This is a genomic window from Gelidibacter sediminis (assembly GCF_004364975.1).
Taxonomy (GTDB): Bacteria; Bacteroidota; Bacteroidia; order Flavobacteriales; family Flavobacteriaceae; genus Gelidibacter; species Gelidibacter sediminis.
In genome coordinates, this window is record NZ_SOBW01000008.1 from 1,252,997 (window position 1) to 1,310,667 (window position 57,671).

General features: G+C 36.7%; 60 protein-coding genes and 1 tRNA gene (2 of these 61 running past the window's edge). 25 read left to right on the plus strand and 36 right to left on the minus strand.

Features of this window, described 5'->3' with window-relative positions; translation table 11 throughout:
• From BXY82_RS12040 to BXY82_RS12050, 3 genes are all read right to left on the minus strand, one after another.
• Positions 1-182 carry the 5' end (the start) of a two-component regulator propeller domain-containing protein gene (locus BXY82_RS12040; RefSeq protein WP_133758429.1) on the minus strand. It extends 3,685 nt beyond the left edge of the window, so the window shows 182 of its 3,867 coding nt (coding positions 1-182); the start codon lies at positions 180-182; its stop codon lies beyond the left edge, outside the window.
• Between the two features lie 611 nt (positions 183-793).
• A complete protein-coding gene (locus BXY82_RS12045) occupies positions 794-1,987 on the minus strand; it encodes a DegT/DnrJ/EryC1/StrS family aminotransferase (RefSeq protein ID WP_133758430.1) in 1,194 nt (397 codons plus the stop codon).
• Positions 1,988-2,054: 67 nt separating this feature from the next.
• A complete protein-coding gene (locus tag BXY82_RS12050) occupies positions 2,055-2,684 on the minus strand; it encodes an NAD(P)H-dependent oxidoreductase (RefSeq protein ID WP_133758431.1) in 630 nt (209 codons plus the stop codon).
• A 247-nt stretch (positions 2,685-2,931) separates the two neighbouring features.
• Between BXY82_RS12050 and BXY82_RS12055 the strand changes: the two genes are divergently transcribed.
• Both BXY82_RS12055 and BXY82_RS12060 read left to right on the plus strand, forming a co-directional pair.
• Positions 2,932-3,016, plus strand: a tRNA-Ser gene (locus BXY82_RS12055).
• Positions 3,017-3,191: 175 nt separating this feature from the next.
• Positions 3,192-3,395 (plus strand): hypothetical protein, encoded by a 204-nt coding sequence (locus BXY82_RS12060; protein WP_133758432.1) that lies wholly within the window; start codon positions 3,192-3,194, stop codon positions 3,393-3,395.
• A 107-nt stretch (positions 3,396-3,502) separates the two neighbouring features.
• On the opposite strand, the gene BXY82_RS12065 is transcribed toward BXY82_RS12060, so the two are convergent.
• Genes BXY82_RS12065 through BXY82_RS12080 form a run of 4 tightly spaced genes read right to left on the minus strand, consistent with a single transcriptional unit; the run spans position 3,503 to position 9,355 of the window.
• On the minus strand, positions 3,503-4,516 hold the full coding sequence (locus tag BXY82_RS12065) for a virulence RhuM family protein (protein WP_133758664.1): 1,014 nt from the start codon (positions 4,514-4,516) through the stop codon (positions 3,503-3,505).
• Positions 4,517-4,524: 8 nt separating this feature from the next.
• Positions 4,525-7,191, minus strand: a complete 2,667-nt coding sequence (locus tag BXY82_RS12070; protein WP_133758433.1) for a restriction endonuclease — start codon at positions 7,189-7,191, stop codon at positions 4,525-4,527.
• A 2-nt stretch (positions 7,192-7,193) separates the two neighbouring features.
• Complete coding sequence (locus tag BXY82_RS12075; RefSeq protein ID WP_133758434.1) at positions 7,194-9,152, minus strand: site-specific DNA-methyltransferase; 1,959 nt, start codon at positions 9,150-9,152, stop codon at positions 7,194-7,196.
• A 5-nt stretch (positions 9,153-9,157) separates the two neighbouring features.
• The gene (locus tag BXY82_RS12080) at positions 9,158-9,355 is read right to left on the minus strand and encodes a helix-turn-helix domain-containing protein (RefSeq protein ID WP_133758435.1); all 198 of its coding nucleotides are present in this window, start codon (positions 9,353-9,355) and stop codon (positions 9,158-9,160) included.
• Positions 9,356-10,372: 1,017 nt separating this feature from the next.
• Here BXY82_RS12080 and BXY82_RS12085 point away from each other — a divergent pair.
• On the plus strand, positions 10,373-10,975 hold the full coding sequence (locus tag BXY82_RS12085; RefSeq protein ID WP_133758436.1) for a DUF2179 domain-containing protein: 603 nt from the start codon (positions 10,373-10,375) through the stop codon (positions 10,973-10,975).
• Between the two features lie 30 nt (positions 10,976-11,005).
• Entirely contained in the window at positions 11,006-11,701 is a 696-nt protein-coding gene (locus BXY82_RS12090; RefSeq protein ID WP_133758437.1) for a class I SAM-dependent methyltransferase, read from the plus strand.
• Positions 11,702-11,852: 151 nt separating this feature from the next.
• Here the strand turns inward: BXY82_RS12090 and BXY82_RS12095 are convergent, their stop codons facing one another.
• Entirely contained in the window at positions 11,853-13,700 is a 1,848-nt protein-coding gene (locus BXY82_RS12095; RefSeq protein ID WP_133758438.1) for a PLP-dependent aminotransferase family protein, read from the minus strand.
• 97 nt (positions 13,701-13,797) lie between these two features.
• Positions 13,798-14,418, minus strand: coding sequence for a MarC family protein (locus BXY82_RS12100; protein ID WP_133758439.1), 621 nt, complete (start codon positions 14,416-14,418; stop codon positions 13,798-13,800).
• A 410-nt stretch (positions 14,419-14,828) separates the two neighbouring features.
• On the opposite strand from BXY82_RS12100, the gene BXY82_RS12105 reads away from it, so the two are divergent.
• On the plus strand, positions 14,829-16,055 hold the full coding sequence (locus BXY82_RS12105; protein ID WP_133758440.1) for a hypothetical protein: 1,227 nt from the start codon (positions 14,829-14,831) through the stop codon (positions 16,053-16,055).
• 122 nt (positions 16,056-16,177) lie between these two features.
• On the opposite strand, the gene BXY82_RS12110 is transcribed toward BXY82_RS12105, so the two are convergent.
• The 3 genes from BXY82_RS12110 to BXY82_RS12120 form a co-directional block, all read right to left on the minus strand.
• Positions 16,178-16,438 (minus strand): hypothetical protein, encoded by a 261-nt coding sequence (locus tag BXY82_RS12110; RefSeq protein ID WP_133758441.1) that lies wholly within the window; start codon positions 16,436-16,438, stop codon positions 16,178-16,180.
• 214 nt (positions 16,439-16,652) lie between these two features.
• Entirely contained in the window at positions 16,653-17,015 is a 363-nt protein-coding gene (locus BXY82_RS12115; RefSeq protein WP_133758442.1) for a hypothetical protein, read from the minus strand.
• Between the two features lie 187 nt (positions 17,016-17,202).
• Positions 17,203-17,766 carry a DUF6642 family protein gene (locus BXY82_RS12120; protein WP_133758665.1) on the minus strand — a complete coding sequence of 188 codons (564 nt, stop codon included), beginning with the start codon at positions 17,764-17,766 and terminating at the stop codon, positions 17,203-17,205.
• Positions 17,767-18,158: 392 nt separating this feature from the next.
• Between BXY82_RS12120 and BXY82_RS12125 the strand changes: the two genes are divergently transcribed.
• Positions 18,159-19,199 carry a zinc-dependent alcohol dehydrogenase family protein gene (locus tag BXY82_RS12125; protein WP_133758443.1) on the plus strand — a complete coding sequence of 347 codons (1,041 nt, stop codon included), beginning with the start codon at positions 18,159-18,161 and terminating at the stop codon, positions 19,197-19,199.
• 430 nt (positions 19,200-19,629) lie between these two features.
• The gene (locus tag BXY82_RS12130) at positions 19,630-20,547 is read left to right on the plus strand and encodes a ClpXP adapter SpxH family protein (RefSeq protein WP_133758444.1); all 918 of its coding nucleotides are present in this window, start codon (positions 19,630-19,632) and stop codon (positions 20,545-20,547) included.
• Between the two features lie 184 nt (positions 20,548-20,731).
• On the opposite strand, the gene BXY82_RS12135 is transcribed toward BXY82_RS12130, so the two are convergent.
• Entirely contained in the window at positions 20,732-21,181 is a 450-nt protein-coding gene (locus tag BXY82_RS12135; protein ID WP_133758445.1) for a universal stress protein, read from the minus strand.
• A gap of 277 nt (positions 21,182-21,458) precedes the next feature.
• Between BXY82_RS12135 and BXY82_RS12140 the strand changes: the two genes are divergently transcribed.
• From BXY82_RS12140 to BXY82_RS12185, 10 genes are all read left to right on the plus strand, one after another.
• Complete coding sequence (locus tag BXY82_RS12140; RefSeq protein ID WP_133758446.1) at positions 21,459-22,529, plus strand: endonuclease/exonuclease/phosphatase family protein; 1,071 nt, start codon at positions 21,459-21,461, stop codon at positions 22,527-22,529.
• 176 nt (positions 22,530-22,705) lie between these two features.
• Positions 22,706-23,695 (plus strand): DNA topoisomerase IB, encoded by a 990-nt coding sequence (locus BXY82_RS12145; RefSeq protein WP_133758447.1) that lies wholly within the window; start codon positions 22,706-22,708, stop codon positions 23,693-23,695.
• 516 nt (positions 23,696-24,211) lie between these two features.
• Positions 24,212-24,514, plus strand: coding sequence for an urease subunit gamma (gene ureA / locus BXY82_RS12150; RefSeq protein ID WP_133758448.1), 303 nt, complete (start codon positions 24,212-24,214; stop codon positions 24,512-24,514).
• Positions 24,515-24,530: 16 nt separating this feature from the next.
• Complete coding sequence (locus BXY82_RS12155) at positions 24,531-24,905, plus strand: urease subunit beta (RefSeq protein ID WP_133758449.1); 375 nt, start codon at positions 24,531-24,533, stop codon at positions 24,903-24,905.
• On the plus strand, positions 24,902-26,623 hold the full coding sequence (gene ureC / locus BXY82_RS12160; RefSeq protein WP_133758450.1) for an urease subunit alpha: 1,722 nt from the start codon (positions 24,902-24,904) through the stop codon (positions 26,621-26,623). The genes BXY82_RS12155 and ureC overlap by 4 nt, the downstream gene beginning before the upstream one ends.
• A gap of 67 nt (positions 26,624-26,690) precedes the next feature.
• On the plus strand, positions 26,691-27,194 hold the full coding sequence (gene ureE, locus BXY82_RS12165; RefSeq protein ID WP_133758451.1) for an urease accessory protein UreE: 504 nt from the start codon (positions 26,691-26,693) through the stop codon (positions 27,192-27,194).
• 5 nt (positions 27,195-27,199) lie between these two features.
• A complete protein-coding gene (locus BXY82_RS12170) occupies positions 27,200-27,898 on the plus strand; it encodes an urease accessory protein UreF (protein WP_133758452.1) in 699 nt (232 codons plus the stop codon).
• Positions 27,899-28,011: 113 nt separating this feature from the next.
• Positions 28,012-28,653 carry an urease accessory protein UreG gene (gene ureG / locus BXY82_RS12175; RefSeq protein WP_133758453.1) on the plus strand — a complete coding sequence of 214 codons (642 nt, stop codon included), beginning with the start codon at positions 28,012-28,014 and terminating at the stop codon, positions 28,651-28,653.
• 3 nt (positions 28,654-28,656) lie between these two features.
• Positions 28,657-29,472: an urease accessory protein UreD gene (locus BXY82_RS12180; RefSeq protein WP_072352742.1), complete on the plus strand. Its 816-nt coding sequence runs from the start codon at positions 28,657-28,659 to the stop codon at positions 29,470-29,472.
• A 2-nt stretch (positions 29,473-29,474) separates the two neighbouring features.
• Positions 29,475-30,179, plus strand: a complete 705-nt coding sequence (locus tag BXY82_RS12185; protein ID WP_133758454.1) for a hypothetical protein — start codon at positions 29,475-29,477, stop codon at positions 30,177-30,179.
• Between the two features lie 226 nt (positions 30,180-30,405).
• On the opposite strand, the gene BXY82_RS12190 is transcribed toward BXY82_RS12185, so the two are convergent.
• From BXY82_RS12190 to BXY82_RS12200, 3 genes are all read right to left on the minus strand, one after another.
• Entirely contained in the window at positions 30,406-32,004 is a 1,599-nt protein-coding gene (locus BXY82_RS12190) for a sensor histidine kinase (RefSeq protein WP_133758455.1), read from the minus strand.
• A gap of 371 nt (positions 32,005-32,375) precedes the next feature.
• Complete coding sequence (locus BXY82_RS12195) at positions 32,376-33,878, minus strand: aldehyde dehydrogenase family protein (RefSeq protein WP_133758456.1); 1,503 nt, start codon at positions 33,876-33,878, stop codon at positions 32,376-32,378.
• 210 nt (positions 33,879-34,088) lie between these two features.
• Positions 34,089-34,928, minus strand: coding sequence for a helix-turn-helix domain-containing protein (locus tag BXY82_RS12200; RefSeq protein ID WP_133758666.1), 840 nt, complete (start codon positions 34,926-34,928; stop codon positions 34,089-34,091).
• Positions 34,929-35,189: 261 nt separating this feature from the next.
• Between BXY82_RS12200 and BXY82_RS12205 the strand changes: the two genes are divergently transcribed.
• Both BXY82_RS12205 and BXY82_RS12210 read left to right on the plus strand, forming a co-directional pair.
• Positions 35,190-36,365, plus strand: coding sequence for a dicarboxylate/amino acid:cation symporter (locus BXY82_RS12205; protein WP_133758457.1), 1,176 nt, complete (start codon positions 35,190-35,192; stop codon positions 36,363-36,365).
• Between the two features lie 78 nt (positions 36,366-36,443).
• Positions 36,444-37,094 carry a thiamine phosphate synthase gene (locus tag BXY82_RS12210; protein WP_133758458.1) on the plus strand — a complete coding sequence of 217 codons (651 nt, stop codon included), beginning with the start codon at positions 36,444-36,446 and terminating at the stop codon, positions 37,092-37,094.
• Positions 37,095-37,175: 81 nt separating this feature from the next.
• Here the strand turns inward: BXY82_RS12210 and BXY82_RS12215 are convergent, their stop codons facing one another.
• From BXY82_RS12215 to BXY82_RS15475, 3 genes are all read right to left on the minus strand, one after another.
• A complete protein-coding gene (locus tag BXY82_RS12215) occupies positions 37,176-38,024 on the minus strand; it encodes an SDR family oxidoreductase (RefSeq protein ID WP_133758459.1) in 849 nt (282 codons plus the stop codon).
• Between the two features lie 194 nt (positions 38,025-38,218).
• Positions 38,219-38,470, minus strand: coding sequence for a hypothetical protein (locus BXY82_RS12220; RefSeq protein ID WP_133758460.1), 252 nt, complete (start codon positions 38,468-38,470; stop codon positions 38,219-38,221).
• Positions 38,471-38,476: 6 nt separating this feature from the next.
• Positions 38,477-38,614: a hypothetical protein gene (locus BXY82_RS15475; RefSeq protein ID WP_166643296.1), complete on the minus strand. Its 138-nt coding sequence runs from the start codon at positions 38,612-38,614 to the stop codon at positions 38,477-38,479.
• Positions 38,615-38,879: 265 nt separating this feature from the next.
• On the opposite strand from BXY82_RS15475, the gene BXY82_RS12225 reads away from it, so the two are divergent.
• Complete coding sequence (locus tag BXY82_RS12225) at positions 38,880-39,371, plus strand: YciE/YciF ferroxidase family protein (RefSeq protein WP_133758461.1); 492 nt, start codon at positions 38,880-38,882, stop codon at positions 39,369-39,371.
• A 103-nt stretch (positions 39,372-39,474) separates the two neighbouring features.
• Here the strand turns inward: BXY82_RS12225 and BXY82_RS12230 are convergent, their stop codons facing one another.
• The 10 genes from BXY82_RS12230 to BXY82_RS12275 form a co-directional block, all read right to left on the minus strand.
• Positions 39,475-39,912, minus strand: a complete 438-nt coding sequence (locus tag BXY82_RS12230) for a hypothetical protein (protein WP_133758462.1) — start codon at positions 39,910-39,912, stop codon at positions 39,475-39,477.
• 68 nt (positions 39,913-39,980) lie between these two features.
• A complete protein-coding gene (locus tag BXY82_RS12235) occupies positions 39,981-40,580 on the minus strand; it encodes a DUF1989 domain-containing protein (protein ID WP_133758463.1) in 600 nt (199 codons plus the stop codon).
• Positions 40,577-41,245 carry a guanitoxin biosynthesis heme-dependent pre-guanitoxin N-hydroxylase GntA gene (gene gntA / locus BXY82_RS12240; RefSeq protein ID WP_243835806.1) on the minus strand — a complete coding sequence of 223 codons (669 nt, stop codon included), beginning with the start codon at positions 41,243-41,245 and terminating at the stop codon, positions 40,577-40,579. The genes BXY82_RS12235 and gntA overlap by 4 nt, the downstream gene beginning before the upstream one ends.
• A gap of 19 nt (positions 41,246-41,264) precedes the next feature.
• A complete protein-coding gene (locus BXY82_RS12245; RefSeq protein WP_317128585.1) occupies positions 41,265-41,840 on the minus strand; it encodes a DUF421 domain-containing protein in 576 nt (191 codons plus the stop codon).
• A 12-nt stretch (positions 41,841-41,852) separates the two neighbouring features.
• The gene (locus tag BXY82_RS12250; RefSeq protein ID WP_133758465.1) at positions 41,853-42,005 is read right to left on the minus strand and encodes a YqaE/Pmp3 family membrane protein; all 153 of its coding nucleotides are present in this window, start codon (positions 42,003-42,005) and stop codon (positions 41,853-41,855) included.
• A gap of 256 nt (positions 42,006-42,261) precedes the next feature.
• Positions 42,262-42,519 carry a SemiSWEET family sugar transporter gene (locus BXY82_RS12255; protein ID WP_133758466.1) on the minus strand — a complete coding sequence of 86 codons (258 nt, stop codon included), beginning with the start codon at positions 42,517-42,519 and terminating at the stop codon, positions 42,262-42,264.
• Between the two features lie 182 nt (positions 42,520-42,701).
• Positions 42,702-44,840 (minus strand): catalase, encoded by a 2,139-nt coding sequence (locus BXY82_RS12260; RefSeq protein ID WP_133758467.1) that lies wholly within the window; start codon positions 44,838-44,840, stop codon positions 42,702-42,704.
• 208 nt (positions 44,841-45,048) lie between these two features.
• On the minus strand, positions 45,049-45,813 hold the full coding sequence (locus tag BXY82_RS12265; RefSeq protein WP_133758468.1) for an exodeoxyribonuclease III: 765 nt from the start codon (positions 45,811-45,813) through the stop codon (positions 45,049-45,051).
• 125 nt (positions 45,814-45,938) lie between these two features.
• Positions 45,939-46,817: a universal stress protein gene (locus tag BXY82_RS12270; RefSeq protein ID WP_133758469.1), complete on the minus strand. Its 879-nt coding sequence runs from the start codon at positions 46,815-46,817 to the stop codon at positions 45,939-45,941.
• 31 nt (positions 46,818-46,848) lie between these two features.
• Positions 46,849-48,522, minus strand: a complete 1,674-nt coding sequence (locus tag BXY82_RS12275) for a BCCT family transporter (RefSeq protein ID WP_133758470.1) — start codon at positions 48,520-48,522, stop codon at positions 46,849-46,851.
• A 526-nt stretch (positions 48,523-49,048) separates the two neighbouring features.
• Here BXY82_RS12275 and BXY82_RS12280 point away from each other — a divergent pair.
• The 5 genes from BXY82_RS12280 to BXY82_RS12300 all read left to right on the plus strand — a co-directional run bounded on the left by BXY82_RS12280 (position 49,049) and on the right by BXY82_RS12300 (position 52,868).
• On the plus strand, positions 49,049-49,684 hold the full coding sequence (locus tag BXY82_RS12280; RefSeq protein ID WP_133758471.1) for a Tll0287-like domain-containing protein: 636 nt from the start codon (positions 49,049-49,051) through the stop codon (positions 49,682-49,684).
• A gap of 36 nt (positions 49,685-49,720) precedes the next feature.
• Entirely contained in the window at positions 49,721-50,305 is a 585-nt protein-coding gene (locus BXY82_RS12285) for a methyltransferase domain-containing protein (protein WP_133758472.1), read from the plus strand.
• A 118-nt stretch (positions 50,306-50,423) separates the two neighbouring features.
• The gene (locus BXY82_RS12290) at positions 50,424-51,032 is read left to right on the plus strand and encodes a class I SAM-dependent methyltransferase (RefSeq protein ID WP_133758473.1); all 609 of its coding nucleotides are present in this window, start codon (positions 50,424-50,426) and stop codon (positions 51,030-51,032) included.
• Between the two features lie 58 nt (positions 51,033-51,090).
• Positions 51,091-52,422, plus strand: a complete 1,332-nt coding sequence (locus BXY82_RS12295; RefSeq protein ID WP_133758474.1) for an MBL fold metallo-hydrolase — start codon at positions 51,091-51,093, stop codon at positions 52,420-52,422.
• A complete protein-coding gene (locus BXY82_RS12300; protein WP_243835808.1) occupies positions 52,419-52,868 on the plus strand; it encodes a methyltransferase family protein in 450 nt (149 codons plus the stop codon). The genes BXY82_RS12295 and BXY82_RS12300 overlap by 4 nt, the downstream gene beginning before the upstream one ends.
• 34 nt (positions 52,869-52,902) lie before the next feature.
• On the opposite strand, the gene BXY82_RS12305 is transcribed toward BXY82_RS12300, so the two are convergent.
• The 7 genes from BXY82_RS12305 to BXY82_RS12335 all read right to left on the minus strand — a co-directional run.
• Positions 52,903-53,604, minus strand: a complete 702-nt coding sequence (locus tag BXY82_RS12305) for an ankyrin repeat domain-containing protein (RefSeq protein ID WP_133758475.1) — start codon at positions 53,602-53,604, stop codon at positions 52,903-52,905.
• Positions 53,605-53,750: 146 nt separating this feature from the next.
• Positions 53,751-54,383, minus strand: a complete 633-nt coding sequence (locus BXY82_RS12310; RefSeq protein WP_133758476.1) for a TlpA family protein disulfide reductase — start codon at positions 54,381-54,383, stop codon at positions 53,751-53,753.
• 12 nt (positions 54,384-54,395) lie between these two features.
• On the minus strand, positions 54,396-56,054 hold the full coding sequence (locus BXY82_RS12315) for a bifunctional metallophosphatase/5'-nucleotidase (protein WP_133758477.1): 1,659 nt from the start codon (positions 56,052-56,054) through the stop codon (positions 54,396-54,398).
• 2 nt (positions 56,055-56,056) lie between these two features.
• Complete coding sequence (locus tag BXY82_RS12320) at positions 56,057-56,479, minus strand: sulfur reduction protein DsrE (RefSeq protein WP_133758478.1); 423 nt, start codon at positions 56,477-56,479, stop codon at positions 56,057-56,059.
• Between the two features lie 6 nt (positions 56,480-56,485).
• On the minus strand, positions 56,486-56,884 hold the full coding sequence (locus BXY82_RS12325; RefSeq protein WP_133758479.1) for a DoxX family protein: 399 nt from the start codon (positions 56,882-56,884) through the stop codon (positions 56,486-56,488).
• 123 nt (positions 56,885-57,007) lie between these two features.
• Complete coding sequence (locus BXY82_RS12330) at positions 57,008-57,328, minus strand: hypothetical protein (RefSeq protein ID WP_243835810.1); 321 nt, start codon at positions 57,326-57,328, stop codon at positions 57,008-57,010.
• Positions 57,329-57,509: 181 nt separating this feature from the next.
• Positions 57,510-57,671: the 3' end of a cation:proton antiporter gene (locus BXY82_RS12335; protein ID WP_133758481.1), read on the minus strand. It continues 1,863 nt past the right edge of the window; the window shows 162 of its 2,025 coding nt (coding positions 1,864-2,025); its start codon lies beyond the right edge, outside the window; the stop codon is at positions 57,510-57,512.

Here is a 57,671-nt window from a genome sequence, read left to right on the forward strand (position 1 = left end):
CTGCCGTTATATTTGTTCAAGCCATCTTGGGTAGCAAACCACATATACCCTAAAGAATCTTGAACGATACTCACCACGCTGTTTTGCGAAAGTCCTTGTGCTACGGTTAATTCCCTGAATGAAATTTGCTTGGAAACCGAGGTGTTTTCGTAGCCTACATCTACATGTTGTTGTGCGAACATCACGAAGGGTATGAAAAACAGGAAGCCCGATTTAATAAAGTAACGCATAGATATTCAGGTTGTTACCTAAATATACTAAAGATTTTGAAATGACACGAGTTATGATTTAATTAATGCCCCTATGCAATTACAAGAACTCGGCGCACTTGTACCCCATATTATGCAACCCAACTTAGCATCAATTAGAACTATGACATTAAAACGCTAGAGGAACTTTTAGACCAAATAACAGCGTTAAATACAGAAAAAATTGCACTCTTGAGACTGTGCATATGGACATGTATTTGCATTTACATGAATTACCTCTATGTTTAAAATCACCTTTAAAATTTAACACTACATTACGAGGCATAAAGTCAGTACATCGTAGGAAGCTTTTGTAGAAATAGTAGTTATGAAGACCTCTTTACGATGATAATTTAGAAACTAAATTGAAGTTAGTCTTATCAATTTTCATTGGATTCTACTAACTGATACTTGTGGTATCTAATGGCTGTGTTATAATTTTAACTTATGAATAAAGGTCAAAATTTTAGCGGCAAATCTACACTAAATTTATATAATTTTTAATTACACAATAAATTTACCATCAATACATTACATAACATTACTTAAATTGAAGATTTAATTATGGTTGCCATTTTATGAGCCCGTGCTTGCACCTCCGCTTCAGTCCAAGACAGTTTAATGAGGCACGAAATGTTTCGACCAATATAATGATCAGACTGATCAAAAGTTTTGGTTTCAAGATACGCTAAACCCTCCTTTATTTCTTTCGAAACTGGGTACAAACTTTTGACATTTTTTAGGTGATCCCACTTGCGAACGTAATGCCAATTATTATCAAAATAATGAAAACAACCATCAATACCACCTTCTTTTAAATTCTTAGAAACGCTACGTGAAGTTTCCAAATCAGGAAGGAAGAAATTCAAAATTGCATAACTTTCCTCACCGCCATTTGGAACGGTTCTAAAAGTAACTTCAGGAATTTTAGAAAGGGCATCCCTAAGCATTGTATAATTTTTCTTTTGAATGGCCAAAAAGTCGGGTAAGCGTCTTATTTGTGCCAAACCTATCGCAGCATGCAGCTCTGAAATCCTGAAGTTATAACCCAAGATCGGATGGCTCTCGGCTCCCCTGTCATTTCCTACATGATCATGCCCATGGTCAGAATATTGATCGGCATTCACATAAAACTCTTTATTATTTGTAACCACCGCCCCGCCTTCACCACTGGTAATGGTTTTTACAAAATCAAATGAAAAACAACCTAAATGACCAATCGTACCTAGTGCTTTTTCCTTATAAGTCCCGCCAATGGCTTGACACGCATCTTCAATAAGCACTAAATCATATGCCGAACAAATTTCCTGCAAAGCGTCCATATGGCCCATGCTACCGCACATCTGAACCACCATAATAGCCTTGGTCTTTGATGAAATGGCCTTTTTAACCGCCGATGGGTCAAGAGCCAAGGTATCATCAATATCAACCAACACCGGTATGGCTCCCACCATTATAATAGCCTCAAAACTCGCCACGAACGTGAAAGTGGGCATAATTACCTCGTCTCCTGCCCCTATTCCTGCGGCTGCAAGCGCCACAGAAACTGCTGCCGTACCACTAGACACCAATTGCACATATTGAGTGTTTAGCGCGGACTGGAGTTCAGCTTCCAGTGCTTTGGCCTTCCAATGTCCATTACGCATGCCGTCAAATCCGTAACGCATTAACACACCACTCTCTAGAACATCTTCTACCTCTTTACGTTCGGCACTTCCAAATAATTCAAATCCTGGCATAGCAATTAAAAATTAAAATTCGTATAAATATAACATAGTTAAGCAATGGCTACAATCACATCGCCGCCTATATAACCAATACGGCATCATTAAGGTTTTTGCGTACTTTTTTAAAGCTTGAAAACATGTCATCCTCTGCTCTATAGCCTACCGGTAGTAATAGCACAGATTTTAATTCTTTCTGTTTCAACTTTAAGACAGCATCAAATTGCGCCCGATCAAACCCTTCCATAGGACAGGAATCTATACGCTCTACAGCACACACAGTCATCAAATTACCTAAGGCAATATAGGCCTGTTTTATAGACCATTGTTGTTGCTCCTCCTGGGTCATACTCTTCATCATCACTTTAAGATCATTTCTATAGGGCTCTAAGATGGTTTCAGGCGTATTCCTTAACTCACTCACATTGTCAAACAATTCATCCACATCTGTGGGGTTGATATGATCTTTTATACATAGCACTAATAAGTGGGAAGCCTCTATAATCTGTCCCTGATTATAGGCCGCTGGCAATAATTGATCCCGTAAGGATGTATCTTCAACAATAAGCATTGAGATGGTTTGCAAACCAAAAGACGTAGCAGTTAAATTAAACGCCTGTTTAAGTGTGTGCAACTTCTCACTAGAGAGATGTTGTGTAGGGTCAAACTTTTTAGTCGCATAACGCCACTGTAAACTTTCTATAATATCCATGGGCATTCATTTCTATAGTTTGGCAAAAATAAGGGATGTACTTTACAATTATAAAGCATTTCGATCATTAAATTCTATTGCCAAATTTAATTGATTAAAAAATTGTGATTTTATTTGAAAGAATTAAAAAAGGGTTCTATATTTGCACCCGCCTAAGCAAACAGAATATGTTTAATCGGGCAAGCCACTGAGATATTAATGTGTACATCGCATTAAGAAACTCTGAAAGGCAAACGCAAGAGACACTGGAGAAATGGCAGAGCGGTCGAATGCGGCAGTCTTGAAAACTGTTGAGGGTCACACCTCCGGGGGTTCGAATCCCTCTTTCTCCGCGAAAAGCCCCGTAAACTCAATGTTTACGGGGCTTTGTTTTTTTAGGTGTTGAATTGGGTGTTGTTTGTGTGGTTTTTAATTTTCTAAGTTTTAGTTTTTCTCTCTTATAAAACTTAACTTGATACCAATAAATATGGGTATTAGGAATTAACCTCTCCATTAATCTTAGCGCAAATGATAACCGAAGAGCAATATTTAGAAGCAAAAAGAATAATTGATGAATATCATCAGCAATTAGAACTTCAATATACCAATAGTCGAGTTGAACTTTTAAAGGCTAAAAAAGGTGATTTTATAACCTACATTGGTGGTAGTAAAAGCAAATATCTTATAAAAGGAAAAAAGTACAGTTTAACTTGTGGTCCTTGGAATATATGAGTAGCTATAATAAACGAATCTGGCAAAAGGCAAGTTTATAAAAATCGGTTATTGAGTATTTGAAATTGCGTGATTAATTATTGAGATTGATAATCCACGATTAAATTTCATTTTTTAGGCTTCTTAAACCTTTTAATGTCTTCCTCCAATTCTTTTAAACTGGCTTCCTTCTCAATGGTCTTTTGCTGTTGCTTAAATTTCTCATATTCCACACCCGATTTTTCCAGAGCTTTCTTATGACTTATTTTTCCTGCGTGGGTTAAAAGCTCTCTACCGTTAAGTTGTAAAATACTATCCAATCTATTCGCCCAATCTTTCATATACATTGGGGTCTGCTGTTGTGCCATAGTTTCGGCAAATGCTAAATATTGTTCAACCAAAAGTCCCAAAAGTTTTATCTCGTCCTCGTCCAAATAGTTCTTCGCAATACTTACTTCTGATTTTTTTATAGTTGCCTTTTCCTTTTTATCATAAGACAGCATTCCCATCAATGGCAATGAGGCATCTACTCGTCTAAAAACCAATTCAGCAGCAGTCTGCTGACTAATTGCCCAAAGGAGTTTGTTTTGAACGACTTTGAAAAAATTAATGGTTCTTTCGTCTTTAGGATCATAATCAATGCTTGTGGTGTAGATGTCTTTTATTTTTTGATAAAAGAATTTATCCGATAAGCGTATCTCACGAATGCGGTCTTGCAGTTCATTAAAATAGTTCATTGAAGTGCCAGACTTAAAGCGGTCATCATTAAGCGCAAAGCCTTTGATAATGTACTCTTTTAAGCGTTGGGTAGCCCATATACGGAATTGTGTGCCTTGCACCGATTTTACACGATAACCCACGGAAATAACGACATCCAAATTGTATAGATTAACCTTGGATTCCTGGGTTTTTCCAGCTATAGCACCGTGCGAAGTGGTTGTTCGGAATTCCCGAACAGCCACTTCCTTATTTAATTCCCCTTCTTCAAAAACATTTTTTATATGCTCGCTTATCGTAGCTTTTGATTTTTGAAAAAGCTCCTGCATTTGAGCTTGAGTAAGCCAAACAGTTTCTTCGTCCAAACGAACATCTATTTTGATGTTACCGTCTTGATTTTGATATAAAAGAATGTTACTGTTCATCATAATTTCTAATTTATCAATTGCCCTACCTTATTAACCACCTTATACTCCAAAGCATCAAACTCATTAAAATGTGCTATCCCACATTTAATTTTCAGTTGCTCGTCGGAACTTAATTTATGCAAATCGACTTCGGGTGTTCCTGTGTCTTTTGTTTCCGCTACGAAATAGATTTTTTTATCATCTTTAAATACTACCGCCCAATCAGGATTATAGGTTCCGATGGGTGTTGGAATTTTAAACCAGGTCGGCAGTTTAAAATAGAATTGAATCTGGTCGCTCGTTTCGCAATCTTCGGCAAATTTGCTCTCTACACCTGAATCTAAAGGAATAAATTCTTCATATATAGTTTTTGATGAATCGCTCACGTTGAATGTAAAGTCATTGAGATAGACTTCCAATTCCTGCGCTTCAAACAAAGCCATTTCATATTCTGAACCCCCAATCTTTTCATATTTAATGCCGTCAATCATCAAATCATACAAAGTTCTCTTTATAGCTTGTGAGGCAAGGTCTAAAAACAACTGCGGATTTATGAGAATTTCAGGTATTCTGCCAGATTCACTTAATATCGCTTGCAAGGTGGAACGTGTCAATTCCGTTTTATTTTGGATATAACCCAATACATCAGGTATTGGCCACGTGTAACTGTCATAAGTTTCAACTTTATCTCCTGCATAACTCGTTTCAAGTCCTTCGTCAGTCATATGAATTTTAACTTTTGTAGAACGTACCGAAGGTGCTTTGATTTCAGGTAAATCTTTAATTGATTTTGATGCCAGGGTAATCAAATCAGAAGTTTTGTAATCTACACGATACGTCGTTTTCTTTTTGAGATTCTCCCATATTTCAAGAAATTTAGGGTCAGCATCAAAGCCTTTTCGGTACTTAATGGGCGTTCGTGCTCGTTTGTTTTTTATTCTGTCTTTAAAGGTTACACCACATTCATCTTCAATTTCTTTTTGTAAAGTTTTGGCAAAATCATCATAAGACTCGTTTGCGATTACAGTGAGTCTGTTAATATTTTGATCATATGTTCTAACATATTTGTTGTTGGAATCCTTACGAACAGCCAAACGTAAGCCTCTACCAATCTCTTGACGTTTCTTTATATCGGATTTGGTTTCGTTCAATGTACAGATTTGAAACACATTCGGGTTATCCCAACCTTCACGCAGGGCGGAATGTGAAAATATAAATTGCAAAGGATTTTCGAGGTTAAGCAATTTCTCTTTATCCTTCATAATTAAACTATACGTGTCATCATCTGCTTTGGTCTCTCCTGAAGTATCCTTCACCTTTCCTTTTTTATCCTGTGAGAAATATCCGTTGTGTACATCACCCACTGGAAATGGATTTAAGCCTTGAAAGATAGATTTTGCAATATACTCATCATAGATTTCTTCAAACCATCTGGCATATTTTCCTTTTACCGGATTACCATCAGCATCATAACTTCGATAATTGGCTACTTTATCAATAAAAAACAAAGACAAAACCTTAATCCCTAATTTATTAAGTCGCATTTGTTTTTTTAAATGTTCTTCAATGGTTTTACGAATTTGGAATTTCATCACTTCATCGGTTAATCCGCCTTGGCTATCGCCTTTATATAAAATACTACGGTTGGATAAGGATATACAGCCATTGGCAGCATCAATTTCTTCCACTAAATAACCATCAGCATAAATTTCACGTTCATTGGAAAGGTCATACAAATCCTTCCCAACTGAAACCGTAACTTTCTTCTTTTTCACTCCGCCCTTGTCATTTACGTTAATAAAAACTTTAGCTGTGACTTTGGTTTTAGTGGCAGTAATTGAATCAACCGATACAAAGGCGTCATTAAACGCATTTTCTTCAATGATACTATCTACTTCAATTTGCTTAACCAAGCCTAAATCATAAGCTTTAACAGGATTTAGACTATAAGTAAGATTGTATTGGTTTCGATGGGTTGCAGAATAACGAAGCGTACATATAGCATTCAAATTTTTAATGGCAGATGTACGTTTATCAGTTTCCATATTTTGTGGTTCGTCAATAATCACAAATGGGTTTGTGGATTGAATAAATTCAATGGGTTTTCGACCATTCGCCTTGTAATGGGGTTGGTTGATAATATTTTGATCCTTGGCAAACGAATCTATATTTATAACCAGGATTTCAATAGTATTATTGGAGGCAAAACTGCGCAATGCCGAAACTTTAGAACTATCATAGACTTGAAAATTAACAGGCACATTATCATAAAGATTTTGAAAATGCTCGGTCGTGATTTCAAGATTTTTTAAAACACCTTCCCGAATGGCTACGGATGGTACTACAATTACAAATTTTTTGAAATTATAAAGTGTGTTCAGCTCGTAAATGGTTCTTAAATAAACATACGTTTTTCCTGTTCCTGTTTCCATTTCTACAGAAAAATTCATCCCATCCAATTCCGTTGATTTTTTAATATCGTTGGTTTCCTGAATGCTTTGTAAGTTAGACAGAATTTGCTCTTGGGAAATAACGAGGTTATTCCCTACGCCATTGATAAGGCTTAAAGCGCCACTTTCCGTTAGGTCAAATTCCTGTACCGCATCTTCCAACGGTTGTCCTTCAAAGAGGTCTGTAATGGATTTAATGGCATCTTGCTGAAATTGTAAATCAGATTCAAAAGTCAACTTCATAATTAAATTGTTTTAAATTCGATTCCTGCATCTTTCATCTGCAAAACGGTATTGGTTTTTAATTGATCGTTGTCTTTGAACAATTTATCAAGTGCCACCACTTTATTAGGTTTGCACACAATAATATTATCTATAATTTTCTGATCGACTTTTTCTAAAAGTAAGATAAGCTCATTTTCATTTATGATATAAAATCCGTTCTTGTGAACGATTTTACTGTTTAAGTCTTTACCACTTTTAAGCATCAGCTCATACACCATGTTTTCTATGGTGGCATTTTCTGCAACTGGATCAACGAATAGTTTCATTTGATCCTCCAAAGCTTGGACATCTTTGTTTTGAATTTGTTGCCATTGTTTAAAGTTGCTGTCTGAAAGTTTTAATATTTTGAACCCTAAGTCAGGTTTAGATTTTAGAGATATATCTTCAAAAGGTATTTCGGATTTCAATTTATCTTTTTCTCGATCTAATGCTTCACTAATTTTTTCCCCTACTTTTCGAATACGACTTTTGGCGACGTCCGCAATAGTCTTGAATCCAGATTCAAAGGCTTTAGATCCTTCCTCCAATTTCTCAGGTAATTGAACACAAATGTATTTTCTCTTACCTCCATCCTCATTATTTAATTCGTAAACAGATTCTGCAAGTGTACCTGAGCCAGAAAAGAAATCCATTATAATTGAATTATCATCTGTACTAAACTGCATACACTTTTTGATCAAATGAGGTGATTTTGGGAAGCTCATAACATTCGCACCAAAAAGCTCTTTTATGCTTTTTTTTCCATAATCATTATTAATATTTTTATCAACCCATATAGATTTTGGGAGTGTTCTGGCTTTCTCTCCATTTTCGTCTAATAAATAATCTTTTCTGAATATTCTCCACCCATCTCCCATAGGTTCTGCCAGTAATAAATCATTTTCTGCATTTACTTTTATTTTGCCCCATGTCCAACAAGTTTTTGTACCTTCAGCAGTATCTGGCCAAAGCTCAATAGAATAATCCTCATCTCTTTCTAATGAAACTTTATTAGTTTTTGGATTTGCATATAATGGATAATAAAGCTTAGGTCTGGTAACAGGATTAAATGCTTGATTTCTGTTTCTTAATCCTATAAGACGATATGCTCCTTTACCGTCGTTATCATCCCTATTGTAATCTGAAATCATCTTCCCCTCTTTTTCTAAACCAATCATCGTGCTCTCTTCATCTGCATTTTTTGCATAAACGACAATATACTCATGAGTCTTCGCAATGAATTTATCTAAGTTTCTACCTCTGGGATTTAATTGAACCGCAATTGAAGCTATAAAATTTTCTTCTCCAAAAACTTCATTCATCATCATTATTAGATTGTGCACTTCATTATCATCAATAGATATAAAAATCACACCATCCTGTTTTAAAAGATTTTTTGCTAAAAACAAGCGTGGGTACATCATATTCATCCAATTACTATGATATTGACCATTTTCCTTGCTGTTCTTTTTGAACATTCCATCTTTGGTCATATAGCCTTCTTCGTCTTTATCACCGACACGCTTTTCGTAATCTTTTTTAGTTTCAGAAAATTTATCGGGATAAATAAAATGATCGTTACCGGTGTTGTATGGCGGGTCTATGTAAATCATTTTCACCTTCCCAAAATAGCTTTTCTGTAATACTTTAAGCACTTCGAGATTTTCGCCTTCAATGAAAATGTTTTCGGTCTCATCAAAGTTTTCAGATTCATCCTTGACAGGAATTAAGGTTTTGGTCGTTGGGGATTGTAACACTTTAAAAGCATCACTTTTTCCCGCCCAATTCAAAACGTAGCGTTCATTGCTGAAATTGATATCTTCCCCTAAAGTGGCTTTGAGTTTTTCCCAATCAACTTTGTCTTCGGCAAACACTTCAGGGAAAATATTTTTTAATTCTTGTAATTTTATTTCTTGTGGAGTTAGGCTTTTACCGTCCATATATTTTAATTTTCTTTAATCTTAATTAATAAATCCTTTGGCTCAACATTTAAAATTATTGCAATTTTAAATAAGACCTCCAAGCTCGGTTGTGCTCTATTTTGAACATAACCATTTACAGTATTGAAGCTTTTACCCAACTGTTCTGCAAGCCAAACTTGTTTTATACCTCTTTCTTCAAGTACTACTTTAATCCGGTTCATCGTGTAATTAAATCAGGTTATAAATATATACTATTATGTATAAAATTATAATGTTTTACGTTATGTTTTTAATTTAGGATATTTCGTTATATGGTATAAAAAAAGCCGCAAGTAGCAGTTTCTCAATTTCTATTTTTTATTTGGTTTATCACACTCAAATATCTTCGTTACTTCTTTAAATCTACAGTCTATTTTCTATGTTAGGGTGGTAATGCGTGCTAGCTTATTTAAATAGGTATTTCTTTTTTATTCTCGGTAAAATTAATTTGAGTAATTCTCCATTAGATTGATTGTATAAATTCCATACGTATTCTTTACCAGATTAAAAATTTACATCTTCTTTATGGTAAAAATTGTTCCAATTGGCAGTCAAGATGATACTAATTTATCGCAGCAGAAAGGGTTAATTCAATTTTATTGGTGTAGTTACAGTTTTTAGGAGCGAAATTATCGACTTCTAAATTCTTTAGTCTAGTTTGGTAAATACACTCATAACTCTGACGCCCATAAATAACTAATTTTTATGATTTTTGCTTATCCCAAACATCAAATTCCAACACAATAAAGTTATTACCCTCCAAAATGCCTAATGCCGAGAATAACGTTTATAAGATTGAATACTTTGATTAAAATAGTACATTTTTAGTTCAGCTAAATTATCTAATATTATTTCATTTTTTAGAACTAAGTTCTCAAACTCTCTAAGTTATCCCCTATTTTTTTATCCACTGCTTGATTAAGAAGTTTCACTCTTTTAAACATCACTTTTTGTCTTTTTTCTTTTGTTACATAGCACCTGACACGCTTTGATTCTCGTTTTGCTCCTCTTTGAATGTTGGGCAATTTTCACAATTTCAATATTTTATATTCGTGAACAGTTATGAATTCTATATGGTATATCTACAAAAAATTGATCAACTACTAATTATTTGCACCAAAGTTCTAATTACCTTTGTAGCCAGATAAAAATTCAACTTTCAAAAAATTGGAGTTACAATTAATTATCGTACGGATACTATGGAACAGTTTTTTTATGAGAATTTCGGTGTCAGTGGGCAAATTTTAAACTACGTTATCATACCGCTATTAATATTTTTAGCGAGAATTTGCGATGTCTCAATCTCTACCATCAGAATCTTGTTTGTGATGAGTGGGAAAAGAAATTTAGCACCTATTTTAGGCTTTTTTGAAGCACTAATATGGCTTTTGGCCATTGGTCAGATTATTAGCAATATAGACAATGTGTTCTCCTACATTGCTTATGCAAGTGGTTTTGCTGTAGGAACATTTGTAGGGATGTACATAGAAGAAAAATTAGCCATTGGCCGTGTGGTTTTAAGATTAATCACCAAGGAGCCAGTGCACGAATTTACCACCTTTCTAAACTATAACAATTATCGTTATTCCATTTTGGATGCTGAGGGCAGAAACGGAAAAGTTAATGTGGTGTTTCTGGTTCTAAAAAGAGAAAATTTAAAACATTTAACGGACGCTATTAACACTTACCATCCAAGTGCATTTTACACTATTGAAGGTGTAAAAATGGTAAATGAAGTCAACCTTATTGATGATAGTCCAAGGCAAATTGGCTTATGGGGGTTACAATTAAAACGAAAATAGCATTTAAGCTACTTAATAGGCTTTAAAATAATGACACGCTACTCGGACAAAAAAATTATTGACTCTTGGTTACAGAATGCAGAACCATGGATTTCTGCTGTACAAAACGATGAAATTGAAAGCAGGTTGTTAATCACAAATAAGGCCATACTAAATACCATCTTAAAAAGGAATCCTGCCAATGTGTTGGATATTGGATGCGGAGAAGGATGGTTAGCGAGAGCGCTTACAAATGAAAATATTGAGGTTTATGGAATTGACATTGTACCTGAATTAATAGCAGCAGCTAAGAAGGATGGTCACGGAAAATTCGTTGTGCTGCCGTACGAAGATGTATCACCAAGCACCATTACAGAAAAGTTTGATGTTGCTGTTTGTAATTTTTCTTTATTGGGCAAAGACTCTGTTGCCAACATATTTAAAAATATTCCAGATTTACTGCATGAACATGGCGCTTTCATAGTTCAGACGCTGCATCCAATTTCAGGTTGTGGCAACGCACCTTATACAGATGGGTGGCGAGAAGGAAGCTGGAAAGGGTTTAATAATCGCTTTAGCAATCCGCCACCATGGTATTTCAGAACCCTGGAAACATGGAAAGATTTATTTCTCTCAAATGGATTTGCTATAGATGACATTATAGAACCATTACACCCAAAAACTAAGACCGTGGCGTCGGTTATTTTTGTCGGAACTATAAACCCTTTAACAACCGGTCGCAACTAGACATCATTTATTTACTATATCTATTATACAAGATATGCCTGGCATTATCATGCAACGCCAAGATTAATGATTGGCAAACCCAAACCATGTCATGGATTCAAATCGCAACGCGATATATTATTGATAGTGTGATACACTTTAAACAAATTTGTTAAATGTCTTTTGCAAACTCCAAGAACACCTGCTTATGACGTTCTAAATCCAAATTTGGCGACAAGGACACCCTAACTATATAGTCTTTGTCACCCTCTTTTGTGGTGCCTTGGGTAGAAGTGGCTGGTATAGTCCAATAACTGCCATGTAATTGTCCATAGCTAACGCAAAATTTACTTTCATCAGGAATTTCAGTTATCATCAAATTTATTAACCTCAAATTCAATGCACGTTTGTAAGCTTCGCGCTCTGCATCTGTAGCCCCTTTAGTTGGAAGCCCCAATGAAAATACAGATGGCGTAAACCCTTGAGAGGCTAAGTCGTCTGAAACAAAATTAATTTTCGCTTCTGGCAACACTTCCTTAATAAAGTGCACAAATTCTCGCGTATATTTATAAGCCTCTTCAATACGTTTATTCATGGATGGCAATTGCGCCGCCAAAATTTTATATTGCATTGATGACGCTTCATTATCACAAAGCGTCAAATGGATGGCTATTTTATCCATCAATCCTTGAGTCTTTTGATTTCCTACACAATAGCCAGCAGTACATTTTCCACCACTCGGAAATTTAGAGCCACTCGCATAAGAAAGCGCTCTTACTTCAGAAAGGATATCCCCTTCGCCTAAAAAATGAACATTTGGACAGAATGTTTGATCCAAGATAAAAACTGGATCTATGGCTTTAGCTCCGGAAGCCGTAGACCTAATTTTTCCTAAAACAGCCTTCAACGCCTCAAGATCTGGCACCTCAACCCTAGGATTGGTTGGAATCTCAGCAATAATGTAAGGAATTGCGTCTTGGTGAGCAACCTGAGTCAGTATGGCTTCAATACTGCTTACCATATTATTATCGCCATCCACAGGCAGATCTAGCACCTCAACATTTGCAACAGCAGCTGCTACCCGTCTTGCTTGATCATTGGTACCGCCATAGCAGTTGGGCGGCACAATAAACTTAATGGCTTTATTTTTATAACGCGCCTTTGCATCGTGAACTAGCCCCATCATGATTGCATATTGCATTGACAATCCGCTGGAGGCAACTAAGGCTGTGGTTGGTGAATTAGTGATTTCCTTTATTGTTTTTAAGACTGAGGCCTTATCTGAATGTGAATCAAGATTGGGCACGTCCTTTTTTTCTACATTACACACCAATAACTTCAAAGCTGTCAGACAGTTACTTGGCGTCATTGCAACAGTCTCTCGCCTTCTGACATGTTGAATAGCCGAAATATAACCGTCATTCTGACTAGAATTAACCAATAGGATACTCCCCAAATGTCCATTAAGGCTGATATAAAAATCAATGTCTTCTGTAAGCGCAAATACACTAGGTTTATCGTCTTCAGAAATAAAAATTGTGCTACCATCAAAGTGGTCTGTTGTTGCAACATCAGCAACTTTTTCAACATGAAAATTATAACCATACACAGATTTCAAAAGCTCAAGGTCTAGCATCTCTGGTAAAGTGTCCGAATATAAAATTCTGGTATTTACACTATTTAATGCATTGGTTCTTAAAATTGCTAGAACAGGCATGGTTTGGGAATCAAATGTAATCACATTTTTTGCATCCAAACTATTTAAGTTTGCAATACCCCATTCCAAAATACAAGATAAGGGGTGTCCTAACCGAATATAATCATAAGCTGTTGGGAGTTGACTTAAGGCTAAGGTTTCTGAATTGTTGTGGTTAAACAAGTTTTCTAACCCTTGTAAAAATTCCGTTTTGGCTAGATCTTCATTATAAATATCCAACCGGTGTGTTGTTAGTTTCAACCAATCAGTAGGCATATGATCAATAACCTCTTTTATATATTGTAGCATTTGAGTCGTTTTCATAAATATCAGCTTGTAATAAGTTGGCAAGATACGTAATTCGTAATTTTTGAAAACAATTACAAGAGGGCTTAAGCTTTAATTTTAGAATTTGTAATTTTTAGGCCATAAGATTAAATGAAATTTTAATGCCTTCAATTATCATCCCGGTTCCGATGATGGCAATAATTAACCCCATAATTTTACCTATTACTGAAATTACATTGTACCCCACAATCTTCACAATATATTTGCTCATTCTAAAAGTAATGTAGGTTAACAAGCTCATAGACCCGAAGATGGCTATCACTAATATGATTTGGATAGTGGAAACGTCTGACACAAAGTTCATTGCGGTAACAATTGTGCCAGGACCTGCCAATATAGGAATTGCCAAAGGAGACACTGCAATATTTTCGTCAATGTGAATATGTTTGATATTCTTTACATTAGATTGTTTGGATTGAAGCATTTCAAAGCCAATATAAAAAATAAGAATGCCTCCGGTAATTTTAAATGCAGGAATGCTGATATTGAAGAGCTCAAAAATAAATTTACCTAAAAGAATAAAAACCGTTACAATAATAAAGGCGATAATATTAGCCCTTTTATTAATGTCTCGTTTTGTCATCTCGTCTGCACCTTGGGTTAAAGACAAGAAAACCGTCATATTGGAGATGGGGTTAGTAATTGCAAAAAACCCTGTAAACACTGTTATTGAAAAGGTTAATAAATTCTCCATTCGTTGTTTCGTTTTGACAGTGTAAGAAATTGAATTCCTACTATACTACCAAAGTTATTATCGTATATTTTAAACGTTATTGCAAATAAATTTAAACCATTTGGTTGGTATTTCTGGTAGATTTATAAGGACAGGATACCTTTATAACCGGCAACTGTCAATTATAAATATATAGTTAAAGTCTATTTTATTTTTATACCCAATTATTATTTTTATCACTTAATTTGACACTCAAAATAAACCTATATGTTATGGTGGTGCACAGACATATACTTTAATGCCATTTATCGCAGACCATTTTAAAACTTGAAGTTACTTTCTTTATTTATTATTTAAATGCAGACATATAAACCATAAGCACACAACAATTTATACACAAACACGTTAGCATCAATCAAATACCAACAACTATGAGAATTACATTTTATTTCACAATGTTTTTAATGTGTCCCCTCCTATCTTTCGGACAGGTTGACTCCACTAAACTGGCAAACCTCAGCAAAGAGATTGAAACTTTAAAAATGACTAACGAGACGCTTTTAAATAGTCTGGAAATTACTGGGAAAACGTTAAATGATCTAGTGCGAGACAAGAAAGTGTCTGATGAAACCAAATGGAATACCATTAAAAGAAATATCAATGGTTCTGCACAATTATACAAAGTGCTTAGTGATGATATCATCAATTTAAAATCACGATTGGCAGATGAAGAATACCAAGGCTACATCAAATCGTTAAGTAGCATACAAGAGGGGCCGTTGGGATTCTCCTTTCAAGAGGTGATAATTGAATCTGCAACTAAAATTGGCATCTTCGATAAACAATCTAAACTTGACCGTTTTATAGATATTGCCAAAAATGTGATGAATAGCCCATTAATTGCAAGCATTCCATTTGTCTCTAACGCTGTGACCGCCTCCAATTCTATACTTGATATTGCGTATGGGTCTTCTATGAACGATAGAAAAGCCGATTTAGAAAAATTGAAAAAATTTGAAAGTCAGCTCAACAAATACTTAGCCTATTATACGACCTTAGACAAGGCCAACATCCTTAACCAATCGTCCAACGGCGATCGAAGAGTGTTGCTTGAAAATCTTCAAATAGATTTACTGAATAAATTAAAAAAGGATGCACCGCGACTCAACTTGACTGTTCCTAATAGAAAAGAAAATGAAACTATGGATGCTTACTTCAACAGAATCCTGACTTCATTTAACCATGAATTTAGCAGTAAACATCTGGTAGAATTGGAGCAAAAATATAAAAATGACAGAGGGGAAATCAACTATTCTGAACTTCTTCAAAAAGAGATTGGCGCAAAATACTATAACAATAATATTGACCAACTGGTAGAACTTTCAAAAAAATACACTCTGTATTACGAAAACTTTTTTGAGGTCGCTGATAATTATCAATTCCGAATTATTGAAGCTGTAAATGTGGCAAGAAGTAATGGCATTATTGAGGGCAAAAAGGAAAAAGGCAAAGAATTGAACCCTGCGCAGGTGTACGATGAAATTATCAAAAATTTAAATAATAAGAAAACCGAGAGGGATAACGGTATCAGAAATAGCATTAACATTCCGGAATTGAAACAAAAAATGGAATTATTGGAAGAGTTTAAACTTATTTAAAGATAGACAGCTCCAATTTACTGTTTCTGATTCTTACATCTTAGAAAGTAGATACAATTATTATTTACATAAGTGTCAGTTTTGGGCGCGACACCCAAACTGACACTTTTTGTTTCGGTTTACTAAGTAGTTGGCCAATTCATGATTTCATTTCTCACCTCAGCAATACTGCGTTTAGTGCGCGTAGCTATACTAGAAAGCATTTTTTCAAACTCACCTAAGAGGTAAGTGGTGTCTCTTTCAGTAATGCTTGGATATTTTCGTAAATAATCATCCTTAATTGCCGCCCATTTAATTTGCAAATCGCCATGAGGTTCTTTATTAGAGCTCACAATGTTTTGATAATCATCAGTTCTATCTGGATCTTCGTGTTCTGAGGTCATAACAACGTATTTTTAATTATTTACCAAGATACGCTAGTCAACCTCAAGGCATGAGCTCAAAAGGTAAATTTTTAAACGGATTCACAATAGAACAAATACAGCTATTAAAGCTATTAATTAAGATTCGCTACTACCCATTAAAAAACCCATCTTTAGGATGGGTTTATCAAAATTAATCATTTTCATTATTGCAAAAAATTCGGATGTACGCCCCTTAAGAACTAGGCCAATTTTTTATCTCGTCATTAACTTCACGCTGGTTCCTGTTAGTACGCTTTGCAATACGCTCCGTCATAGACTCAAAACCACCGTCGCGATGGTTAACGTCTTCATCGGTCAGATTAGTGTAACGTTTTCTATAGTCACTTTCTATATCCTGCCAACGACTTTCAATATCTCGGGATGAAGGATTTTGGGAATCACCACGTCGTTCATCTGCGTTTCTCCCGTCACGCTGTTGTCCACGAGATCTATCCTCTTGATTTCGATTTTGATCGGTGTCATTTCTGTGCTGATTTTGGTCACGACCTTGATCTTGGTCACGATCATAATTACGGTTGTCATTGTTTGTGTTCATATCCTCAAGTTTTAAAAATTAATAAATTCTGTATTCGAAATTATAATTTCTATAATAAGAGTGTTGGCCCTAAATGGACGAAAAATTGCCTAAAAAGATATGAACTTCAACTAAAGCTATAAATTATGATAAGGAACTTGATTTTAGCGACAATAGTTGGGTATAGCGAATTTATTTTTCCATAACATTAATAATACAATCTAAAATCTAATAATTGGCAGAGACTATAATGTTTTTGAAACAACTCTTCAACCACCTCCTTTAAATTGTCATTGTCTTGATACAGATTGAAAAACACTCTATCTAGTGTGCTCGTACTAGAAATCTCACTGAGATCTGAACCGTAACCTGAAATTGCACGCGCACCGGTAACATCTAAAAAGTACTGCGACTCTTCATCCGTAAGATCCACTATTTTTCTATTGGCGAAATGAATCACTTTGCCTTTCATTTTACCTTCAAAAAGCTCAGCAATTTCTTCCATACTGTAATAATAATCATTCAAACAAATATTATTTGGCTCACCAGGCATCACAAGGTAAATAATTTCATAATCCTTAAAGTTATGATCATTGTAAAGCAAAGCACTTAAGCTCTCCTCTAGCCCTTCTATGGTATCGCAAGTTTTATAGATACTCGCAATGCCTTGTTTTATGGCAATATCTTCCAAAATTTTAACCACCTCAGTGGTACCCGTATTTTCAATATCCATAACTCCTTCAAGACAGAAAATGAATTTCTCATTCTCCATGTATAGTGCTGCTTTCATTAAGCAAAATTCTAACTTTTGATTGTGTTTCGCAAATGACAAGGCTATAGAAATGTTCATAATTATCGCAGATGCTGTTTTTAAAATAATCCGTACCTATATCAACTTAAATTCTCTCACCCTAGCACCTTACTTTCTATAAGATGAAACCTCAATATTAATATCTGAAAATGAGTTAATTGTGCGTCCATTCATGACAAATATCAGTGCATATGAATACCAAAACCAATACCTTGTAATTGCCCCTTTCAAGCTGAGGAAAAAGGATTTCCCATTCAAACCAAGATCAACCTCGTGAATACAGCATAAACTCTGAGCCACATGTATTTGCTTAAAAATTTAGAATTAAATATGAACCTAATAAATAAAAGATTATGAAAGCATTAGTGTATTATGGCGATCATCATATCGCATTGGAAGACAGAGCAAAACCAACAATTCTTAAACCCACAGATGCCCTTGTAAAAATTATTAAAACAACTATTTGCGGAACAGATTTAGGCATCTATAAAGGAAAAAATCCTGAAATTGAAAGTGGACGTATCTTAGGGCATGAAGGTGTGGGGATTATAGAAGAAGTTGGAGATAGTGTATCTCAATTTAAAAAAGGAGACAAAGTCATAATTTCATGTATTACTTCCTGTGGTTCTTGTGAATATTGCAAAAAACAAATGTATTCCCATTGTAAAGATGGAGGCTGGATCTTAGGTTACATGATTGACGGTGTCCAAGCGGAATACGCAAGAATTCCGCATGCCGACAATAGTCTGCATAAAATACCGGCAACCATTGATGATGATATAGCTGTCTTGTTAAGTGACATCTTACCTACAGGTCATGAAATTGGAGTACAATATGGTAAAGTTAAACCTGGTGATGAAATTGCCATTATTGGCGCGGGGCCCATTGGAATGTCTGCGCTTTTGACCGCACAGTTTTACACACCCTCTAAAATTATCATGGTCGATTTAGATGATAATAGACTTCAACTCGCAAAAGAATTAGGTGCTACACATACCATAAATTCTGGAACAACGAATGTTGAAAAAGCGATTAAAGACATTGTTGATGGTGATGGAGTTGATGTGGCCATTGAAGCTGTTGGATTACCCCAAACTTGGGATATTTGTCAGAAAATTGTAAAACCAGGAGCGCATATTGCCAATGTTGGCGTTCATGGGCAAAAAGTCGATTTTGAAATTAACAAACTGTGGATCAAAAATTTGACCATAACTACTGGGCTTGTTAATACAAATACTACCCCTATGCTTTTAAAGGCTGTCTCTACAAATAGTTTAGATTTAAAGAAGATGATTACACATCATTTCCCACTTTCTGAATTAGAGCATGCCTATCAGGTGTTTTTAAATGGTGCCGAAGAAAAAGCACTAAAAATTATTATTAGCAATGCGTAGTTTCGTTTATAGACCACTGATAGATTACCTCTTCTAAAACTTTGCAAGATTTTTTAGAAGAGGTGTATTTATACTTGCCCTTGGATCATTTCCACCAGTTGTTGTCCACCCATTTTAATTGGAGTTGACAAGAACATTAACTTTTCTATAGACCAATGCAATGGTAATTCAAGGTCATAAATAATTCATAAATCCTAGACACCTGAAGAGTTACTTGGTTAAATTTGCTATCTTGAAAAGTTATAAACGAAGTGTAAAAAAATTAAAGAATGGGATCAAAACCATTTTTTTTTAGGGGCGACAGCCAATTTTCTATTAGATATAATTTTTATAGTGAACGGCACCGTCCAACATTTTATATCATTAGCATCAATACACAATAATTATTAACCAATGATGCTTTTTTAGGCATCACATAAAATTTTGATCTATGGAAATCCAAGATAATCCACTATTATGCGACATAGAAACAGGCATGTGCGAAACTACAGAATCCACTCCGGAAACGGCTGAAAAAAGTACCGTAAAACCCTCTAAAAAGTCAGTGAAAGTGATTTACTATACAGATCCTATTTGCTCCTCTTGTTGGGGAATTGAACCACAGTTGCGCAAACTAAAATTAGAATATGGTAATGCTGTTGAAATTGATTACAGAATGGGAGGCTTATTGCCAGATTGGAGCTACAACAGTGGCGGCATAGGAAAACCCTCCGATGTTGCACACCATTGGGATGAAGTTAGTGTGCATTATGACATGCCTATTGATGGCGATGTATGGCTTGAAGACCCTTTAGACTCCTCATATCCGCCATCCATTGCTTTTAAGGCCGCACAAATGCAGGATTATGAGAAATCGATTTTGTTTTTAAGAGAAATTAGGGAATTGGTGTTTTTAGAAAAGAAAAATATTACCAAATGGGAACATATTGAAGATGCTGCTAAAAAGGCAGATCTAAATATAGACCAACTCAAGTCAGACTACGAAGGTCATGCCAACGCATTGTTTCAAGAAGATTTAGCATTGGGGAGAGAATTGGGCGTGAGAGGATTTCCAACAATGTTCTTTTTGGATGAGGCAGGAAATAAAGAATTCGTTTACGGAACAAAACCATATGTGTACTACGAAATGGCCATTTTAAAACTCAATCCAGATGTGAAGAAGAGCGAATACCGTAAAAACTGGGAAGCACTCTTCTCCACCTACCATTCGTTTACAGCCAAAGAGTTTTCAGAACTTTCTGGAACTCCTAGAGCCGAAAGCGAACAACAATTGAATGAACTTTCCAACACAGGAGCATTGGAAAAATTGACTACGAAAAATGGTTCAATTTGGAGAATTGTCAACTAATCAATTCTTTAATTGCAACTAATTTATAATGTCTTTGAGAGCAGTTGAAATTTTTAGGTTATAACGGTTTCAACTGCGCTCAACCTGACATTTGCATTAAGCTGAAAGTGTCGTTAATTTATCACTATTAATCTATTGATACATTACCCGTTATTCGAGTTTATAGCTCGGAATGGCCACCCTTCTATTTAACTTCCACTAAAGGAATTGCTAATAATGGAATTTGAAGTTCATCAATCAAATCTTTTTTCTTGTTTTCAGTGAACAGTTCCAAAATCAAATTTCTCTTTTTATGACCCGCAACAATAAGGTCAATATTCTGCTCCTTAACAATCTTTTTTATAGACTTAACCATTGGCCCTTCAATCAGGATACCTTCTGCCGGTATGTTATATTGAGTTACCACATCTAGTGCCAATTGCTTGATCAATTCGGCCGATTTCTGATTGTCTTCAGTTCGCTTGTCATAAATAAATTGAGGTCCCGCTTCACGACTCAGTAAATCCGTAGGATTGGCCGCTGAAACATGGATGATCCATATCTTGCCATCTGTAAATTTGGCAAGTTGTACCGCATGCGTAATTAGTTGATTGGCATATTTTGGACGGTCTACGGCCACAAGTATATTTTTCATAAAAATCTGGTTTTAGTAAATTTAATCAAAATAAAACACATCCCTTTCAATAGGACTGTGTAATTTAAAGATTATAGCCAGCTTCATTACTAGTTGCAAACACTTCCCTAACTTGCCGTATTTGGTTTTATGGAGTAGTATAATTTTTATTTAAAGCAATTGAGGGTTTAGATTTTTAATATCTTTAAATCTCTGAAAGGCAGAATATCATATAATATACTATAAAACTCAGATATCAACATCTTAACACGACCCTTCTAACCTTTAATTTGTAAAAGTGAATACTTTTGAAGTCATAACACTGGTTCTCAACCTCATCTTCTGCATTCCTAGCCTTGCCTCGCTAACGCGGTTTGACTATTGGTGGATTCGTGGATTTGATTTTCCTAGGGTACAAATTTCAATACTAATTTTTGTAAATATTGTATTGGCGCTCTTTGCCTACTCTTTTGATGAAACCTGGCATTTGATCATGTTGGGCGCACTGATTTTGAGTTTAATTTATCAGCTGCGCCTTATTTTTCCTTATACAATTTTTGCTAAAAAGCAGGTCATACAATATACTGGTAATGCCAAGGGAAATGCTATTAGCATTCTAGTAAGCAACGTCCTGATGACCAATCGTGAGTACCATAAACTAATCGGTTTAATTGAAGAAAAATCGCCAGATTTATTTTTAACCTTAGAGTCTGATAAAGGTTGGGAACGCGCTTTAGAACGATTTGAAAAAGAGTACAAATACACGGTAAAAGTTCCTCTAGATAACTTGTATGGAATGCATTTATACTCAAAATTTCCGTTGGCGGATATGAAAGTGCGCTATCTCATTAAAGACGATATTCCGTCCATTCACGGTTTTGTAAAATTAGAAAATGGGCATCGTGCAAAAATTCATTGCCTCCACCCCAGACCACCGAGCCCAACGGAAAGCAAGACCTCTACAAATAGAGATGCGGAAATTTTATTAGTGGGTCATGAAATGGAGGAGGATCCGAAGTTGACCTTGGTTTTTGGCGACCTAAACGATGTGGCGTGGTCTAGAACCACCAAGATATTTCAAAGAGTGAGCGGATTGATGGACCCGAGACGAGGCCGTGGTTTTTTTAATACTTTTAGTACCGAATATCGATTTTTAAGATGGCCATTGGACCACGTATTTCACTCAGATGATTTCACGCTCATGGAGATTGCACGAGAACGAGATATTGGTTCCGACCATTTCCCCATGTACATAAAACTAAATTATTCTCCAGAAAAGAAAGATAAACAGGAAAAACTCAGTGTTAATGAGGAAGAAAAGAAATGGGCCAAAGAGAAAATAGATCAAGGCAAAAAGCATCCTCAGTAATATGTCATAAGATCACTTCTATTTTAAAGTAAAAAAGTGTGTTTTCCTTTTAAAACCCATCTCAGTATGTCACTTAGAAAGTTATACTCAATATTTAGTATATTGATTAACAAATAGCTGAATAGAGAATCTTCACCATATTTTATTATACTACTTTTAGATCAAAATACGTGGCTATGTACTACAGAAAAAGACATGGAAAAGGGTTTACTTATCAGGACAAAAATGGTAAGACCATTACAGACAAGGAGACCCGCAATTGGATAAAATCCCTTGTAATTCCGCCAGCATGGACCAATGTAGAAATATCAGAAAACAGAAAATCTGATTTATTGGTCACGGGTCGCGATGACAAAGACAGAAAACAATATATCTACCATCCAAAATATAGAGAACGGCAAAATTCCAAAAAGTTTGATCGTATTGTAGCATTTGCTGATCAATTGGAACATATGCGCAGAGTAACAGGCCAACATCTTAGAAAGCGAAAACTGAATAGAGAAAAAGTGATGGCCACAATGCTCAGGTTATTAGAATCGGCGTTTTTTAGACCAGGCTCTGAAACCTATTCCAAAGAAAACGCCACTTATGGGTTAACGACCTTACGGCATAAACACCTCACTATAGATGGGGATGAAATTATATTCAAGTACAAAGGAAAATCTGGCCAAGAACAGGAAAAACACATCATTGATAAAAAGTTAGCTTCCATAGTACAGCAAATTGATGATATGCAGGGCTATGAAGTTTTTAAATACCTTGATGAAGATGACAACATTATAGATGTTAAAAGTGATGACTTAAATGCCTATATACGCGAGGTCATGGGCGACGATTTTTCCGCCAAGGATTTTAGAACATGGGCGGGCACTATGATTGCCGCCATTGCTTTGGACGAGTTGGGGGTCGTGGACAAAAAAGATCAGAAAGCATTAGATAAAAATATAAAAGAGGCCGTGAACCGGGTATCAGAACGCCTTGGCAACACCCCTTCTGTAGCTAGAAGTTCCTACATCGATCCAAGAATAATTGAAGATTATACGCAAGGCCGCACCTTGCAATATTTTGAGACGGAAATCAACCGATTACTTAAGAAAGCCGAAAACCTATCCAAAGAAGAAATTGGCGTGTTATGCATGCTGCGGAATCGTTTAAAACAGAAGTGATTGCTTACTACTCCTCGCTCCTTCTATCATCTCCAGAAAAACAATAGTTACAGACATTTGTACATGAATCTGATTCAATCCTCATTCAATCATCCGAAATAACATTCCCGAACCGCTACACTCTCATCAATACGCCACCATCGCTAGGAGGCCTTTTAATTGTATATGGTATTTAAACCTCTAAAATACGACCTAATCATAATTAAATTCTTTCAACACAACAATCAAAAACATAACATTTTTATTATATTTTAAATAAATTAAAATACATAACACCCATAAATGTGTTAAATTTGTTTCAATACAGTATTTTTAAATAGAATAGTTTTTTGACAGGTTTGTGATTTCATGCCTTCCGTTCATATTATTAGTACTGTTTTTATGGGTTTAATATAACACCCTTACACTTATGTAAATTCCACTAAAAAATGAGCTTTAAGACTGATTCAATTTTTAATACGAATAAAAAAAGTTTCATTTAGCACCACTACACATTAACCCTTAAATATAGCACCTATGCATTTAACAGCTAGAGAAACAGAGAAACTTCTCATCTTCATGGCGGGTGAACTCGCCGAAAAACGCAAAGCTCGAGGCCTGAAATTAAACTACCCAGAGTCCATCGCATTAATCAGCAACAGACTACAGGAAGCTGCACGAGATGGTAAATCCGTCGCCTCTTTAATGCAAGAAGGCGCCACGTATTTAACGCGCGATGATGTTATGGAAGGCGTTCCTGAGATGATTCACGATGTACAAATTGAAGCAACATTCCCCGACGGCACCAAGCTGGTTACCGTCCACAATCCTATTCGTTAACCTTAAATTACAAACTATGATACCAGGTGAATATAAATTGAAGAAAGAAGATATTGTATGCAATCCCTTCCGAAAAGCTATCAAATTAAAGGTTATCAATAAGGGCGATAGACCGATTCAGGTTGGATCCCACTACCACTTTTTTGAAGTGAATAGAGAGATGGAATTCGATCGTGAAAAGACGTTTGGCTACCGTTTGAATATCCCATCAGGAACAGCCGTTCGTTTTGAACCGGGAGAAGCAACCAAAATAGAACTTATCAGTTTAGGCGGAAAACGCAACTCCTTCGGACTGAATAATCTCGCTATTGGGGACACCATGAATCCTCAAAATTTAAAAAGAGCAATGCTAAATGTAGAACGTGAATCCTTCAAAAACAAAAAGTCATGAGTTTTAAAATCGACAGAATTAAGTATGCCAATATGTACGGACCAACCCTTGGCGATAAAATAAGATTGGGAGACACTGAACTTTTTATTGAAATAGAAAAGGACTATACTTTTTACGGTGAGGAAAATAAATTTGGTGGCGGAAAAACGGTTCGTGATGGCATGGCGCAATCTAGTACAGCCACTCGTGATAGTGGTGTTTTGGATTTAGTGATTTTAAATTGCATTGTTTTAGACCACTGGGGAATTGTTAAAGGGGATATTGGTATTAAGGATGGCAAAATAGTGGGTGTTGGAAAGGCTGGAAACCCAGACACCATGGAAAATGTGGATCCAAACATGATTATTGGCGCTTCGACTGAAGTACATGCTGGTGAAAATCTTATCGCGACGCCTGGAGGAATAGATACACACATCCATTTTCTTTCTCCTCAACAAATTGAACACGCGCTTTTTAGCGGAATTACCACAATGATTGGTGGCGGAACAGGGCCTTTTGACGGTACCAACGCGACCACAGTAACCCCTGGCGCTTGGAATATAGAACGTATGCTTCAAGCCACTGATAATTTACCTATGAATTTAGGGTTCTTCGGAAAAGGAAACTGTTCATTTTTAGCACCTTTAAAAGAACAGGTGGAAGCTGGTGTTTTAGGATTGAAAGTGCATGAAGATTGGGGAGCCACACCATCGGTCATTCACGCGTCGTTACAAGTGGCAGATGAATATGATATTCAAATTGCTTTACATTCTGATACTTTAAATGAAGCAGGATTTTTAGAAGATACTATGGATGCCATAAACGGAAGAACCATCCACACCTTCCATACAGAGGGCGCTGGTGGTGGCCACGCTCCAGATATTATTAAAGCAGCGATGTATCCGAATGTGTTGCCAGCCTCTACAAATCCGACACGACCTTTTACCAAAAACACTATTGATGAGCATTTGGATATGCTGATGGTGTGTCATCATTTAAGTAAAAACATTCCTGAGGATGTCGCTTTTGCCGATTCTAGAATTAGACCAGAAACCATTGCTGCTGAAGACCGACTTCATGACATGGGCGTTTTTAGTATTATGAGTTCCGACTCCCAAGCTATGGGACGTGTGGGTGAAACCATTTCAAGAACCTGGCAAACAGCGCATAAAAACAAGATTCAACAAGGATTTTTAGAAGAGGACAAAAAGATGAAGGCGGATAATTTTCGTGCAAAACGTTATGTGGCTAAATACACCATCAATCCAGCAATTGCTCACGGTATTTCGCAACACGTTGGGTCTATTGAACCTGGTAAAATGGCCGATTTTGTATTGTGGAAACCTGCCTTGTTCGGAGCAAAACCAGAAATGATTGTTAAAGGAGGCATGGCAATTGCCAGTAAAATGGGAGATCCAAACGGGTCAATCCCTACGCCGCAACCTATTATGATGCGCCCGATGTTTGGCGCGCTAGGAGCTGCAGTGCATAAAACCTGTGCCACTTTCGTATCTAAAGCCGCAATGAACAATAATATTAAAGAAAAATACGGACTCAAAAAACAACTATTCGCTGTTACCAATTGCAGAAGTATTTCTAAAAAGGATTTAATCCATAACGATAAAACTCCTTTAATAGAAGTCAATCCAGAAACATACGAAGTAAAAGTAGATGGCGTAAAAGTAACCTGCGACCCTATTGATGTGGTGCCTTTAGCACAACGTTATTTTTTATTTTAGTAGGAATTTAAAGCTACGCAACGTCGTATAAACGTTGCGTATTTTTATTTTAAAACGAAATGCTCATATGCTTTGTAAAGAAGTTATTGGAAACATAGAATCTTATCCCATAGGAAACAAAACGGTAGACACACTACATCTGGAATGGTTTGAAATGACCAAACGCATTATGCGAAAAAGAACAGAACATGGTCGTGAGGTGGCGGTGAAATTCCTAAAGGAAGGACAGCGCCTTCACCAAGGAGATATTCTTTTGGAGGATGAGACAAGTGTAGTAGTTGTTGATGTATTGCCTTGTGATAGTATTCAGGTAACACCAAGAAATATTGTGGAAATGGGAACGGTTTGTTACGAAATAGGAAACAAACACTTGCCGATTTTTATTCAAGAGGAGAAAGTTTTGGTGCCTTACGAAAAACCTTTGGAGCGCCTGTTGGAAGCGACAGGTTATATCGTAGAGAAAAGACATTGCAAACTGTTGAACATGTTAAAAGCTAACGTTGGCCATTCGCATGCACGTGATACACCTTCTTTATTCTCAAGAATTTTAGACCTCACCACAAAACAATAATGAATATGACACACAACAAACAAAGGGTTTTATTGGAGTTACTGCATATTTCAGATCCGACGTTGCCAATTGGTGGCTATTCGCATTCCAACGGATTGGAAACTTATATCCAGCAAAAAGTGGTGAAGGATGTGGATACTACGCGCGAATTTGTAGAAAACATGCTCATTTATAATTACAAGTACAATGATGGGCTTTTTGTCCGTGATGCTTTTAAATACGGAACAGAACAAAATCTAGAAGCACTTTTAGAATTGGATAACGAGTCGCACGCCTTAAAAACACCTATGGAAGTCCGTGATGGCAGTTCAAAATTAGGCATGCGATTGCTTAAAATTTACGTGCGTCTACATGATTATGAATTGATGCATTCCTTTTTCGAAAAAGTGAAAAACAAAGAAACCCCTGGGCACTATGCAATAGTTTTCGGAATGATTACCGCCCTTTTAGGTGCTGAAATCAAATCGGTATTGAGTGCATTTTATTACAACGCCGCGGTTAATATGGTGACCAATAGTGTAAAAATGGTCCCCTTGGGGCAAATGGACGGACAGGAAATTTTGTACAACATGCACGATTTAATTGCCACCCTTGTGGACGACACCTTAACCTTAGACGAAGAGATGCGCGGCTTATGCAACCCAGCATTCGACATCAGATGTATGCAACACGAAACCTTGTACTCAAGACTCTATATGTCCTAAAATAGTCGTTAGGTGTTAGGGATTAGGGATTAGGTATGAGGAATGAGGTCAAGATTTAAGAAGTATAACTATTTACAAAATGGATTTTTAAGTAAATAAAAACAAAATATAAAATGTCAGAGAGATCATATATAAAAATAGGCGTTGCCGGACCTGTAGGTTCAGGGAAAACAGCTTTAATTGAAAAATTATCCCATAAAATTGCTAAACACTATAGTATTGGCGTTATCACCAATGATATTTATACCAAGGAAGATGCGGAATACTTAACGAAAAATTCCTTATTACCTGCCGATCGTATTATTGGCGTGGAAACGGGTGGCTGCCCGCATACAGCTATACGGGAAGATGCAAGTATGAATTTAGAGGCTGTAGATGAGATGATCAACCGTCACCCAGAAATTGAAATTGTTTTTATCGAAAGCGGCGGAGATAACCTATCGGCAACCTTTAGTCCAGATTTAGCAGATGTCACCATTTTTGTGATCTCAGTGGCTGAAGGCGAGAAAATTCCACGAAAAGGAGGCCCAGGAATTACACGCTCCGATTTATTGGTCATCAATAAAACGGATTTAGCACCATATGTTAACGCGGATCTCGAAGTAATGCGCGCCGACTCTAGCAGAATGCGTCAAGGGACACCTTTCGTCTTTACCGATTTGATGCGAGGCGACGGATTAGAAGATGTCATCAATTGGATTAAAAAATACGCCTTAATTGAAGAAGAAGCTCCAGAACCAGCATTACAATATTAAGGTATGGGGCAATACAGTATTGAAACCGGCTTGTACCAAGAGCGCACCATTTTAAAGGACACCTATTTTACGCCGCCGTTTAACGTGGTTGAAATACGTGAGGATAAAACCAACCCTTTAATGGAAGTGATGATTATGAGCTCTTCACCAGGCTTTTTTAATCTAGATGATTATAAAATTGAAATAAACGTTAAGACCAATACCTTGCTAAATCTACAAACACAATCCTACCAACGGGTGTATGACACGCCTGATGGCGCGCGGCAGGAAATGAAGGTAATTATTGAAGAAGATGCTTACTTCAGTCATGTGCCACATCCTTCCGTACCGCATAAAGGTGCTATTTTTGAAAGTAAAAACAACATCAATCTCGCTAAAAACAGTGTACTTATTTGGGGGGAAATATTGGCCTGTGGCCGAAAGCTTAATGGCGAATCCTTCGCTTTTACAAAATATAGCAGTCTGACGGAAATTTATCGCGAAGGCAAATTATTTTATAAAGACAACTTATACCTGAAACCATCTGCCGTAGATTTTAAGACCCTTGGACAATATGAAACGTTCACCTACCAAGCCAATTTTGTAAGTATTGATCCCTTTCATTCAGCAAAAGACCGGATGGCCTTTATATCCACAGTGTTGGCCGAGGAAGAAGATATTCTATTTGGAGTCTCACAACTTTCAGAAGATGCTTGTGCTTTAAGAGTTTTGGGCAATTCCGGAGAACAGCTTTTTTCAGCCTTAAAAAAAATTCAAAAACAATTAGATAAACACGCAAACGCTCTACGCAAAAAGGAAATAGAGCTCAAGTTAGTATAAGAATGGAATCAGAATTAAATGTATTATTAATGGCCGCTATATCCATTAGCGTGCTTCACACCTTAACAGGACCAGATCATTACATCCCTTTTATAGCTATAGGAAAAGCGAAGAACTGGAGCCTCAGACGCACTATTTTTTGGACCGTCATTTGTGGTACTGGCCATGTCATGAGTTCCGTTTTCTTGGCTTTGGGAGGTGTGGCACTAGGATTTTCATTAAACAAACTGACCTGGTTTGAAGAAGTAAGAGGCGGTTGGGCTGCCTGGGCATTATTCCTATTTGGGATTGTCTTTCTATTAATTGGATTGTTTCAAGTCTACAGAAACAAAAAACACAAACATTTCGACGTGTATGATAGTGGCGATGTGTATGTATATGAGCACAAACACGGTCAGGGACCTGTAATGCCCACAGAACGACGCAAAGTTACGCCATGGGTCATGTTTATCATATTTTTATTAGGCCCTTGTGAACCTATGATTCCGCTTTTAACCTATCCCGCCATTATGGATTCGACTTATGGGATATATCTCATAACAGGAGTCTTCTTATTTTTTACTTTAGCAATGATGGTACTGATGGTGGTATTGGGACATTATGGATTTAAATTGATAAAAACCGATGCCTTAGAGAAATATATGACCGCTATTGCTGGTGGTACGATTGCCATCTGTGGTGCAGGAATGATTTTCTTGGGCTGGTAGCTTCATTAAAACAATAATACCCCGGTTAGACCGAGGTTTTATTTAAATATTGATTGCTATTAATCAATTAGAAGAATCCCGTAGGTTTCTTATCGTAAGAGATCAACATGTTTTTTACAACACGGCAATGATCTAATGCCATTTTGTGGTTTTTACGACCAACCTAAACTGTAAGGCGTTTTGTTTGAGATGGCAATCGCTTCGTCAGTCCAACTGAATGTTGTAATTATTCTGAAAAACTAATCTCAATGGGCTTAAAGTGTATTTTAAAAGTGCTTTTATCGTCATTTGAATAGTTCATTTCCCCATTAAGCTGATCTGCCAATATTAAAATGAGCTGAATACCCAAAGATTCAGATTCCTTAAAATTATAATTTTCAGGAAGTCCTGAACCATTATCAGAGTAAACCAAAATAAAATGATCTTTGTCCTTAAAAATAGATATTTCCAAAGTATTTACTTTATCCATTTTGAAGGCATGCTTATACGAATTTGCTACTAATTCGTTAAGAATTAGTCCGAGATTGGATGTGGTATCACCATCAAAGATTAAATCATCATCTATTTTAATAGTCTTTTTTAAATTTAAATCCTTAACGCCAATAATTTCTTCAACAAAATCTAATAATTGTTCGGTGTATTCTTTTGTTTTTATGTCCTTAAGTGAAACACTTCCATAAAGCTTTTCATGTACTAAAGCCATAGAGTGTATTCGGGATTTGCTTTGCTCTAAAGCCGATTTAACGGCTTCATCAGTACTTTCATCTTGTTGCAAACTTAATATGCCAGAAATCATTTGCATATTATTTTTAACCCTATGATGTATTTCTTTAATAAGAGTTTGTATTTTAAATAGGCTTTTCTCTAATTCGGCGTTTTTTGAATTAATTTGAGTATTAGCAAGATTTAGATCTCTATTTAACCTTTTGTTTTTTAAGAATAGATAAAAAATAATAATGATTGATAAAGAAATTATAAAATACCATAAATAAGCCAGGTAGGCTATTGTATTTGAAATTTCAGGTTTTTGTTTGTAGGCACTTCCAATTTTTAAGTTCAAACCGAATACATTGATATTGGAATAAATAAAATCAGCCTCAGAAATTTTAAAATTCTTATAATATTCTGGGTCAGTGGTTTTATTATAAATGGTGGTTTTATTGTAAACCACTTCCCGGGTCAAATCAACAGTATCTTTTACTATAAACTTGTGTGCAAACTCCTCATTGTCATCCCCTTCATAAAAATAATCCAATAAATATTTTGCGTTAATTACAGGAGCCATATAGCCCAAGACGTTATTTTGTTTATCGTGAACTGTAAAGTTAAATGGAAATCCAACCCAACCCTCTCTTAGATTAATTGGTGTAAAGATGCGAATATCATCAGTAGTCATTAGCTCATCTAATGCCTCTATTCTTTCTTTGTCTAGAAGCCCTATTAAAGAAACGCCCTTAAGTCCTGGAGCATCAATAGCATTCGGAGCTACAACATATTTAAAAACATGGGTTGGATCTATATAACTTACGACTATAGAATCATTAAATTTTATTTCACCTAGTAAATCATTTAAATAGTTTTGTAATTCAATTTCTGTAGGAAATATAGGTGTGTTTTTGATATGGCTCTTTAAAGAAGATACTAATGTTGCATAGACATCAATTCCTGCTTTCGCTCGAATCATAGCATCTGAATGTGTCTTTTCTAGTTTATTCTGTATTTTTTTTCGCTCTAATTCTTGATATGTTGAAATCAGCTGTTGAAGTAACAATCCACCTAAAATTAGGACGAAAACAATCGTTATCAAGGACTTACTGATTTTCATGGGGTATATAAAAAGAATATTTTAAATTGAAATGGACCTTTATGTAATTCGAAGTTACTTTAAATTTGAGAATCATTATCCATATTATCTGTCAAATATTTTAAACATAAGCTTCATAAAACAATTGAAACACTTAAAATTTAAAAGAGATAAACAATCGTTACGCATCGTTTAGATTCAATTAGCCAATTTGTGGGAAGCGAAAATAAAATGTTCTCGCAACAATTTTTTACAATTGTTAATGAATGCTATAATCACTTCTTTTCTGCGGTAAAAATGGCATAAAGGTTAAAGGTTAGGTTTATTATAAAACAACAAAACCCCAGCATATGCCGGGGTTTTTATTATAAACTTAGTTTATAAAGTTTCAATTAGAAGAATCCCATAGGTTTCTTATCGTAAGAGATCAACATGTTTTTTACAACACGGTAATGATCTAATGCCATTTTATGGTTTTCACGACCAAATCCTGATTCTTTCACACCACCAAAAGGAGCGTGAGCAGGATAGGTATGGTATTGGTTTACCCAAACTCTACCCGCTTGGATAGCACGTGGTACTTGGTATAATTCGTGAGCGTCACGAGACCAAACACCTGCACCTAATCCGTAAGGCGTATCGTTTGCGATGGCAATAGCCTCTTCAGTAGAACTGAATGTTGTTAATGCTACAACTGGGCCAAAAATTTCTTCCTGGAACACACGCATGTTGTTATCACCTTTTAATACGGTAGGTTGGATGTAGTATCCTTCAGAAAGTTCACCTTCGTAGTTTCCAGCTTCTCCACCAGCTACTACTTCAGCACCTTCTTCTTTACCTATGTTGATATAACTAAGGATTTTTTCGTATTGTGCTTTAGATACCTGAGAACCAATCATTGTTTCAGGATCTAATGGATTACCTGTTTTGATTGCTCTTAAACGCACTTTCATTTTTTCGATGAAATCGTCAGCAATATCTTCGTGTACTAAAATACGAGATGGCGCAGTACAGATTTCACCTTGGTTCAGTGCGAACATTAACGCGCCTTCAATAGCTTTGCTATAGAAATCGTCATCATGATCTGCAACCGATGGAAAAAATACGTTTGGAGATTTTCCTCCTAATTCCATGGTTACCGGAATAATGTTTTCTGCTGCGTTATGCAATACTTTACGACCTGTTTCAGTTGAACCAGTGAAAGAAAGTTTAGCAATACGCTTAGATGTAGCTAATGCTGCACCCGCTTCTGCACCAAATCCAGTGACGATGTTCAATACACCTGCTGGTAAAATATCACCAATAAGTTCCATTAATGAAATAACACTAGTAGGTGTTTGTTCTGCTGGCTTAACAACTGCAGTACAACCTGCTGCTAAAGCTGGAGCTATTTTCCAAGCCAACATTAACATTGGGAAGTTCCAAGGAATGATTTCACCAACAACACCAATAGGTTCGTTTAATACGATACTAACAGTGTCCTTATAGTGTTCTGAAATTGATCCTTCGTCTGCACGGATAACACCTGCGAAATAACGGAAGTGATCAATACAGTAAGGGATATCTGCTGCACGGGACTCACGGATTGGTTTCCCATTATCGATAGTCTCTAAAGTTGCAAGGTATTCGAAATTATCTTCCATTACCTGAGCAATTTTTAATAACGCATTACTACGTTCTGTAGCTGAAGACGTACTCCAAGATGGGAACGCTTCGTGGGCTGCGTCAAGTGCAAGATCAATATCTTCTTGTGTTGAACGTGCTGCCTGAGTGAATACTCTACCGTCTACTGGAGATACGTTATCGAAGTACTGACCTTTTACAGGTGCTACGAACTTACCGCCAATAAAGTTCCCGTATCTTTCTTTGAATACAGGTTTTGTTACATTTGCCATAATTATCTATTTTTAATTTTGATTCATAATTGAACTTGCCGAAACAAGTGTTGTTTAATTACACTGCAAATGTACGTGGGCTTCTCGCCTTTCTATTTATTGATACGGTTCAACAACTTATGAAAAAAGTTCAACTTTAAATATTAAGAAATAAAATGCTTAATCAAAAGACTTAACCTATTGATTATCAAACAAATAACAAATTTTAAATTATTTTAAAATATCTGATGGACTGATGCCGAACTTATTTTTAAAGGCTACACTAAAGTTAGACAGGTTGTTATAACCAATATCCAAATAAATATCGGAAGCTTTTAAATTGCCCGTCTGTAACAATTCCTTAGCACGCTGCAGACGTTTATCCTGAATCCATTTCCCCGGCGGCTCGTGATATTCATTGGTAAAATGACGTTTAAAGGTGGACAGACTCATATTGCATAAAAACGCAATCTCTTCCAGTTTTAAATTAGAATGCACATTACTTTCTACAACATTTTTAAAAGGTGATATTTCTTTAGATATTAAACTGTGCAGATAATGTTCAAATTGACTGCCGTACTTATTTAGTAAATACAGCATGATTTCCTCAAATTTCAACAACAATAAGGCATCACTAAAAATAGGATTAGAAAAAGCTTGTGAAGATAAAGTGGATATGAAAGCCGCGAGATAATCATCATTCTCAATTACAAAATACGGTACTTCCTCTTGATATGGTTTTACATTATTAGTGTATTTGCTCAAAAAATCAGTCAATTTTTTCTCAGAAAAAAAGAACAGTTTACAATAATATATGGCGTCTGTATCTAACAGCTCCGTCCATAACCAATTTCCTTTCTTTAGTAATAGCGACTGTTGATTGTTCACTGCAACCGAGGTATTCGCAAAATGCACTTGTTTTTTTCCAACCTGGAGAAAACTAAACATATTCATGCTTAAGTTCACTTTGCTTTTTACCACATCATTTGTCATCTTAAAATCATACACGAATAAATCTTGGGGTGTACTTATACTCTCAAAATAGATTTCGGGTATGTTTTCTATAGGCATGTTGACTCTTTTCTGCATAGATCTCAAATTCATTGTTGCCGCAAAATTACTGAAAAAATAACGGGACTGTTAGCAAACCTGCTTGTTTTAATGCGAATTAGCATTACGAATACAATTGTTCAGAAGACCGATAACCCAATAAGAATTACAAAAAAAAACGAGGTTTATCAAAGTGTCATTCCTAACAATGGCTGTATATTAGCGATCTTAAAAAATAATCTACAGAAGACCGTAATGGTCTTTTAATTATAAGTGTTTATCATGAAGCAATTGTTCTCCAACTTATTATTTAAAGTATTTATTGCCATAGTTTTGGGCATTGTTTTCGGGCTTTATTTACCGGAATCCGTCAAAAGAATTTTTACCACTTTTAATGCGTTTTTCGGACAGTTCTTAAACTTTGCCATTCCATTAATAATTATGGGATTAATAATGCCCTCCATTTCCGATTTAGGTAAAGGTGCTGGCAAATTACTACTCGTAACGGCTGCTATAGCCTATGGCTCTACATTGTTTTCAGGATTTATGACCTATTTTACCACCTCCAGTATCTTTCCGCAACTCCTAGCATCGCACGTGAACGATGTGGCTCAAATTGCCGATTCCGGTCGTGAACTTACGCCCTATTTTAGTATCACTATTCCACCAGTTCTAGATGTGATGTCTGCATTGGTCTTTGCCTTTGTAGTTGGATTAGGATTGTCTTTTCAAGAAAAATCAAGTTTAAAATTGGTAGTTAAAGACTTTGAAAAAATCATCATGCAGCTCATAGAAAAGGTGATTGTACCGCTTTTACCGCTTTTTATTTTAGGAATTTTCTCAAGTATGGCTTTTAGCGGACAAGTGTTTTCCATATTGAAAGTATTTATAAGCATTATAGGTGTTATTTTCGCTTTGCATATTTTACTCCTATTACTGCAGTACACCATTGCAGGGGCGCTTACAAAGAAAAACCCTATAAAATTATTGGGGACTATGATGCCAGCCTACTTTACGGCTTTAGGTACACAATCTTCCGCTGCAACAATTCCGGTGACGCTAGAACAAACGTTAAAAAATGGAGTTTCAGAAAAAATTGCTGGCTTTGTCATTCCGTTATGCGCTACCATCCATTTGTCTGGGAGTATAATGAAAATAACGGCCTGCGCTATGGCACTCATGATTTTACACGGCATGCCTTTTAATTTTGCGCTCTTTGCAGGGTTCATCTTTATGTTGGGAATAGCTATGGTTGCGGCACCAGGTGTTCCGGGTGGTGCTATTATGGCAGCAGTAGGTATATTACAATCGATGCTAGGTTTTAATGAAGAAATGATTGGATTGATGATCGCTTTATATATTGCCATGGATAGTTTTGGAACCGCGTGTAATGTCACTGGCGATGGAGCTATTTCTATTGTAGTGGATAAGATCACAAAAGAAAAATTAGTGGCTTAACTCACAGACTTTGATTAAGACCCAATTTATAACTCGTTTTCCGTTTCCTTTAGGAATTCATTTAACACAAATGACACTATGAGCACGCTTCCTAAATTACACTACATCTCTCAAGGCAACAGTCCTGAAGCACATTTAAGCAACATTAAGGAAGCTTGTATAGCGGGTGTAGAATTGGTTGAGTTACGCCTTGGAAATTTAGATGAATTGACCCTTCTACATACAGCAGAACAGGCTAGAGCTATTACGGGTATGTACCAAACGCGATTAGTTATTGGCGATGCTTACTCTGTCGCTAAAACGGTGAAGGCAGACGGTGTTCTTTTGTCTAGCTTAGAAGTATCGCCATTAATTGTTCGTGAAAATTTACACGGTTGGCAAAGTATTGGCGTTGTTGCAAACACGCTAGAGGATTGTAAATTTCTTTTAGACACTAACGTTGATTACATAAGATTAGGACCATACGGGATTGAACATCAAGATGGAACATCAGCAATACGCCTCAAGGACTACGAAACGTTATTGCAAGCCATTGATACAGAAACACCGATACTGACATTTGGTAATATCCAATTAGAGGATGTCCCTTTTTTGATGGACATTGGCCTTTACGGCATCGCAGTTTCTGATATGCTCACTAAGGATTTTAAGAAAGTCCCTATGCTTCAAAAACTATTAGGAGGCGCATCAACACAAGAGCAAGCCTGGAATGCCAATGATTGGGTATAACTTCCTATAATTACTCTGCAATTGTGCCGTATTTCGGAATTTGGTGACCTTAAATATTGACAATGTCGTTCCGTCTTAGCTTTAACTACCAATCATTTCCCCTCCATTGACATGAATAAATTGCCCCGTAATATAGCTGCTATCTTCACTTGCCAAGAACACATAGGCTGGTCCTACTTCACTAGGTTGTCCTGCCCTACCCATTGGGGTGTCTTGTCCAAAATCTGTAACATCGTCAAAAGTAGCCGGAATTAAGGGCGTCCAAATGGGCCCTGGTGCTACCCCATTAACCCGAATATTTTTTTTGGCCAACTGTGCAGACAAAGACCTTGTAAAACTAGTGATCGCGCCTTTAGTACTTGAGTAATCCACCAAATGATCACTGCCCCTATAAGAGGTTACTGAGCCTGTATTAATAATCACATCACCTTTTTTAAAGTGTGGCAATGCTGCCTTAACCATATAAAAATAAGGATATATATTGGTTTGAAATGTTTTTTCAAGTTGCTTTTTAGTGATGTTTTCAATGGAATCTTTAGGAAATTGCATCGCTGCATTGTTGACTAGGATATTCAATTTTCCTAATTTGTTCACACAGGTCTCAACACTATTGACACAATTAGAATTTAGTTTTAAATCGGTTTTTATCAATATACATTTTCTCCCTTCCTTTTCCACCATCTGCTGTGTGTCTTTCGCGTCTTTCGTTTCAGAAAGATAAACAATAGCAATATCCGCGCCTTCGCGTGCAAAATGCACAGCAACACTCCTACCAATACCACTATCGCCGCCCGTAATAAGCGCCACTTTTCCCTTGAGTTTATCTGAGCCTTTATAAGATTTTCGGATCACTTCTGGCTCTGGATGCATCTTATTTTCCTTTCCTGGCTGGGATTGCTGCTGATCTGGAAATGACTTTGGCTTTTTCATCGTATAAAATTTTGATTTCCCCACTAATTTAATTTGTATGGCATTATGATTTAATCTGTAACACAAAAAAAAATAACTCAAAAAAAATCAATTTATAATGTCGTCAAAAAGTGAGCATTGTAATAAAAAACCATGAATGTAGAATACATCCATGGCTATAGTACAACTGTTAAATTAAACTCCGCACTCAGAATTTACATATCCCAATTGCGAATTTCATTTTTAATATCTTCAGTACTTCTGTTTGTTCTGCGAGCAATACTTGCAATCATATGATCAAATTCTCCCGATTTAAAATTTAAATCTTCATCAGTGATGTCCGGATTTTTCTTGCGATAATCGGCCTGAATATTACTCCATCTTCCCTCCAAACTATCATCAGTATTATTCAATTTACTGTCTTCGGTATACCCACGGTGTTTGTTATTATCTTTATCTAAACTCATGATATTTTATTTTTTAGTTTTATTTGGTTTAAAGCCGTCCTCTGTGGAGTCGTCTCGTTCACTATGCACCTTCTTACTGCCTCTAGCATGTTTGGTACTGGAATCTTTTCTATCTGTTTCCTGATCTTTCTGTGTATGGCTCATGATATCCTATTTTTTAAAATTTGATATCTACAATTTAATATACATACATCAACTCGTTTATCTTATTTCACACAGATATTGACTGAAATGCGGGAAGGTGTTGTCAATTATAATGGCATGGCAGTAACAACTTTAAAGTAGCTCAAGTCTTTACTTTTTAGGTCAATTTTTCATCTTTTAGGAAACGAAATTCTGGCGTCTATCCCCTAATTTCACATGACGAATTTCAAAATTTATATGTATCTGATAATTTAAAAAGAAAATCATGAAAACATTAGATGACTTATTTGAACACCAATTACAAGATTTATACAGTGCTGAAACACAACTCCTCAAAGCAATCCCCAAAATGGCTGAAAGTGCTACGGACGCCAAACTAAAGAAAGCATTTGAAGACCATCTTAAGGAAACAGAAAACCACAAAAAGCGACTGGAAGAGGTTTGTGACGATTTAGGCATTGATCCTAAAGGTGAAAAATGTAAAGGTATGGAGGGCCTAATTAAAGAAGCCGAAAGTTTTATTAAGGAAAAAAAAGATGACGATGTTAATAATGCAGGTTTGATTGCTGATGCACAACGCATTGAACATTACGAAATTTCTGGTTATGGTACTGCCGTAAGATATGCGAAAGAATTAGGACATAAAAGCGTTGCTACCAAATTGCAAAAAACATTGGACGAAGAATATAGCGCTGATGAAAAACTTGATAAAATGGCCGAACAGCGCCTGAATAAGAAAGCGAAAGCTTCTAAATAACATCCAAAAAATCCCGAAGATTACTTCGGGATTTTCTTTTAAGTATGTGTCTTCAATACATCTTCGTAATCCAGTTATCGGGATGATAAACAACTGAAAATTGTCATAATAACAGTGTATACACCAATAATGCCGTTACACTAAAGACAATATGCGCGAAAAAAATATGTACATAAAACTGTCTGTATTTAAATTGTGTTGAGACGCCAACAATCTTGAAAAGCAGCATCCAACCTAAAACACCTAACACCCCCAAAGCACACCCAAATACAACGCTCCAAACAACAGTTCTTGGCGCCGCTGTGAGTTTCCATAAGACTTCATAAAATCCTAAAAATGGAATTCCCAACAAAAAATGAATGATCCAGCCCCAAACATTTGTATTATTTCCTGACGACTTTCCTCGGGCACGTTGCATCAATATTGAGAGGCGCTTGGGTTCTCTGAATTCATTACCTGACACTACAGTCCAAGCTGCGCTGAATAAAGTCATACCCACCACTGCTAAAATCCACATGATAACAAAGCCACCTAGCGACATCTATTTGTGTTTTTCCTTAATTATACTGCACTAATAGCATTTTTCTTAATTTTTAAAGGGTAGTACAATTATTTACACGCACCCTCAGTTATCATATAGTGAATAGGCTTAAATGTACCACCATTACTATCTTCTGCAGAGCAAGCTGTCAAGGCTACGATAAGATCCATTTCTGCTTGAAACTTCACCATATCTCCAGCTTTTGATGTTGGTGGCAAGACTTTCAACTTTCCTCTTTCATCAAACTGTACATTCATAAATACATTAAAGGCCGTAGGAATATCATCCACATCAATGCCATAAGGTTGTAGATTTTTATAGAGATTTTCCTGACAACTTGGATGGTAGTCTGGATTATCATACATGATTTGAAATGTTTCTGGGCTGCAAGGCGCCAAAAGGAAATCATTGCGTCCATTGGTATCGGCAATGATTTTCATCATTTTATTCGATCTGTTACTCCATAAATAATTCCCCTTGGTTAGTAATATAGATTCTTCAAAGTCCATCGATTTTCCCGCAGATATTTTCTCTTTGGTGTCTTCACGATTAAACGCGACCATATCACTGACTTGCTGCCCCATAGGGTCAATTATGGTAAGCACGTTTCCTTTTTTTAATTCGAAGGCAGCTCCAGTTTGTGGAGGTATAATATGTAATGTATTCATAAGGTCTTCATTTTTTGGTGAAAAGGGCATTTCCACTGATCGCCAACAGCTCTGCCACTGTATTGCTTTGCTTCGGTATCTGAACCGAAATCCCGCAAAACAGGATTAATTGACCCTTGTAATTTTTTATCACGCCGTCTAATTCTTTTTTTAACCGTTTGATAGGTCCCCATTTCTCTCAACTTTTCAAATTGCCAATGCAAATTCATCACCACCGTGCAATAAGGTGCGCGCCTTGCAAATCTGGAGCTCTTTGGATGCATCCCTACAATGTAAAATGCTTTTCCCTTAAGACTAAAACTAAAATTAGGACTTTCAACGTCATCACTCACTTCGGCGTCCCAGTCTTCATCATCACAGTCATGCAGTTTTTGCAAGAGATTCCAAAGGGCCTTTTCAAATTCAAGTTCGGTTTCAAAATCATTCTCCTTAAAACAAAACAATAAGGTTTCAAAATCATTTGACTCAAAATCATAATTATTTAAATAGGTTTCAATATCTTCTAACATTGGTTCTATCACCGTGTCAGACCGCATGTCATCATAAATCTTGAGATGATAATTATCCAATTTAAATACTGCATTCGCCATTATACAAGGATGTTTTTCCTTGATGATAAATTCTTTATAAGCTGACTCAATATTGTGCTGTTCTTCTAAACTCATTGTCTTCATAGTTTTCGAGCTATCGTTGTACATCCGTTAACAACCAATCGTCAATAGTGTCATCATTATCTTTATGTAAAACAACCATATCTCCTGTAGATTCGAAGATTACAGCTTTAATTTCTGACAGTTTTATAACGTTGGCTTCTCTTAATTTAGACCGTATATCGCCTTCCGTAACCCTTACGGCCTTCATATTATCAAATAAAAGTGTTTCGCCATCCATTACTAAGGTAGGTTCATTATCAGTGAGTGATCTAAACCAGTTAAAGCGCCTTAAATAGGCCGCCATTAATTGGAGAATGTACACTATTAATAGTGCGACAGCTCCTTCCAAAAAACTCACACGCTCTGACAATATTGTCGTAGCGATTATTGAGCCTACTGCAACAGTCATGGCAAAATCAAAACTGGACATTTTTGAGAAACTTCGTTTTCCAAAGATGCGGGTATAGAGAATTACCGCCACATAAATAAAAAATGTAGTGAACAACATGAGGAAGAAAGTCTTTTGGTTTAATACAAAAAGATCTTCGAATGCCTCTTCAAATTGAGGTTCTAATACGAGACTTGTTATGGCTAAATTCTGAAGCATAGGCTCAAAGGTTTAATCATTAACTATAAAAGCGTGTATGACGCCAGGAATCCAGCCAATTAAGGTGAGTATAATACTAACAACAAGGGTGGTTCCTACACCATGTTTTAAAAAAACAGCTAAGGGTGGTAAGAAAATATTTAATAGAATTGTAACTAATGACATAGATTTTATATTTAAAGAATTAGTAATGAAATTTGCTCGTTGATTGCTGCTCAGTAACCATTCAAAAAGAGTAGCAATGCGCACTTATTTGATTCTGCATTATATGCTAGGGATAAAAATATAAATAAGGAGTCTAGACCTTTAGTGCGATAGCCAAAAATATGAGCTCAATAACTGAGAGCTAAGTAAGAGAGGAACACCATAGGGCTTGCAGAGCAAAAACTGTATAGCAATTGGGTACTCTAATTCAATTGAATTAGTCTTTATTCCCAATTACAATATAGAGCATAATACTGTTGAGGACGAAGGAAATTCCATTGGTTACTATTATTGGCCAGTCTTCTTTTAAAATACCATACACCGTCCATAGACCTACTCCGCAACATAGAATAATAAACATATATGGACTTACATCTTCAACCTCCCTTGTTTTGATGGCTTTTATAATTTGAGGCAAAACCGCGACGGTTGTGAGCACGCCGGCTAAGATGCCGATAATTTCTTCAAAGGTCATAAGTTATTTTGCTGTTTATTATATGGATTTATTTTAGGAGTTTAATTCCTTCAAAAATCGTTTACAAGTCGCATTATATAAAAGAACCAAGCATCGAAATGATTTTGTTTCAACTCTTGGTTCCTTATATAGAAAATAGTCCGCTAGTTCATTTTGGTGAACCTCAAAACGAATCTTTTAGCTTACACTGGAATCTTTTGTGCTTGCGCCATTCGATCCCAATTGCGATGTTGCTTCATGGCATTGATGAATTTTGAAGGATCACTATTCAAACAAATAGCGGCATCATCCTTGAAATCTGACACATAAGTTGTTTTTAAAAACTCCACGCCTTCAGCGTCTGCCGCAATAGCTTTACAATGTTTTAAAGCTTCGTTTATAAATTTGGTGAATTTCGCTTCCTTCTTTAAGGCCTTTATGGAGTCTTTACCACCAGGAACATAGAGCGCATCAAAAAGCACGCTTTCAGTGGTGTTAATAGCAGCATCCACTTTTTGTTCCTTACCATCATCACTCTGTACAGTGCCGCCATGCGGCGCCACAACTTTAATCATCGCCCCCTCCTTTTCTAATGCATTTTTGATTTTATTAAAGTCGGTCATCGAGAATCCGTCGCCAACCAGAACTGCGACTTGGCGGGTCTCGATGCTATCAAATTTCGTATTGGACTGACTTAAGGCAGGGTCTTTTTCTAAATAAATTTTCTTTTTTGGCGGTTGAAATTTTTCGACATCTGCATCAGCCCCTATCGCTTGATTCAATGGTTTTTCAACAGATTTTGGAACTTTAAGTCCTAGTCCATCTGCGACTTTTTTCGCTAGATCTTGATCAATTTGTGCTATAACATACAACATACGCTCTTGAATGTGTTGATGTGTACATTTCCCTAGTTCAAAGATATAGGCATCCGTAACATGTTGTTTCTCATAATCAACAAGACTTCTATAAAATAAAGCAGGTTGAGAAAAATGATCGCTAAAACTTTCACTTCTAGTTCTAATTTTTCTAGCGTCAATACGTTCCTCATAATGCGTAAAAGCACCTTCAGACATTTTAGCAAGATGTGGACACCCACCACTCAAACTGTTAGGAAAATATGCTGTTTGTCCTTTAGGGATATCCATTTGCATGTGCCCATCCCGCTGATTGTTATGCGTTGGCACTACAGGCCTGTTGATTGGAATTTGATGAAAATTAGGCGATCCCAATCTGGAAAGTTGTGTGTCTCGGTATGAAAAAAGTCGGCCTTGCAGCAGCGGATCATTAGTGAAATCAATTCCTGGGATGATATGACCCGGTAAAAATGCCACTTGTTCTGTTTCAGCGAAGAAATTTTCTGGATTTTTATTTAGAGTCATTTTACCAATAATCTTTACTGGTACCATTTCTTCTGGAATTAATTTGGTGGGGTCTAATAAATCAAACTCAAATTTATGCTCATCCTTTTGCGCCACTATTTGTAGGCCTAATTCCCACTCCGGAAAATGGCCAGCATCAATCGCATCCCATAAATCACGACGATGGAAATCAGAATCGGCGCCACTAATTTTCACCGCTTCGTCCCAAGTAACGGAATGCACGCCCAATTTAGGTTTCCAATGGAATTTTACAAAATGCGATTCCCCTTTATCATTGATCAATCTAAAAGTATGAATCCCAAAGCCTTCCATCATACGTAAACTTCTGGGTATGGCCCGATCACTCATGACCCAAATTTGATTGTGAAGGGTTTCTGTGGTCCGCGAAATAAAATCGTAAAAAGTATCGTGAGCGGACGCCGCTTGAGGAATCTCCTTGTTCGGCTCTGGCTTTACGGCGTGTACCAAATCTGGAAACTTCATAGCATCTTGAATAAAAAAGATCGGCATATTATTTCCTACCAAATCCCAAGTGCCTTCTTCTGTATAAAATTTAACCGCAAAACCACGTACATCCCTAGCCAAATCAGTAGATCCTTTAGAACCTGCTACGGTTGAAAATCGCACAAATACTGGCGTTTTTCTGCTGGTATCCGTAAAAATTCCAGCTTTACTGTACTGCTCTATACTGTCATACAATTCAAAATAACCATGGGCACCACTCCCTCTAGCGTGTACAATGCGTTCAGGGATTCTCTCATGGTCAAAATGGGTAATTTTCTCTCGTAATAAAAAATCTTCTAGCAATGTAGAACCACGTTCGCCTGATTTTAAAGAATTATTGGTATCATTAACTTTAAGACCTTGATTGGTGGTCATTACGGTGTCTTTCGTTTCTACTTCAAAACGCTTTAAGTCTTCTATTTTTTTAGAATCGGGATTATTGGAGTTCTTCTTGGCCATCAGATTTTAATTTTAAAAAATTAGTAATGTATTGCACCATATAAATGGGCCTTATAATAATTTAGGATACTAAAATTGATGATTAAAAGTCAGAAAGCTTAACACAAAAAGTGAATTTTGTGTCGTTATTAAAATTATAATACCATCGGAAATAACTATTATTTGCGATATTGGATTTACGATTTACGATTTAAGAAATACACGATAATTAAAACGCTATCTCAAGTTGAATTGGACAATGGTCAGAACCAAAATAGTTTGACATTATACTGACGGAACTTATATTATCAATAAATGAATTGCTGACTATAAAATAATCTAAACGCCATCCTGTATTGCGCTCACGAGCCTTAAATCGATAACTCCAATAGGTATAAGCAACTGTATATGGATAAAAATGACGATAAACATCCACAAAGCCCGAATTGAGCAAATTGTCCATCCCGTCAATTTCAATCTGTGTATAACCCGCTGTTTTATTGTAGTTTGACTTATCATTTTTAAGATCTATAGGCCGATGCGCCACATTTAGATCGCCACAAAGTATAACGGGTTTGGCCTCTTCCAAATTCTTTAAATAATCACGGAAATCATTATCCCATTGTTGTCGGTAATCCAATCGATCCAATTGTTGTCCGGAATTTGGTACATAGACATTCACCAAATAAAACCCATCAAATTCTGCACAGATGATCCGTCCTTCAGTATCGTGTACTGCAATACCCATATCATACGTTATGGAAAGGGGTTCTATTTTGGTTAAGATAGCCACGCCCGAATACCCCTTTCTATCTGCCGAATTGTAAAAATGATGATAGTCAGTCAGTTGAGACAAGGACTTTTCAACTTCGTTATGTTGTGCTTTAGTTTCTTGAAGACACAGCACATCAGGATCAAGTTGAGAGATGTCGGCAAAAAAATATTTTTTGGTAATGGCGCGTATGCCGTTAATATTCCAAGAGATGATGTTCATATGTAACAAAAGGTATATAAATTAATAAAATATTGTTTTAAAGTCTGAAGCGTTAAACATCTCCATGATATTTATTTGAGCCAAAAAAGACTAAAGTCTCGATCCCTTAAATACTATAAACTAGCTTATCGAATCACTAATAATGGCATTTTTCTATTTCTGATCAGCAAATCGTTGGTCACACTTCCAACAAATAAGGACGTTATATTATTTGCTCCTCTAGCCGCCGTTACCATAATATCAAAATCTCCTTTTTCTGCGTGCATTTCAATAGCCTCCACTACAGAGAGACTTCGTCTGTCAATATATTTAAAGGGAATGTCTTCCCTCAATTTATATTTCCTTCGGAATTGAATTACCTTTTCCTTTAGATGCAGTTTCGTTTTATCAATTGCTTTCTCGGTGTTAATGTATGGGAAAAAGAAGGATGGAATATTGTACACGTGCAACGCTTCAACCTTACCTCCTGAACGCGCTACCAAACTGTCAGCTACTTCGAAACACTTTGCAGATGCTGAACTAAAATCTGTCGGAATAAGGACTTGATCCATACCGTGTCTGGCTTCCTCAGGCACCAACAACACATTTGCATCGAGCATGCGTACCAATTTTTGTGATAAGGCACCAGTACCTTGCAATTCATCTTTGTTACCTGTAACCATAATATCAATTTTATACTCCTTGGCTAAATGTGTAAGAATACTCTCCGTATAATCGTCAGAAGTAATGATCAGAGTATACGGAACAGATGCCGTATAATGTTCATCTATAGATTTTTGCAAGCCTCTATCTACAATATCTTCCACGGTGATACCTTCTTCCAAAAAATCGTCATATAAATCATATAATTTATACTGTTTGATATTATGCGTAAAATATAAATGTTCAACATTCCAAACCTTGCACAAAAAGCTCACATATTTTAATAGAATTGGATCCATTGCAGTAAGGTCTAGAGCTACCATTAAATTTAACTCGTTCTCTAATTTAATTTTCTTTGTCATGGCTTAACGTCACTTTTTTTTTGAAGTAAATTTACAAATCGGTTATTTTCGGTTCTTTACCTATGTCTTTATTGGGATCAATCTTTTTCAAATTTTTCTCTTCGCGTTCTTTATTTACCAAATCGAGAATGTTTTTGCGATAGCTTTCGCGTTCCAGAAGTTTTTCCTTTCGTTCAGCCTTTTCATAGTCTTCCGTCATACCCCGAAACAATGAAAAACACATTAAACCCAGAAGTATGGCAAATGGCAAGCCAGAAATGGTTACCACAGTTTGTAGGGCATTTAAGCCTCCCCCGTACATTAAAACAGAGGCAATGACACCAATAGCAACGGCCCAAATAACACGTTGATATGGTGGCGTTTTTAATTTGCCACCCGATGTAATACTATCCACTACCAAAGCGCCAGAATCAGCCGAGGTTATTATAAAGCTACAAATTAAGATGACACCTAGTACCTTTAGCAACATGGCTAACGGGAATTTATCGAAAAACACATATAGGGCTGTCGAGATATTGTCATTAACAGCAGCAATCATGGCGGTATCGCCTAGTAAAATATCACGCATGGTGGTTCCACCAAACGCACTAAACCATAAGAAGGTCACTAGTGCAGGAAGAATTAACACACATAATATAAACTCTTTAATGGTCCGTCCTTTGGATATTCGTGCAATGAACGTTCCAACGAATGGCGACCAGGAGATCCACCAGCCCCAATACATAATGGTTCGAGTTTTTTGCCAATCGGTACCCTGTAAAGATTCAGTCCACGTAGACATATCAATAAAATGCACTAAATAACTACCTATATTTTGGATGTATGATTTAAAAATGAAGGTCGTAGGCCCTAAGACAAGTACTAGTAAAAAGATGGCAGACGCCACTCTAACATTGAGCTTACTTAGCATTTGCACCCCTTTATTTACACCACTAAAGGCTGAAATAGTAGCGGCAAGAGTCACCCCTAAAATTATGATGACCTGATAAAATAACGAGCTCGGAATTCCAAAAACATGGGTCAAGCCGGAGTTAATTTGTCCAACGCCAAACCCAATGGTTGTGGCTAGCCCAAATAAGGTGGTGATAACGGCCATGATGTCTATCATATCGCCCATCCAGCCGTGAATCCTATTTCCTAATAAGGGATAGAATGCGGAACGTAAGGTGAGCGGCATTTTTCTATTAAAGGTAAAATACGCCAAGGATAGCCCGACCACCGAGTAGATGGCCCAACCGTGAATGCCATGATGAAGAAATGAAAAGTTGATGGCTTCCTGTGCAATTAACGCTGGCTCATGCCCCGCTAAGCGCGGCGGATTCAAGAAATCGCGCACTGGATCTGCAATACTGAACAGTACTAAACCATTTCCGATGCCCGCACTAAATAACATAGCGAACCAAGCCCATAAACTGAACTCTGGTTTCGCCTTGTGTCCTCCAATCCTGATTTTACCAAACTTACCAAAGGCCATGTATAAGCCAAAAACAATAAAAAGATTGACGACCAATGTATAAATCCAGCCGCCATGAGCAGAGACGAAGGTTTGCGCCATCCCAAAATAGTAATCGGCTTGTTCCTTAAAAACTAGGGTAAATCCTACCGTAAAAATGATAACCGCGATGGCGGTTAAAAACACGGTCTTATTGACAACGAGACCTAAAAACTTGGATGCACTTTCTTTTCTAGCGACTTTTATCGACATATAAAAATTGATTTATTGAAAAATGACTGTATTTCTTAGAATGTTAATGAGTGAACCTATCAGCGGCCACAGAATGGGAGCCTAATAAATAAGCGACCCCCATTATAACATTTTAAATATACTTTGCAAATTTTTCGCTTAAATTTTCCAAAGATAATACAGCCCATATAACCAAGGTTACTATTGTAATTAAGAGGATGCTTTAAGTTTGTCAGAAACCGAATATTCAAAAACAAAAATCTAACTTAAAAACTAATAGCACTTCAATACAACTTCAGAATTTAAAATGCAGCGGCTGTACCATCACCATCAACTCTAAATTAACGCTTAAAAACATTTTCAACATACCAATGGATATCACTGTAAAAAAAGGTTTATATATCAATGACGCAGAGACAATAGCAATAAAAAAAAGTTAAAAAATCTAGGATATCTTCTTTGACAGATTCAAATTTATTAACTTAAAAGGCGAAATTCATTTGTGAGCGGTGTTTCAAACAAACTATCAAATTAATATTGTCCAATCATGAAAAATACTGTTTTAATTACTATCACAATTATGACGTTTTTCAGCTGTAATCAGGATAATAAGAGCAAGTATATTTCAGTCGAAAAGAAAATAGAGCAACCAAAAGACCGAGAAAAAATCCCAGCGTTGACAAATTTTGATACGGTATCTTACGCTGATCGTGGCCTAAAGTATGCTCTAAACACTCAAGCTGTATTAGGAAATAACTTAATGAAGGCAATTGAAAGCAGTGGCACCTCGGGAGCCTTAACCTTTTGTAATGAAAAAGCATATCCATTAACGGATAGCATGGCAAAATTGCAAAAAGTCAACCTCAAGCGCGTAACTGATAAACCCAGAAATCCGGACAATCAGGCTAATGCTGCAGAATTGGAGCACATTGAAACATTTAAAGAAATTATTGCAAACCAAGAATTACCAAACCCAATGATAAGTGAATCTGGAGGCAAGGTGTTGGTATATTATCCTATTCTTACCAATTCCATGTGCTTGCAATGTCACGGAAAACCGAATAAAAATATCGCGTCTTCAACACTATCTAAATTAAAAATACTTTACCCAGAAGATAAAGCCATTGGTTATGGGGTCAATGAAGTAAGAGGTTTGTGGAGTGTCACATTTCATAAACAATGAGTTGGCTACTACAGCCATTAAAACAATTTAAAAGTAATGGACTTATCAGAAGAATTTTGGGACAATCGTTACAAAACCAATGATATTGGATGGGATTTAGGAGAAGTTTCACCGCCTCTAAAGGCCTATTTTGATCAATTATCAAATAAGAATTTAACCATATTAATTCCTGGAGGCGGCAATTCTTATGAAGCAGAATATTTACACCAGCAAGGTTTCACAAATGTATATGTTGCAGATTTGTCTAAAACCGCTTTAACCAATATCAAACAGCGCGTGCCTTCCTTTCCTACCTCGCATTTAATTCACCAGAATTTCTTCGATTTGACACTGAAATTTGATTTGATTATCGAGCAGACTTTTGTCAGCGCTATTGATCCGTCTTTAAGAACCAAATATGTTTCAAAAGCTGCTGAACTATTGCATAAAAATGGCAAATTAGTAGGTCTGCTATTTGATGCGCCTCTAAACGCTGACAAACCACCTTTTGGAGGAAATAAAGCAGAATATCAAGCGTATTTTGAGCCTTATTTTAATATTTTGAAGATGCAACCAGCATATAATTCACATCCTAATAGACCGGGCAAAGAGTTGTTTATAAACCTTCAAAAGAAAAAATAAAACTATTTAAAATTTTCATAAAAATTTAGATAGCCTTTCGTCTCTATAATCTGTTTTGTAACTTAGGTTACTGACAATTTTCTCAATATTGAGTATTTTTAATCGATAAACTATTTAAATGAATAGAAAAGAGCATTGGGAAACCGTTTACGAGACTAAAAATCCGGATCAGGTCAGTTGGACCCAAGAAAAACCTGTTGTCTCCTTGCAACTTATTAGGGAAAGAAATTTGCCAAAAACAGCTAAAATTATTGATATAGGTGGCGGCGACAGTAAATTAGTGGATTATTTGTTGGAAGAAGGTTATACGGATATTTCTGTATTGGATATCTCGGCCAAAGCCATCGAAAAAGCCAAGTCCCGATTAGGAGAAAAAGCCAACAAAGTTCAGTGGATTGTAAGCGATATTACCACCTTTAAACCGACGCACACGTATGATTTATGGCATGATCGGGCGGCGTTTCATTTTCTGACAACTCAAGAACACATACGAGCTTATGCCAAATTAGCCAATGCTTTTGTAACGGACAGTTTGATTATAGGAACCTTTTCTAAGCAAGGACCTCAAAAGTGTAGCGGGTTAGACATCACCCAATATAACGCTGAAGAATTAACTGTAGTGTTTGGTGATCAATTTGAGAAAGTAACATGTCTCACTACTGATCATACCACACCATTTGATACCGTACAAAATTTTCAATTTTGCAGTTTTAAAAAACAGAATTAATTAAAAAACTATGACTAATAGAGGTTGTTTTAAACAGCCTCATTTAAAATATTAAACTATGAATATTAAACAATTTGAATACAAACCGCTCTCCCATTATTCTTATGCTATTATTAGTGATGGCAAAATGGCGGTTATAGACCCAGAACGTGATCCACAACAATACCTCGATCACGCAAAATCGAATAATGCCAAAATTGTTGCGATACTTGAAACCCATCCGCATGCTGATTTTGTGAGTTCGCATCTCGAATTGCACAAACAGACAGGCGCAACTATCTATAACAGTGCCAAATTAGGTGCCGACTATCCGCACCAATCGTTTGATGATGGAGATAGCATCGCTTTAGGCAACATCACTATCAACGCTATAAACACACCAGGACATTCTCCAGATAGTATTACCATTGTCGCCACAGAGGGTGATAAAACAGCTTTGTTTACAGGCGACACGCTATTTATTGGCGATGTTGGCCGTCCTGATCTTAGAGAAAAATCCGGCAAAACACAGGCCAAACGAGAGGAATTGGCCGAAATGATGTATGATACCATCACTACAAAATTCAATGATCTACCCGATAATGCTGTGGTCTACCCCGCACACGGCGCAGGTTCGTTATGTGGAAAGAACATGAGCGATGCCGCAAGTAGTACATTAGGTATGGAGCGACAATCAAATTGGGCCTTTAAAAAACAAACTAAAGAAGAATTCATTAGCACACTACTTGCTGGGCAACCATTTATTCCAGCGTATTTTGGCTATAATGTTGATATCAATAAAGTTGGAGCTGACAACTTAGATCCTTCCATTGCAGAAATTCCGTTTACTGAAAACACTACGGTTAAAGGACTTATAGTGGATATGAGAAATGAAGATTCCTTTAAAAAAGGACATTTAAAAGGAAGTTTTAATATTCAAGCAGCATCAGACACCGCCAAATTTGAAACTTGGTTAGGTGCCATAGTAAAGCCAAAGGAAACATTCACCTTGGTAATTGACGCTAAAAAGAACAAGGACAAGCTTTTAAATCGTCTGGCAAAAATTGGATATGAAAAACAGGTCAAACAAGTCATTACCTTGGCAGATGAAAACCTAAAAAAATCTGAGGAATTGGATTTGGAAGATTTTAAAAACAATCCTGATAAGTATACAATTGTTGATGTTCGGAATACAAGCGAAATCAATGACGGAAAGTTTTTCAAAAATGCCCTAGCCCACCCACTTCCAGAGTTAAGAGATACCGCGGAGGATATCCCAACAGATAAGCCAATTGTGGTGCATTGTGCTGGTGGTTACCGTAGTGCTGCAGGTAGCAGCATTCTCGAAACCAAATTAGAAGGCGCTACCATTTATGATTTAAGCGATGACGTAGAACAATTTAAAAATTGAGTCTAAAAACACCCATTAAGGATTATGGATTTGTAGTGATTCAACTACTGCTTTTTGTAGCCTATATTTTACCGCTCAAATTATATGAAATTCAACTTCCCGAATGGCTACGTTATTCGGGATTGTTTGTTTTAAGTATGGGTGTAATATTAGGAATCGTGGCTACCTTGCAGTTAAACACGAAACTCTCTCCGTTCCCATCGCCGGTAGAAGATGGCAAACTGATTACCACAGGTGCTTTTCGTATTTCTCGGCATCCCATATATACCGCTCTGTTGTTTTCAGGATTGGGGTACGCGCTTTACAACCTGTCACTTTACCAAATGTTGATCACCGGATTTCTTCTTCTATTATTTTATTACAAATCCGATTATGAGGAGACCTTATTGATGCGGAAATATCCAGAGTATAACACTTATAAAAAAAGCACGCGACGCTTCATTTAACATTAGTAGTCTCGAGATTTCCTGATCATAAAGTTTACTCATGAGCATTTGCAGCAATCAAAAGTTGGGCAATGGTATGCATCCCTCGCTTTTTAGCGTGTTGAAGCGGGGTGACACCATCATTATCGGGAATATTGACATCAGCTCCCGCCTTTATCAACACGTCCACAATGGCAATTTGGGTTTCTCCTGTACTGCCTAAAACAATCGCCTCCATAAGTGCTGTCCATCCTAAATTATTAATATGATCTATAGGATATTTTGGGAGCTCGGTGAGTAATTTTACAACCTCCAAATGGCGTTTTTCCGCTGCCGGGATCAGCGCAGTGCCCCCATACCGATTATAAATATCGAAACGTGCCCCATGGGAAAGTGTCATTTTTAAAATTGCTAAGTTGCCACTTGCACCAGCATATAAGTGTGGACTGTTTAGCATATTGTCCTGCGCATTGACATCGGCACCTGAAGCCATGAGCATTTCAGCAATGGTATTGTCGTTATTGTAAGTCGCCAGCATTAAAGGCGTTCTGCCTTTGTGGTCCTTCACTTCCAAGTCTGGCTGTGATTTTAAAAGTTGTGCAACGCGTTCAACGTTTCTTTCCGAAACAGCTTTTAATAGAGAAGTCGAATCTTGTGTTGAATATTCCATACTTTTAGTTTCGCTTGAATTGCCACAGCCTTGTAAGGGCAAGCATCCCATTAAAATTAACAGTAAAATTCTTTGCGTAACCTTCATAGCGCATCAATTAAGGTGAATTATCAAAGATAACGAACATTACACTAATCGGAAACTCTCAGTTTTATACGGATTGAAGGGAGTACCGCTTTAAAGCATAATGGATACGAGCTCTTAAAGCTGTCAAGCCTCCCTTTTAGATTTCTCTATTTCAAACTTCTCAAAAAATCCTTGAATTCTGAGTTACTGTAATCTGCCATACCTTTATGGGTTAATGCCAAATTACCTGCCGCATCAATCACATACGTTGTCGGAATTGCTGAAGATTGATACATTGGCGGCAAATTACTCGCTGGCGCATAAATTGGCAGATTGTAACCTTTTCGCTTATCAAAGGCCTTGGCCAATTCAAAATTCTGGTCTAAGGACAGGATGACGAATGCTACCTCATCGCCCATTTCTTCGTGCAATTTGTCGATGCTCGGCATTTCTGCAATGCACGGCGGACACCACGTGGCCCAAAAGTTCATAAAAATAACCTTGCCTTTTAAATCTGCTAGAGACGTAACTTTTCCGTCCCTATCCATCAATTTCAGACTAAAATCGGCTTCGGTTGCTGTTGTTGAATCACCTGCTTCACTAGTGTTTTCAGAATGTCGCACTTCAGTGATGTCCTTAACATCCGGATTCATCAATCCTGTGGCCAAGAGTCCGCGCTGGGCAAATCCAATCACTTCCGTATGTAAGCCCGTTGCGTAAAGCGTGATGGCTATTGCGGCAAATATGGCGTACTGAATCCAAGAGTTCTTGGCGTTTTTATTGTTATTATCTTTTTTCATCTGAGTTCTTTATTAATTAAATTTATAGGCCGTTCCGGGTACCGTGGAAAACGAATAAGTACCTAAATAGTCGCAATAGGCTCTGCCTTCCAAAGTTGGTGCTACTGGCGAGTTTTTCTGAAGATATTCCTCAACAGCCTCATGAATGGTGTAGTCCATCACTTTAACATCCTTGACGTTAGGCATGCGACATAAATTATCGAGTGGGTCTCCAGGACGTACACAGGCAGAGACCGTGTAATATTCGTCATCCTTCATTTCCTCACCTTTAACGATGATGCTTGAAATCCGATTCCCTCGCTCATTTTGACTGTTAAAGCTGACTTTCATGCCTGAGAATCGCACTAACCAACCTCCAAAACGTTCTGTCGGATTTTGAGAAAACGCATTATGCATTTCCTTTTCCAACCAGTCCTTAATTTGCTTTCCTGTAGCCCTTCCGGTTTTTACGGGTTCATTCACCGGCAACAAATTCCATAAATTCGCTCTCGTAATTGGCGCTGGCTTTCCGTCTGCAGGCACAATTGGGTTTCCAAAACGAAAGCCGTTGGAGATAGAAATATCGGCACCTGTTTTCCAACGTGCAGCATCGGTAATCATGTTATCCATTGGATTTTCAACGGTTAGATATCTATAAATTGGTGTGTTTGTATGGCCAACCACCGTTTCTAAATAGGCTTTATAAGGCGCTTTTTCTTCGTCAATTATCGCTTGTAAAGTTTCATCGACTTTATAAACCTCCGGATCAACATCCATCAGTTCATAATCATCAGCCACTAATTGACCATCCACAAAATGGAGCGTCAACTTCCCTACAAACGATCCAAAGGCACCGGGCTCGGTAACTTTAGCATATTTCCCTTGAATCATTTCGCGTACGCGTTCATGGGTATCATTGCCTAAAATATAATCGACGTTCTCCGCAATCGGATTACTTGCCAATTCCACTTGTTTAAAAATTCCCAGATGCGTCACTAAAAATAAGACATCAACTTTCTCTTTCATTTTAAAGTCGTCGATCATGGTTTTTAAGTCCCCATCCAAGCCACTAAACCCAATCCCTTCACTAAAAATAGGATTTTGCCGTACGGGAACATCCGGATCGTTAATCCCAACAAAACCAATACGAATACCTTCAATTTCTTTGACCCAAGAGGCTGGAAACAATGGTTCTTCGTTAGCTTCGTGATACATGTTCTGAACAATCACTTCTGTCCCGTAATCTTGCATCACATTCATCATAATCTCCTTACCGTACACCACTTCCCAATTTCCAGGAATGATGACATCATAACCCATATTCTTAATGATTCTAGGCATCACTTTACCTTCAGACAAAGCAGTATACCCACTCCCTTGAATCAAATCTCCCCCATCCACAATAATGGTACGATTAGGATTTTTTTGTCGTTCCTGATCAAAGAGTGTTTTTATATTTGCGAGACCACCTCTATTTTTAAAGACGACTTCATCATTCTCCCAAAACAACTCAGGATGCGGGTCCAATTGTCCGTGAATATCGGCTGTTTGCAAGATGGTAATGCTCAACGTGTCCTTAGTTTGCACTTTACTGTTTATTGGTGTGGAAGCTTCTGTCTTACATGCCACCGAAATCATTAGTATGCCAATAAGTAAAGTCGATTTAACTAGTATTTTTTTGATTGTTTTCATACCTACAGACTGATGCTTTTATATCCTTTCTTCTGAAGTTGGAAATTATGCAGAATACCATTATCTACGGTTGTCATTTTACGTGGAACCTTGGTTTTATCCACTTTAAATTTATTGAGCGAAAAACCACAGGCCACTAATTGAACGCCCGCTTTTTCTGCTTTTTCAATAAAGTGATTGATCTTTTCAGGATCGGTAATATCTCCTATTTCCTTGCCACAAATAATGACTTGAAAATCGCCAAAGGCATTGCCTTCTTCAGCCTTTAGTGCCTCAGCTGTTAAAATTATAGGTTGTAATTGTGCTACCTTTTTGGTAAGTAACACATAATTATTTTTACCATCTGTACTTTCCTGTCCAGTCATAGGAATTGCTGTAAAAAAGGTGAGAATAAATAATACGGAACTAAAAATATATGTTTTCATAAGTGTTTATTTTAAAAGTTTATCAGTGTCGTTCAGTATAAAAAAGAGAAGTCCACCTAAAATTGCGATGTTTTTAAATAAAGGGCCAAGTGTTGTAATTTGTCCCACTTGAACCGTTAAAGTGATGGGAATTAAAACAGCCATCAGGACGACTGCTGCCCATTTGGTTTTATAACCGATGAGGAATAAAAAGCCTGCGCCAAGCATGGCAATACCAGACAGAATGATAAGCCATTGTGGTTCGCCAAAAAAGTGTGCGATGCCTTTAAAGCTCGCTTGCTCTATGCGTTGTGCCGTTTTTTCTACGTGTATCAGATGATTAAAACCTGCGACTAGAAATATGCCGCTGACTAAAATGCGTAATACCTGTATAGAACGGCGACTAATTGAAATATGTGTCGTCATTTTTTGAATGTATAAATGAGATTGATGGATGTGGCGTGTGGGGAAACGTAATGGGTCAACTCAGTTAATCTGAGTTAGCAATATGACGTACAAACACACCGAAAAAAGGATAAGAAATAAAAACTACGCCCAGCGCGGTGGTGGGGAAACGCTTTCTAAATAGCGGTAATTTAATTTTGAAGGGAGATGATCATCCAATTGTGTTATCTGACCTGAAGTATTGATATGCCATGAGAACATTTCTAAATGAAACGGTGTGGTACACTGCCCACTTAAGCTTAACATCTCTTTGGAAGTATGTTGATTTTGATCAGAAAAATTCTGATTTTTAGAACTTAAATCAGCATCAGCCTGTTTTTTACAAAACGGTTTCACAAAGGTAATGTCGCTACCACTAAATATGGTATTCAGTGCGCGCGCATCTATGGCAACAAATTTTGCCATAAAAATAAATGTCAAGAGGACCGCTATGTATGTTTTAGGTTTCAATCTTACAAACATAAGTCAAACACCGCTGTTTTTATGTAACTTTTGTTACGCAGGCGTGTTAAAGTCGTATTAAAAAATAGGTTTCGTTTGCGGCTCAAACACCAAAATTTAACTATCGCTATCCGTTATCAAAGTTTTACTGCGGATAAATGACCATTTTACTCATTTGTGGAAATGACCGTTCAAGTCGTTGCGGAATTCTGTCCAATTGCCCGAAATGGGAAACATAACCGCGTCTTGATGATACCAAAATAATGATATCCGTTTCGGCCATATTTTCAGTGAGTTTCATAAAATG

Coding starts and splice junctions, on each gene's coding strand:
- BXY82_RS12185 (WP_133758454.1), top strand. CDS start 29,475: ATGGAATCAGAATTAAATGTATTATTAATGGCCGCTATATCCATTAGC.
- BXY82_RS12095 (WP_133758438.1), bottom strand. CDS start 13,700: ATGAAAACGACTCAAATGCTACAATATATAAAAGAGGTTATTGATCAT.
- BXY82_RS12070 (WP_133758433.1), bottom strand. CDS start 7,191: ATGAAGTTGACTTTTGAATCTGATTTACAATTTCAGCAAGATGCCATT.
- BXY82_RS12050 (WP_133758431.1), bottom strand. CDS start 2,684: ATGGATATTATAGAAAGTTTACAGTGGCGTTATGCGACTAAAAAGTTT.
- BXY82_RS12260 (WP_133758467.1), bottom strand. CDS start 44,840: ATGGCCAAGAAGAACTCCAATAATCCCGATTCTAAAAAAATAGAAGAC.
- BXY82_RS12200 (WP_133758666.1), bottom strand. CDS start 34,928: ATGCCTATAGAAAACATACCCGAAATCTATTTTGAGAGTATAAGTACA.
- BXY82_RS12285 (WP_133758472.1), top strand. CDS start 49,721: ATGGACTTATCAGAAGAATTTTGGGACAATCGTTACAAAACCAATGAT.
- BXY82_RS12115 (WP_133758442.1), bottom strand. CDS start 17,015: ATGAACACAAACAATGACAACCGTAATTATGATCGTGACCAAGATCAA.
- BXY82_RS12105 (WP_133758440.1), top strand. CDS start 14,829: ATGAGAATTACATTTTATTTCACAATGTTTTTAATGTGTCCCCTCCTA.
- BXY82_RS12075 (WP_133758434.1), bottom strand. CDS start 9,152: ATGGACGGTAAAAGCCTAACTCCACAAGAAATAAAATTACAAGAATTA.
- BXY82_RS12190 (WP_133758455.1), bottom strand. CDS start 32,004: ATGAAAATCAGTAAGTCCTTGATAACGATTGTTTTCGTCCTAATTTTA.
- gntA (WP_243835806.1), bottom strand. CDS start 41,245: ATGAGTTTAGAAGAACAGCACAATATTGAGTCAGCTTATAAAGAATTT.
- BXY82_RS12255 (WP_133758466.1), bottom strand. CDS start 42,519: ATGACCTTTGAAGAAATTATCGGCATCTTAGCCGGCGTGCTCACAACC.
- BXY82_RS12215 (WP_133758459.1), bottom strand. CDS start 38,024: ATGAAAAAGCCAAAGTCATTTCCAGATCAGCAGCAATCCCAGCCAGGA.
- BXY82_RS12290 (WP_133758473.1), top strand. CDS start 50,424: ATGAATAGAAAAGAGCATTGGGAAACCGTTTACGAGACTAAAAATCCG.
- BXY82_RS12220 (WP_133758460.1), bottom strand. CDS start 38,470: ATGAGTTTAGATAAAGATAATAACAAACACCGTGGGTATACCGAAGAC.
- BXY82_RS12245 (WP_317128585.1), bottom strand. CDS start 41,840: ATGCTTCAGAATTTAGCCATAACAAGTCTCGTATTAGAACCTCAATTT.
- BXY82_RS12170 (WP_133758452.1), top strand. CDS start 27,200: ATGACACACAACAAACAAAGGGTTTTATTGGAGTTACTGCATATTTCA.
- BXY82_RS12080 (WP_133758435.1), bottom strand. CDS start 9,355: ATGAACCGGATTAAAGTAGTACTTGAAGAAAGAGGTATAAAACAAGTT.
- BXY82_RS12230 (WP_133758462.1), bottom strand. CDS start 39,912: ATGTCGCTAGGTGGCTTTGTTATCATGTGGATTTTAGCAGTGGTGGGT.
- BXY82_RS12210 (WP_133758458.1), top strand. CDS start 36,444: ATGAGCACGCTTCCTAAATTACACTACATCTCTCAAGGCAACAGTCCT.
- BXY82_RS12310 (WP_133758476.1), bottom strand. CDS start 54,383: ATGAAAAAAGATAATAACAATAAAAACGCCAAGAACTCTTGGATTCAG.
- BXY82_RS12265 (WP_133758468.1), bottom strand. CDS start 45,813: ATGAACATCATCTCTTGGAATATTAACGGCATACGCGCCATTACCAAA.
- BXY82_RS12045 (WP_133758430.1), bottom strand. CDS start 1,987: ATGCCAGGATTTGAATTATTTGGAAGTGCCGAACGTAAAGAGGTAGAA.
- BXY82_RS12320 (WP_133758478.1), bottom strand. CDS start 56,479: ATGAAAACATATATTTTTAGTTCCGTATTATTTATTCTCACCTTTTTT.
- BXY82_RS12325 (WP_133758479.1), bottom strand. CDS start 56,884: ATGACGACACATATTTCAATTAGTCGCCGTTCTATACAGGTATTACGC.
- BXY82_RS12145 (WP_133758447.1), top strand. CDS start 22,706: ATGTACTACAGAAAAAGACATGGAAAAGGGTTTACTTATCAGGACAAA.
- BXY82_RS12060 (WP_133758432.1), top strand. CDS start 3,192: ATGATAACCGAAGAGCAATATTTAGAAGCAAAAAGAATAATTGATGAA.
- BXY82_RS12195 (WP_133758456.1), bottom strand. CDS start 33,878: ATGGCAAATGTAACAAAACCTGTATTCAAAGAAAGATACGGGAACTTT.
- BXY82_RS12315 (WP_133758477.1), bottom strand. CDS start 56,054: ATGAAAACAATCAAAAAAATACTAGTTAAATCGACTTTACTTATTGGC.
- BXY82_RS12225 (WP_133758461.1), top strand. CDS start 38,880: ATGAAAACATTAGATGACTTATTTGAACACCAATTACAAGATTTATAC.
- ureC (WP_133758450.1), top strand. CDS start 24,902: ATGAGTTTTAAAATCGACAGAATTAAGTATGCCAATATGTACGGACCA.
- BXY82_RS12280 (WP_133758471.1), top strand. CDS start 49,049: ATGAAAAATACTGTTTTAATTACTATCACAATTATGACGTTTTTCAGC.
- BXY82_RS12100 (WP_133758439.1), bottom strand. CDS start 14,418: ATGGAGAATTTATTAACCTTTTCAATAACAGTGTTTACAGGGTTTTTT.
- BXY82_RS15475 (WP_166643296.1), bottom strand. CDS start 38,614: ATGAGCCATACACAGAAAGATCAGGAAACAGATAGAAAAGATTCCAGT.
- BXY82_RS12330 (WP_243835810.1), bottom strand. CDS start 57,328: ATGGCAAAATTTGTTGCCATAGATGCGCGCGCACTGAATACCATATTT.
- ureA (WP_133758448.1), top strand. CDS start 24,212: ATGCATTTAACAGCTAGAGAAACAGAGAAACTTCTCATCTTCATGGCG.
- BXY82_RS12155 (WP_133758449.1), top strand. CDS start 24,531: ATGATACCAGGTGAATATAAATTGAAGAAAGAAGATATTGTATGCAAT.
- BXY82_RS12110 (WP_133758441.1), bottom strand. CDS start 16,438: ATGACCTCAGAACACGAAGATCCAGATAGAACTGATGATTATCAAAAC.
- BXY82_RS12250 (WP_133758465.1), bottom strand. CDS start 42,005: ATGTCATTAGTTACAATTCTATTAAATATTTTCTTACCACCCTTAGCT.
- BXY82_RS12065 (WP_133758664.1), bottom strand. CDS start 4,516: ATGAACAGTAACATTCTTTTATATCAAAATCAAGACGGTAACATCAAA.
- BXY82_RS12295 (WP_133758474.1), top strand. CDS start 51,091: ATGAATATTAAACAATTTGAATACAAACCGCTCTCCCATTATTCTTAT.
- BXY82_RS12090 (WP_133758437.1), top strand. CDS start 11,006: ATGACACGCTACTCGGACAAAAAAATTATTGACTCTTGGTTACAGAAT.
- BXY82_RS12135 (WP_133758445.1), bottom strand. CDS start 21,181: ATGAAAAATATACTTGTGGCCGTAGACCGTCCAAAATATGCCAATCAA.
- BXY82_RS12235 (WP_133758463.1), bottom strand. CDS start 40,580: ATGAATACATTACATATTATACCTCCACAAACTGGAGCTGCCTTCGAA.
- BXY82_RS12120 (WP_133758665.1), bottom strand. CDS start 17,766: ATGGAGAATGAGAAATTCATTTTCTGTCTTGAAGGAGTTATGGATATT.
- BXY82_RS12305 (WP_133758475.1), bottom strand. CDS start 53,604: ATGAAGGTTACGCAAAGAATTTTACTGTTAATTTTAATGGGATGCTTG.
- ureE (WP_133758451.1), top strand. CDS start 26,691: ATGCTTTGTAAAGAAGTTATTGGAAACATAGAATCTTATCCCATAGGA.
- BXY82_RS12085 (WP_133758436.1), top strand. CDS start 10,373: ATGGAACAGTTTTTTTATGAGAATTTCGGTGTCAGTGGGCAAATTTTA.
- BXY82_RS12270 (WP_133758469.1), bottom strand. CDS start 46,817: ATGACAAAGAAAATTAAATTAGAGAACGAGTTAAATTTAATGGTAGCT.
- ureG (WP_133758453.1), top strand. CDS start 28,012: ATGTCAGAGAGATCATATATAAAAATAGGCGTTGCCGGACCTGTAGGT.
- BXY82_RS12130 (WP_133758444.1), top strand. CDS start 19,630: ATGGAAATCCAAGATAATCCACTATTATGCGACATAGAAACAGGCATG.
- BXY82_RS12275 (WP_133758470.1), bottom strand. CDS start 48,522: ATGTCGATAAAAGTCGCTAGAAAAGAAAGTGCATCCAAGTTTTTAGGT.
- BXY82_RS12205 (WP_133758457.1), top strand. CDS start 35,190: ATGAAGCAATTGTTCTCCAACTTATTATTTAAAGTATTTATTGCCATA.
- BXY82_RS12180 (WP_072352742.1), top strand. CDS start 28,657: ATGGGGCAATACAGTATTGAAACCGGCTTGTACCAAGAGCGCACCATT.
- BXY82_RS12125 (WP_133758443.1), top strand. CDS start 18,159: ATGAAAGCATTAGTGTATTATGGCGATCATCATATCGCATTGGAAGAC.